The 57,671-nt window shown below is 58.5% G+C and carries 54 protein-coding genes and 1 tRNA gene (1 of these 55 running past the window's edge); 31 read left to right on the top strand and 24 right to left on the bottom strand.

Annotated elements, in window-relative coordinates:
- The 3 genes from ABIQ96_RS15995 to ABIQ96_RS15985 form a co-directional block, all read right to left on the bottom strand.
- On the bottom strand, positions 1–642 hold the 5' portion of the coding sequence (locus tag ABIQ96_RS15995; RefSeq protein ID WP_348215620.1) for a response regulator transcription factor. It extends 24 nt beyond the left edge of the window; only the first 642 of its 666 coding nucleotides appear in the window; its start codon is at positions 640–642; its stop codon lies off the left edge, out of view.
- On the bottom strand, positions 639–3,134 hold the full coding sequence (locus ABIQ96_RS15990) for a histidine kinase (RefSeq protein ID WP_348215619.1): 2,496 nt from the start codon (positions 3,132–3,134) through the stop codon (positions 639–641). Before ABIQ96_RS15990 ends, ABIQ96_RS15995 begins: the two co-directional genes overlap by 4 nt.
- A 131-nt stretch (positions 3,135–3,265) precedes the next feature.
- Positions 3,266–4,213, bottom strand: coding sequence for a glycoside hydrolase family 43 protein (locus ABIQ96_RS15985; protein ID WP_348215618.1), 948 nt, complete (start codon positions 4,211–4,213; stop codon positions 3,266–3,268).
- A 525-nt stretch (positions 4,214–4,738) separates the two neighbouring features.
- Here ABIQ96_RS15985 and ABIQ96_RS15980 point away from each other — a divergent pair.
- The 8 genes from ABIQ96_RS15980 to ABIQ96_RS15945 all read left to right on the top strand — a co-directional run bounded on the left by ABIQ96_RS15980 (position 4,739) and on the right by ABIQ96_RS15945 (position 12,110).
- Positions 4,739–5,053, top strand: a complete 315-nt coding sequence (locus ABIQ96_RS15980; RefSeq protein ID WP_348215617.1) for a hypothetical protein — start codon at positions 4,739–4,741, stop codon at positions 5,051–5,053.
- A complete protein-coding gene (locus ABIQ96_RS15975; protein WP_348215616.1) occupies positions 5,053–5,493 on the top strand; it encodes a hypothetical protein in 441 nt (146 codons plus the stop codon). Before ABIQ96_RS15980 ends, ABIQ96_RS15975 begins: the two co-directional genes overlap by 1 nt.
- Before the next feature lie 27 nt (positions 5,494–5,520).
- Positions 5,521–6,465 carry an alpha/beta hydrolase gene (locus tag ABIQ96_RS15970; RefSeq protein WP_348215615.1) on the top strand — a complete coding sequence of 315 codons (945 nt, stop codon included), beginning with the start codon at positions 5,521–5,523 and terminating at the stop codon, positions 6,463–6,465.
- A gap of 68 nt (positions 6,466–6,533) precedes the next feature.
- Positions 6,534–7,388 carry a rhomboid family intramembrane serine protease gene (locus ABIQ96_RS15965; protein ID WP_348215614.1) on the top strand — a complete coding sequence of 285 codons (855 nt, stop codon included), beginning with the start codon at positions 6,534–6,536 and terminating at the stop codon, positions 7,386–7,388.
- 58 nt (positions 7,389–7,446) lie between these two features.
- Positions 7,447–8,133 carry a GntR family transcriptional regulator gene (locus ABIQ96_RS15960; RefSeq protein WP_348215613.1) on the top strand — a complete coding sequence of 229 codons (687 nt, stop codon included), beginning with the start codon at positions 7,447–7,449 and terminating at the stop codon, positions 8,131–8,133.
- 220 nt (positions 8,134–8,353) lie between these two features.
- The gene (locus tag ABIQ96_RS15955; protein WP_348215612.1) at positions 8,354–9,826 is read left to right on the top strand and encodes a sodium:solute symporter; all 1,473 of its coding nucleotides are present in this window, start codon (positions 8,354–8,356) and stop codon (positions 9,824–9,826) included.
- Positions 9,823–10,761 (top strand): dihydrodipicolinate synthase family protein, encoded by a 939-nt coding sequence (locus tag ABIQ96_RS15950; protein ID WP_348215611.1) that lies wholly within the window; start codon positions 9,823–9,825, stop codon positions 10,759–10,761. The genes ABIQ96_RS15955 and ABIQ96_RS15950 overlap by 4 nt, the downstream gene beginning before the upstream one ends.
- Positions 10,758–12,110: a DUF3748 domain-containing protein gene (locus ABIQ96_RS15945; protein ID WP_348215610.1), complete on the top strand. Its 1,353-nt coding sequence runs from the start codon at positions 10,758–10,760 to the stop codon at positions 12,108–12,110. The genes ABIQ96_RS15950 and ABIQ96_RS15945 overlap by 4 nt, the downstream gene beginning before the upstream one ends.
- Here the strand turns inward: ABIQ96_RS15945 and ABIQ96_RS15940 are convergent.
- Positions 12,107–14,599 carry a sialidase family protein gene (locus ABIQ96_RS15940; protein ID WP_348215609.1) on the bottom strand — a complete coding sequence of 831 codons (2,493 nt, stop codon included), beginning with the start codon at positions 14,597–14,599 and terminating at the stop codon, positions 12,107–12,109. The two genes, ABIQ96_RS15945 and ABIQ96_RS15940, sit on opposite strands and share 4 nt — an antisense overlap.
- Before the next feature lie 132 nt (positions 14,600–14,731).
- Here ABIQ96_RS15940 and ABIQ96_RS15935 point away from each other — a divergent pair, with 132 nt between their 5' ends.
- From ABIQ96_RS15935 to ABIQ96_RS15920, 4 genes are all read left to right on the top strand, one after another.
- Positions 14,732–15,526, top strand: coding sequence for a class I SAM-dependent methyltransferase (locus tag ABIQ96_RS15935; protein ID WP_348215608.1), 795 nt, complete (start codon positions 14,732–14,734; stop codon positions 15,524–15,526).
- A 237-nt stretch (positions 15,527–15,763) separates the two neighbouring features.
- Positions 15,764–19,375, top strand: a complete 3,612-nt coding sequence (locus ABIQ96_RS15930) for a binary toxin-like calcium binding domain-containing protein (RefSeq protein WP_348215607.1) — start codon at positions 15,764–15,766, stop codon at positions 19,373–19,375.
- Positions 19,376–19,402: 27 nt separating this feature from the next.
- Positions 19,403–22,339 carry an autotransporter-associated beta strand repeat-containing protein gene (locus tag ABIQ96_RS15925; RefSeq protein WP_348215606.1) on the top strand — a complete coding sequence of 979 codons (2,937 nt, stop codon included), beginning with the start codon at positions 19,403–19,405 and terminating at the stop codon, positions 22,337–22,339.
- A gap of 10 nt (positions 22,340–22,349) precedes the next feature.
- Positions 22,350–23,177, top strand: coding sequence for a xylose isomerase (locus ABIQ96_RS15920; RefSeq protein WP_348215605.1), 828 nt, complete (start codon positions 22,350–22,352; stop codon positions 23,175–23,177).
- Here the strand turns inward: ABIQ96_RS15920 and ABIQ96_RS15915 are convergent.
- Positions 23,174–24,106: a phytanoyl-CoA dioxygenase family protein gene (locus tag ABIQ96_RS15915; RefSeq protein ID WP_348215604.1), complete on the bottom strand. Its 933-nt coding sequence runs from the start codon at positions 24,104–24,106 to the stop codon at positions 23,174–23,176. The two genes, ABIQ96_RS15920 and ABIQ96_RS15915, sit on opposite strands and share 4 nt — an antisense overlap.
- Before the next feature lie 320 nt (positions 24,107–24,426).
- Positions 24,427–25,197, bottom strand: a complete 771-nt coding sequence (gene xdhC, locus ABIQ96_RS15910; protein WP_348215603.1) for a xanthine dehydrogenase accessory protein XdhC — start codon at positions 25,195–25,197, stop codon at positions 24,427–24,429.
- A 39-nt stretch (positions 25,198–25,236) separates the two neighbouring features.
- Here xdhC and uraD point away from each other — a divergent pair, with 39 nt between their 5' ends.
- Positions 25,237–25,746, top strand: a complete 510-nt coding sequence (gene uraD, locus ABIQ96_RS15905; RefSeq protein WP_348215602.1) for a 2-oxo-4-hydroxy-4-carboxy-5-ureidoimidazoline decarboxylase — start codon at positions 25,237–25,239, stop codon at positions 25,744–25,746.
- Between the two features lie 61 nt (positions 25,747–25,807).
- Here the strand turns inward: uraD and ABIQ96_RS15900 are convergent, their stop codons facing one another.
- Positions 25,808–26,668, bottom strand: coding sequence for an RNA polymerase sigma factor RpoD/SigA (locus tag ABIQ96_RS15900; RefSeq protein ID WP_348215601.1), 861 nt, complete (start codon positions 26,666–26,668; stop codon positions 25,808–25,810).
- A 304-nt stretch (positions 26,669–26,972) separates the two neighbouring features.
- Here ABIQ96_RS15900 and ABIQ96_RS15895 point away from each other — a divergent pair, with 304 nt between their 5' ends.
- The 4 genes from ABIQ96_RS15895 (at position 26,973) to ABIQ96_RS15880 (ending at position 32,525) form a co-directional block, all read left to right on the top strand.
- Entirely contained in the window at positions 26,973–27,998 is a 1,026-nt protein-coding gene (locus tag ABIQ96_RS15895; RefSeq protein WP_348215600.1) for a quinone-dependent dihydroorotate dehydrogenase, read from the top strand.
- 115 nt (positions 27,999–28,113) lie between these two features.
- Positions 28,114–29,049, top strand: a complete 936-nt coding sequence (locus ABIQ96_RS15890) for a MoxR family ATPase (protein WP_348215599.1) — start codon at positions 28,114–28,116, stop codon at positions 29,047–29,049.
- Positions 29,050–29,062: 13 nt separating this feature from the next.
- Positions 29,063–30,460: a DUF58 domain-containing protein gene (locus ABIQ96_RS15885; protein ID WP_348215598.1), complete on the top strand. Its 1,398-nt coding sequence runs from the start codon at positions 29,063–29,065 to the stop codon at positions 30,458–30,460.
- Positions 30,461–30,512: 52 nt separating this feature from the next.
- Entirely contained in the window at positions 30,513–32,525 is a 2,013-nt protein-coding gene (locus tag ABIQ96_RS15880; protein WP_348215597.1) for a transglutaminase domain-containing protein, read from the top strand.
- A 9-nt stretch (positions 32,526–32,534) separates the two neighbouring features.
- Here the strand turns inward: ABIQ96_RS15880 and ABIQ96_RS15875 are convergent, their stop codons facing one another.
- Together ABIQ96_RS15875 and tkt are read right to left on the bottom strand one after the other, a co-directional pair.
- On the bottom strand, positions 32,535–32,789 hold the full coding sequence (locus tag ABIQ96_RS15875; RefSeq protein WP_348215596.1) for a DUF167 domain-containing protein: 255 nt from the start codon (positions 32,787–32,789) through the stop codon (positions 32,535–32,537).
- A gap of 70 nt (positions 32,790–32,859) precedes the next feature.
- On the bottom strand, positions 32,860–34,836 hold the full coding sequence (gene tkt / locus ABIQ96_RS15870) for a transketolase (protein ID WP_348215595.1): 1,977 nt from the start codon (positions 34,834–34,836) through the stop codon (positions 32,860–32,862).
- 217 nt (positions 34,837–35,053) lie between these two features.
- Between tkt and ABIQ96_RS15865 the strand changes: the two genes are divergently transcribed.
- From ABIQ96_RS15865 to hemW, 3 genes are all read left to right on the top strand, one after another.
- Positions 35,054–35,128 (top strand) — tRNA-Glu (locus ABIQ96_RS15865).
- Between the two features lie 81 nt (positions 35,129–35,209).
- Complete coding sequence (panB, locus tag ABIQ96_RS15860) at positions 35,210–35,977, top strand: 3-methyl-2-oxobutanoate hydroxymethyltransferase (RefSeq protein WP_348215594.1); 768 nt, start codon at positions 35,210–35,212, stop codon at positions 35,975–35,977.
- 81 nt (positions 35,978–36,058) lie between these two features.
- Positions 36,059–37,144 (top strand): radical SAM family heme chaperone HemW, encoded by a 1,086-nt coding sequence (gene hemW, locus ABIQ96_RS15855; protein ID WP_348215593.1) that lies wholly within the window; start codon positions 36,059–36,061, stop codon positions 37,142–37,144.
- A 53-nt stretch (positions 37,145–37,197) separates the two neighbouring features.
- Here hemW and ABIQ96_RS15850 read toward each other — a convergent pair whose 3' ends face one another.
- From ABIQ96_RS15850 to ABIQ96_RS15815, 8 genes are all read right to left on the bottom strand, one after another.
- Positions 37,198–37,926, bottom strand: coding sequence for a hypothetical protein (locus tag ABIQ96_RS15850; RefSeq protein ID WP_348215592.1), 729 nt, complete (start codon positions 37,924–37,926; stop codon positions 37,198–37,200).
- Positions 37,923–38,642 carry a hypothetical protein gene (locus tag ABIQ96_RS15845; RefSeq protein ID WP_348215591.1) on the bottom strand — a complete coding sequence of 240 codons (720 nt, stop codon included), beginning with the start codon at positions 38,640–38,642 and terminating at the stop codon, positions 37,923–37,925. Before ABIQ96_RS15845 ends, ABIQ96_RS15850 begins: the two co-directional genes overlap by 4 nt.
- A gap of 120 nt (positions 38,643–38,762) precedes the next feature.
- Positions 38,763–39,506 (bottom strand): purine-nucleoside phosphorylase, encoded by a 744-nt coding sequence (locus tag ABIQ96_RS15840; RefSeq protein WP_348215590.1) that lies wholly within the window; start codon positions 39,504–39,506, stop codon positions 38,763–38,765.
- A 35-nt stretch (positions 39,507–39,541) separates the two neighbouring features.
- On the bottom strand, positions 39,542–40,840 hold the full coding sequence (locus ABIQ96_RS15835; RefSeq protein ID WP_348215589.1) for an aminopeptidase P N-terminal domain-containing protein: 1,299 nt from the start codon (positions 40,838–40,840) through the stop codon (positions 39,542–39,544).
- Between the two features lie 62 nt (positions 40,841–40,902).
- Positions 40,903–41,847 carry a hypothetical protein gene (locus tag ABIQ96_RS15830; RefSeq protein ID WP_348215588.1) on the bottom strand — a complete coding sequence of 315 codons (945 nt, stop codon included), beginning with the start codon at positions 41,845–41,847 and terminating at the stop codon, positions 40,903–40,905.
- A 76-nt stretch (positions 41,848–41,923) separates the two neighbouring features.
- Positions 41,924–42,865 carry a hypothetical protein gene (locus tag ABIQ96_RS15825; RefSeq protein WP_348215587.1) on the bottom strand — a complete coding sequence of 314 codons (942 nt, stop codon included), beginning with the start codon at positions 42,863–42,865 and terminating at the stop codon, positions 41,924–41,926.
- Positions 42,866–42,883: 18 nt separating this feature from the next.
- Complete coding sequence (locus ABIQ96_RS15820; protein WP_348215586.1) at positions 42,884–43,210, bottom strand: hypothetical protein; 327 nt, start codon at positions 43,208–43,210, stop codon at positions 42,884–42,886.
- On the bottom strand, positions 43,207–44,148 hold the full coding sequence (locus ABIQ96_RS15815) for a hypothetical protein (RefSeq protein WP_348215585.1): 942 nt from the start codon (positions 44,146–44,148) through the stop codon (positions 43,207–43,209). The genes ABIQ96_RS15820 and ABIQ96_RS15815 overlap by 4 nt, the downstream gene beginning before the upstream one ends.
- Positions 44,149–44,441: 293 nt before the next feature.
- Here ABIQ96_RS15815 and ABIQ96_RS15810 point away from each other — a divergent pair, with 293 nt between their 5' ends.
- From ABIQ96_RS15810 to ABIQ96_RS15790, 5 genes are all read left to right on the top strand, one after another.
- The gene (locus ABIQ96_RS15810; RefSeq protein WP_348215584.1) at positions 44,442–44,870 is read left to right on the top strand and encodes a DUF2383 domain-containing protein; all 429 of its coding nucleotides are present in this window, start codon (positions 44,442–44,444) and stop codon (positions 44,868–44,870) included.
- Between the two features lie 4 nt (positions 44,871–44,874).
- On the top strand, positions 44,875–46,698 hold the full coding sequence (locus ABIQ96_RS15805; RefSeq protein WP_348215583.1) for an AI-2E family transporter: 1,824 nt from the start codon (positions 44,875–44,877) through the stop codon (positions 46,696–46,698).
- A gap of 143 nt (positions 46,699–46,841) precedes the next feature.
- Positions 46,842–46,985 (top strand): hypothetical protein, encoded by a 144-nt coding sequence (locus ABIQ96_RS15800; protein WP_348215582.1) that lies wholly within the window; start codon positions 46,842–46,844, stop codon positions 46,983–46,985.
- A gap of 38 nt (positions 46,986–47,023) precedes the next feature.
- The gene (locus ABIQ96_RS15795) at positions 47,024–47,875 is read left to right on the top strand and encodes a transglutaminase family protein (RefSeq protein ID WP_348215581.1); all 852 of its coding nucleotides are present in this window, start codon (positions 47,024–47,026) and stop codon (positions 47,873–47,875) included.
- Positions 47,876–47,891: 16 nt separating this feature from the next.
- Complete coding sequence (locus ABIQ96_RS15790) at positions 47,892–48,812, top strand: transglutaminase family protein (RefSeq protein ID WP_348215580.1); 921 nt, start codon at positions 47,892–47,894, stop codon at positions 48,810–48,812.
- A gap of 6 nt (positions 48,813–48,818) precedes the next feature.
- Here the strand turns inward: ABIQ96_RS15790 and ABIQ96_RS15785 are convergent, their stop codons facing one another.
- The 6 genes from ABIQ96_RS15785 to ABIQ96_RS15760 form a co-directional block, all read right to left on the bottom strand.
- Positions 48,819–49,235: a PIN domain-containing protein gene (locus ABIQ96_RS15785; RefSeq protein WP_348215579.1), complete on the bottom strand. Its 417-nt coding sequence runs from the start codon at positions 49,233–49,235 to the stop codon at positions 48,819–48,821.
- On the bottom strand, positions 49,232–49,474 hold the full coding sequence (locus tag ABIQ96_RS15780) for a ribbon-helix-helix domain-containing protein (RefSeq protein WP_348215578.1): 243 nt from the start codon (positions 49,472–49,474) through the stop codon (positions 49,232–49,234). The genes ABIQ96_RS15785 and ABIQ96_RS15780 overlap by 4 nt, the downstream gene beginning before the upstream one ends.
- Positions 49,475–49,516: 42 nt before the next feature.
- On the bottom strand, positions 49,517–50,002 hold the full coding sequence (locus tag ABIQ96_RS15775) for an Lrp/AsnC family transcriptional regulator (protein WP_348215577.1): 486 nt from the start codon (positions 50,000–50,002) through the stop codon (positions 49,517–49,519).
- A gap of 113 nt (positions 50,003–50,115) precedes the next feature.
- Entirely contained in the window at positions 50,116–51,189 is a 1,074-nt protein-coding gene (locus ABIQ96_RS15770) for an ATP-dependent 6-phosphofructokinase (protein WP_348215576.1), read from the bottom strand.
- Positions 51,190–51,210: 21 nt separating this feature from the next.
- Positions 51,211–52,176: a serine hydrolase gene (locus tag ABIQ96_RS15765; RefSeq protein WP_348215575.1), complete on the bottom strand. Its 966-nt coding sequence runs from the start codon at positions 52,174–52,176 to the stop codon at positions 51,211–51,213.
- Positions 52,177–52,248: 72 nt separating this feature from the next.
- Positions 52,249–53,631 carry a Gfo/Idh/MocA family oxidoreductase gene (locus ABIQ96_RS15760; protein ID WP_348215574.1) on the bottom strand — a complete coding sequence of 461 codons (1,383 nt, stop codon included), beginning with the start codon at positions 53,629–53,631 and terminating at the stop codon, positions 52,249–52,251.
- Between the two features lie 393 nt (positions 53,632–54,024).
- Between ABIQ96_RS15760 and ABIQ96_RS15755 the strand changes: the two genes are divergently transcribed.
- The 6 genes from ABIQ96_RS15755 (at position 54,025) to ABIQ96_RS15730 (ending at position 57,344) form a co-directional block, all read left to right on the top strand.
- Positions 54,025–54,426, top strand: a complete 402-nt coding sequence (locus ABIQ96_RS15755) for a hypothetical protein (protein ID WP_348215573.1) — start codon at positions 54,025–54,027, stop codon at positions 54,424–54,426.
- 61 nt (positions 54,427–54,487) lie between these two features.
- Entirely contained in the window at positions 54,488–54,874 is a 387-nt protein-coding gene (locus ABIQ96_RS15750) for a hypothetical protein (protein ID WP_348215572.1), read from the top strand.
- 69 nt (positions 54,875–54,943) lie between these two features.
- The gene (locus tag ABIQ96_RS15745) at positions 54,944–55,171 is read left to right on the top strand and encodes a hypothetical protein (RefSeq protein ID WP_348215571.1); all 228 of its coding nucleotides are present in this window, start codon (positions 54,944–54,946) and stop codon (positions 55,169–55,171) included.
- Positions 55,172–55,356: 185 nt separating this feature from the next.
- The gene (locus tag ABIQ96_RS15740) at positions 55,357–55,812 is read left to right on the top strand and encodes a hypothetical protein (RefSeq protein ID WP_348215570.1); all 456 of its coding nucleotides are present in this window, start codon (positions 55,357–55,359) and stop codon (positions 55,810–55,812) included.
- A 454-nt stretch (positions 55,813–56,266) separates the two neighbouring features.
- The gene (locus ABIQ96_RS15735) at positions 56,267–56,575 is read left to right on the top strand and encodes a hypothetical protein (protein WP_348215569.1); all 309 of its coding nucleotides are present in this window, start codon (positions 56,267–56,269) and stop codon (positions 56,573–56,575) included.
- Between the two features lie 241 nt (positions 56,576–56,816).
- The gene (locus tag ABIQ96_RS15730) at positions 56,817–57,344 is read left to right on the top strand and encodes a hypothetical protein (protein WP_348215568.1); all 528 of its coding nucleotides are present in this window, start codon (positions 56,817–56,819) and stop codon (positions 57,342–57,344) included.
- A 151-nt stretch (positions 57,345–57,495) separates the two neighbouring features.
- Here ABIQ96_RS15730 and ABIQ96_RS15725 read toward each other — a convergent pair.
- Positions 57,496–57,671 (bottom strand): transposase (locus ABIQ96_RS15725; protein ID WP_348215628.1); only part of this gene is annotated, 176 nt, incomplete at its 5' end.

The following is a 57,671-nucleotide window of genomic DNA, read 5'->3' as shown; positions in this document are numbered from 1 at the left end:
GCGGCCGACATATTTCAAAACCGCCTCGGTCCGGGTGCGGACATGCAGCTTTCGATAAATGTTCCCGAGATGAAAACTAACCGTTTCGATGCGGACCTTCATCTCGTCGGCGATTTCCTTGTAGAGGTAGCCTTTTGAGAGCAGATCCAGGGTTTCCATTTCCCGCTGGGTAAGTTGGAAATCCTCGGCGGGTTCCTGGACGGGAACCTCCACGGGTTTCTGAAAATGTTGGACCACCTTGCGGGCGATGGCACTGGACATCGGTGATCCACCGGCCAGCACATCGTCGAGCGCGTCGAGCAGGCTGGAGTCGATGTCGCGCTTCAATACGTAGCCCGAAGCTCCGGCGGCCAGCGCCTCGAACACCCGGTCGGCGTCTTCGAACACGGTGACCATCAGAAACTGCGTCTTCGGACACAGCGGCTTGAGCTTCCTAACAAGTTGAATGCCGGAAATCCCGGGAAGCTGGATATCGACGATCATCGCGTCCGGTGGATTTTTTTGAATCTCCGGCAACGCCGATTCCGCACGGCCATAACAGCCGGTGACCGTCCACGAACCCGCAACGGAAAGCGCTTCCAGGAACGACTCCCGTAGTGCGGAATCATCTTCGACGATGGCGATGCGGCGGGTGGTGGTCATGTCTTCTGTATCGGTAATGATGAGCTGTTGGAAAATCCGCAGCGGAAGGTCGTCCGAGTGCCTCCGCCGGGTTTGGAATCAATGGAGAAGGTTCCTCCGAGTTCGCAGAAACGCGAAGCGAGGTTGCGCAGCCCGTTGCCTTCGCGCGGTTGCGACGGATTGAAACCGGTTCCGTCGTCCGTGACCTCCACAAAAAGCGAGTTGTCCTCCACTGCCAGTTTCAAGGACACCTCGCACGATCCGGCATGCTTGAGGACGTTGTTCAACGACTCCTTCACGGCGAGCGCGAAATGATGTCGGAAATCCGATTTCAACGGAATCGCGGGCAGGTTCGCCGGAATCGACAACCGCAATCTAACCGGACTATCGCGGAACAAATCATGGGCCATTCCCGACAAGTGGGCAGCCAGATGGTCGAGCGTGTCGTTCGCAGGATTCACCGCCCAGACCAGACCTTCCATCGCCTGCACCAGGTCGCGCGCAGCGGACTCCATGCGGGTCAACTGCTGGCGTGCCCTCCCCGGATCTCCATCGATCGCACGCCGGACGGACGATGCCGTTAGATTCAACACTGAAACGCGGGTGCCCAGATCGTCGTGCATGTCCCTGGCGATGCGGGCCCGATCCTGCTCCAGAACATTCTGCAACTTGATCCGTGCCAGCCTCTCGCGGGAACGCCTCCGATAAATCGCGAACAATCCCAGACCGGTCACAACGATGCCGGTCGCAACCGCCAGCGGGAGAAACCACCCGCGCTTCCAAAACGGCTCGCGGATCATCAGCGGAAACGAGAGGTAGGCGCTCGGTTCCTTCGGATTTACAGCAACGGCGATGGCGCGGAAAGTGTATTTCCCCGAAGGAACATTCAGATAGGTGGCGCGCAGTGAGGATCCGGGAATGACGTTGTAGGCCTCCGACCATGAAACGAGGAACACTTCTCCACCCTTCGCCACCTTGGCCGAAAGGTCACGCGTGGAAGTCCACAGCCCGAAGTGGTCCTGCTCGGCATCCAGCAGGCCGAGCGCCGTATTGTCACCAATCAGGGCCATCCGGGCAATCGCCGTTTCGTTGCCTCCCCGGACCCATCCTTTCGGCACGCCGCTCGGTTGGTTAGTCTGATAGCCGTCCTTGAGATCTCCATTCGCCCACAGATTCGCACCCGGCGGACCGGTTCTCGTTAGAGACAGGTCGTCGATCACCCAGCTTCCGGTGGTGTCCGCCGTGCCGGAAGAAACCACGGCTCTGATTTTCCGGGTGCCGTCGGGAATGAAAAGTGGTTCCACCCGTCGTTCCAGTTGCGAATCGGACACGTCGCTCCCCCAGCCGGGACTCGCGCCGGATGCGGTGAAGGCGGTCCGCGAAAGAATTTCTCCATCAGCTCCCAACGTTTCCCATACCATCGTCATCCCCCGGGCCGTGGGCTGCCAGCCATCGTCCAGCCCTTCCAGCGAGCATTTCACCGACAGCGTGTCCGCCACGCTCCCGGGAAGAAAACCGAAGTCGAAATCCAACCGGTGAGGTCCCGGCCCCAGTTCCAGCGGCACCCGCCCTTGCGGCATCGCCACCGGCGCGTCATTCACCAGCACTTGCCTGAGCATCATCTCCGTCCCAAGCGGTTGCGGGTGCTTTTCCTCCATGGCTTCGGACCTCGCCTTTTCCTTCAACTCGGGGCTTACAAAGAAAAAGTCATCCGGCGTCCTTGCGATACTGCTGATGCGCACCTCGTCGATGCAGCCGGGAAAATACTCCCACGGACCGTAAGAATTCTTCCGCCCGGTATTACCGACTGCGAAATCTCCCAGCTCACGATTCAAGTCAGCTGATAGAGTCCCCCTCCCGATCTGGTTCGCGACCTTTTGATCCGAATCCAACCGGGTCCAATAAATTTTCAAATTGTCCGCAGCCGCCTCCTTGCCGGAATACGTCACCGCCACGTGGAACCAGTCTGTCGTATTCACCGCGTTCGGGCCCGTCGTCGGAAGCGTGGCCAAACCACCTCCGCGCACCGAGTTTCCCGAAATCGCCAGAAATGATAGAAATCCCGGTTTCTCGATGCGAAGCAAAAACACCCGCTGCGCCGGCACTTCATCATCGAGACTCACAATGCTGGCCGCCACTCCCCGCGTCTCCTGCGGCAGCACATCCAGCTTCACCACCGCCTCGATGGTGAATGCGCCATCGTCCCCCATCACCGGAAAAGGTGCCTTCACTTGGTCGCCCTGGCCCGAGTCCAGTTTCGGACTCGCCAACAGAATGGGTCCATAAATCGCCGACGTCTCCGGGGCGTGGGTGCGGGAGTAATTGAAGGAAACCGATCCGCCGAATTTTTGGAACGAGGGAATCCCCGCGGCCGCTCCATTCAACAACCCTAACAACTCCCGCGGACTGCTTCCTGAATCCAGGAACGGCGGCCCGTTCTCGTCCAAGTGCCACAAGTGCAGCGTATGTTCGTCAGGTTCATACGGCATGAACGTCGGGGCCGCGGACAACATGCCGGCCGCCAGAATTCCAATGACGCCACACGCCGCTATGGAAAAGTTCCGCACTCCCCCACTCTACCGCCAGTCCCCCAGTCCCCTGCAAGCGCGGACCGGTTTCCCATACCTAGGGAAACACCTAGTATCTAGCCCGGATCCCCCGCCGGCAGCGCCACCTCGCTCCCCAATGCCAGCGGCACGACTTTTTTGGGAAATCCCTTCTCGTCCCATTCCAGCTTTTGCGCCCGCGTGCTGCGACCGCGGTAGGTGTAATCGCTCGTCGTCTTGCCGTGATAGACGATCCAGTCTTCCTTGCCGTCCGGCGATGTGAAAAAGCCATGATGCCCCGGACCGAACACGCCGTTCGCATCCGCCCGCTCCAGCAGCGGTTGTTCCTGCTGCGTCCACGATGCCACCTTCATCGGATCGCTCTTCGCGTTCGCCCACAGGTAGCCGACCTTGTAATCCGGCTTGCCGGTATCGCATGCCGAATACGTTAGAAACAACCGCCCGCCGTGTTCCAGCACATACGGCCCCTCGCGCACTTCCGGACACCCGAATCCCGAAGCTGGAATATTCACGCGATCCCCGGTCAACGTCATCGGATCCTTCATCCGGGAAATATAGAGCACATGCCCCGGATGCCCGGCCCACAGGAAATACGTCTTACCGCCGTGCTCGAAGACATTGCCGTCGATGGCATAGAACTCGTTTTTCGGGTCCGTCGCCAATTGCTTCGCCTCGCCATAGGGTCCCTTGATGCTGTCCGTCTTGCTCTCCATCACGAACATCCGGTGCTTCACGTCCTCGCCATCCGTCTTGGTGAAATAACAATACCAGCGCATCCCGCCCTTCCCTTGCAGGCGGTGAAATTCCGCCGCCCACACGCCGATGCCCCGTTGCCAGATCATCAGCGGCTTCGCATCCTTCAGCCCCTTGATCGACTTCGCACTCCACAGCTTCACGCAATTTCCCTGTGTCGTCGCCAAGTGATACTCGCCCTCCGCATAGCCCATCCAAGGATCCGCGGAGGGATTGATGGGATTTTGAAATGTCTCCGCCGCGGACAACGCACTTCCCGAGAGAAGTGCCACAACGCCGATTGTTTTGATTCCTATTCCGATCATTGTCGCAGGAAGACGTTTCGGCAGTAGTGGTTCTGTCAAACGACTCACTCCGGATAGTCGTGAAATAAATTGAAAAACCGGCTGTAAATGCCTCTGCTGATTGGCCATATTTCAACCGTGGAAACGAAACACCGTTCGAATTTCCCTCCTGATCTTGCGGGACTGCTTGGGATCTATTGGATCATGCTGCCGATCGCAGCGATCAGCTCGCTGATCTTTCGGTGCGTTATCGCGGCAAGGAACGATGACAGCATGACCGTGTTCTGGGTCGCAACCGCACTGGGGTTTTCCGGCACGATGTTGTTGTTTCTCGCGCGGCGTCCTCTGTATCGAAACGGACGTTTCTTTCAACTTGGTCCACGCGGTTTGGATGGCAATCACCGGCGACTCTATCGTGGGGCGTGGTGCTTGATTGGAGCGAGCATCGGATTGTTTGTCCTACTTTCGTTCGTGATGAGATAGACGCATGGTATACGCATTGGATTTCCCACCATGAACCAAGAACCTCAAGCCGTGCGGATTTTAAAAGCCATCATCATCGGCTCGGTGGTGGTTCTCATCCCGATCTCGTTCTTCATCGAACAATCAGTCACATTGAAGATCGGTCATGGGAACGTCAGTTTGAGCGCGTTCGAAATTTTGTTGCTCGCCATCCCGATGATCGGGCTTCTGTTTGTTTATGAATGTGTCCTTGGCGTGGTGCTGGTGCTGAAAAAGCGGAAGATGATCGCCTCAGCGGATGATGCGTTCATTGCCCGGCTCGCCAGCAGGTCGGCGCCATCTGACCGATCCACACATCAACATTGATGAACGGACCACTTCCATTTTACTGGAGGGATGCGGGACCCAATCCTCTAACCGGCACCGTGATCGTCGGAGTCTTGCTGCTGGCCACCGTTTTTTTGCGACGGGCTTTGAGGATCGCATGGCCGCTGATCGTGCTGAACGGAGCGTGGATCGTTTTTGTGATCGGCTTGTTCCTCGGCAAACGGCTGTGGCCTGACGAACTCCGGATCGAGGAAAGCGGGTTGCGGGGGCGTTGTGACTTCTCGGCGTTCGAGATCCGGGCAGCGGAGGTGAGAGGGATGAAATTCACCCGGCTGTCGAAAGGCGGTGCCAGCGTGCACGTTTTTCTCGATTCGCGGCAGCAAGCGGTGCGGATTCCCATCGTCCATGACGGACAAGAGAAAGCCTATCAGGACGCGCTGGCGGAATTCAACCGGCTCCATGGGCTGAAGCTGGACTGACCGAATGGATCAGGGGAGAATAATCCTATGAAGCAAGGAGACGAGTCGTTGGATTTCCTGAGCGGTTTTCCTCCCGCGGAGGAACCACGGTTCTGGGAGATTTCTCCGGGGCGGTGCCTGGCATGGAATGAATACGGCGACCCGTTAGGGAAGGCGGTGATGTATTATCACGGCTGGCCGAGTTCCCGTCTTCAGGCGAGGCTGGCGCATCATCTGGCGAAGGAGCGCGGGCTGCGCCTGATCGCGATGGACCGGCCGGGGATGGGGCAATCGACGTATGAAGGGGGCCGCTTGCTGGAGTCGTGGCCGGAGATGATGGGGAATTTCGCGGATGAATTGGGAATCGCTAAATTCGGACAGTTGGGAGTGTCAGGCGGCGGACCGTATGTGCTGGCCTGTGCGGCGCGGATCCCTGAACGATTGTCGGGTTCGGCAGTGCTCGGCGGAGCGGTACCGTTGGCGGCGATTTCCAGCGGTTTACGCGGACTGCATCCGGTTTATCGGATATTGATTCCGTTCCGGAAATTGCCGGGAGCGGTATTCTCGCCGATTTTCCAAATGGCAGCCATGGCATCTTACTGGAAACCCGGCTGGCCGCCCTTGTCATGGATGATGTGGAGCATCGGCAACGAGGACGCCCGCATTCTGTTGGATTTTCCGGACCTGTGGGCGGTGCTGACAAAGAGTTTCCAGGAAGGCGTGAAAACCGGCGGGCACGGAGTGATGACGGACGCGGACATTTATTTCCAACCGCTGGCATGGGATCCGCGAGACGTCCGGCATCCGATCCGCTATTGGCACGGCGGGGATGATCGGAACATCCCCGTGGAAATGGTGCGGGAATTCACCGGGAAAATCAGCGGTGCGCAGCTCGATGTGGATGAAACAATGGGGCATTTCTCGCTGGTGCTGCGGAAGGCCCCGGTAGCACTGGATTATCTGGCGACCTGCGCGGCGGAAGGTGGCGATTGACGGATGGGAATGCGGGTGAATGGTAGTGGGCGATCCGGATATGCCGGGCGGAAGGCGACCCCATTTTCATGAACGAAACGGATCAAATCAGCACGATGGACGAGTGGGTGCACGTCGGCCATTACCCGACCTTGGAACAAGCGTATGACCACGGGCTGGTGATTCTGGCGATGGGCGAGGCCTGCCGGGTAGAAGAAGCGGCGGTGCCGGGCGAATTCGATTTGCAGGCTGAAGCGGTGCCGGCAGCGAGAATTTCCGCGGAACTGGATGCTTACGGCAGGGAAATCGCAGTGCCGATGCGTCTACCGGCCGTCGGGCGGGAATGGGCGCGGCATTCGGCGGGCTGGTCGTTTGTCGGCGTGTGGATACTGGCGCTGATGGCGGTGTTTTATTGGCAGGGCGAGGATGCGACGCTGGTGGACCGGGCCGCTTCATCAAGCGTGGGGATTTTCGGCAGGAACGAGTGGTGGCGGCCGTTCACCGCGCTCTTCCTGCATGCGGACGTGCCACATCTGGTAGGAAATCTGGTGGGCGGAACGATCTTCGCGACTCTTGTTTCCAAGGCTGTCGGACCGCTACGGGCATGGGCGATGATCCTGATTTGCGGCACGCTGGGGAATTTTCTAACAGCGCGGATCAACTATCCGGACGCGTTTCTATCGATCGGAGCATCGACGGCGGTCTTCGCCGCGCTGGGGATTTTATCCGGCCTTGGAATTTCCGAAACGATGCGCGAGCGGGCGAGGCTGCCGTGGGCACGGATCACGGCTCCGGTGCTGGCGGGCATCGTCCTGCTGAGCTGGCTGGGCAGCGGAAACGGATCTAACACGGACGTCATGGGACACGTGTTCGGATTCGGTTCCGGGCTGGTGGCGGGCGTCGCGACCGGAGCCTTCGAGGATCGACGCGACCTTCCGGCGTGACGTGGCTGTCACGTTTGCCGCTTGTCAGCATCGTGCGTTTTCCGCTAGTTTCACATCCGTGAAGCAACCCCTTCCTAAACGAGTCCACCTCGCCTTGCGCACGCGATTGCTGGATGGATCCCTGCCTCCGGGAACGCGACTCGACTACAAGCAGCTCTCGGTGGAGCTCGGAGTATCGACCACTCCGGTCCGCGAGGCGGTCACCCAACTGGCCTCGGAAGGGTTCGTGGAATTGATTCCAAGGCTCGGGGCGGTGGTTCGCTCGCTGACCCGCAATTCGGCGATGGAGTTCTACGAAGTGCGGGAAGCGGTGGAAACCTTCGCCGCGATGAAGGCCGCCGAACGGCTTTCCGCCCGCCATCTGGAGCAACTTCGCCAGCATCTGGCCACGATGGAGCGGCTTTTCAACGAAACCAGAGAGCGTGGAGACAACCATCTGGCCACCTCCGATCTCCACACTTTCCTGGATGCCGACATTTCCTTCCACAAAACCATCCTGCTCGCCGCCCGCAATCCGGCGCTGGCCCGCACGGTCGAGGAAAGCCACATCCAGTCGCGCATCTTCTACGCCGACCGCGGTGTGCATGACACCATCCGCCTTTCCCTCGCCTGCAAGCAGCATGCGGAAATCCTCGCGGCGTTGGAAAAACGCGATGGCCCGGCTGCGGCGGAGGCAATGCGCACCCACATCCAGACTTCGCTGGATTTCACGCTGGAGCACTTGGAAGCCGCCTTGGAAGTTTGATTTCCGGACGGGATCGAGGAAATCGGAGAAGGCTGATTGAAATTCTGGATTGTTGGCTTCATCCCCGTCCTTGAATATATTTGACAATATCCGGATACAAAACAGCATCACCGCACGCTCCGAGTTGCTTCGTTCATCGGATTCCAGTGCTCGCCATGGACGCTGAAATCACCTAGCACAGCCTTCACGAATCGCCTATTTGCCGTAAACCCACTTCTTCATGCGCATTTTCGATCTCTCGATCATTCTGATTTATCTCGCGGTCGTTTTGTGGATCGCAATCCGGAGCAGCAAAAATGCGGGGGATTCCACCGCGTTCTCAACCGCCGCCGGACGCCTGCCGGTGTGGGCAATCGGGCTCTCGATCTTCGCCACCTTCTTCTCGTCGATCAGCTTCATCGCGCTGCCAGGCAAGGCGTTCTCGACCAACTGGAATCCGGTCGTTTTCTCGCTTTCCATCCCGCTGGCCGCCTGGATCGCGGCGAAATGGTTCGTCCCGTTTTACCGGTCGTCCGGAGAAATTTCCGCCTATTCGCATTTCGAAAAACACTTCGGCACCTGGGCGCGCATCTACGCGGTGGCGTGCTACCTGCTCTCCCAGTTCGGGCGGACCGCGACGATCCTCTACCTCCTCGCGCTGCCACTGGCTCCGCTCACCGGCCTGTCGGTGCCCGTCCTCATTCTCATCGCCGGGGCATTCGTCATTCTCTACACCCTCATCGGTGGCGTGGAGGCCGTCATTTGGGCGGATGCGATCCAGTCGGTCATCTTCACGCTCGGCGCGATCTTCTGCCTCGGCACGATTCTAACCGGCTTCCCCGAGGGACCGGGCCAGGCATTCCGCATCGCCGCCGCGGACCACAAGTTTTCGCTCGGTGATTTCTCGCTCAATTTCGCAGCTCCCACGTTCTGGGTCGCGCTGGCTTACGGACTTTTCGTCAATCTGCAGAACTTCGGGATCGATCAAAATTACGTCCAGCGTTACGCCTCCGCGAAGAATGAAAAGGACGCGACCCGCTCGCTCTGGCTCGGCGCTTTGCTCTATCCTCCGGTATCGGTCCTTTTTCTGCTAATCGGCACCGTGCTGTATTCCTATTACAAGCTCCACGCCACTCCAGGTGTTCCCTCCGCGCCGGACAAGGTGCTGCCGTTTTTCATGGCGGGAAACCTGCCTCCCGGCTTGTTGGGATTGCTGGTCGCGGCATTGTTCGCCGCCGGCCAATCCACAGTCGCGTCATCGATCAATTCCTCGGCCACGATCATTCTCCACGACGTTTTCAAACGCTTCATCCGCCCGGATGCCGACGAAGCCACCTCGTTGCGGGTGTTGCGCGTCGCCTCGCTGGTCTTCGGTGTGTTGGGAACCGCCACCGCGCTCGCGATGATCAATGTGGACTCCGCGCTGGATGCCTGGTGGAAAATGCAGTCCATCTTCTCCGGCGGCATGTTAGGATTATTCCTGCTCTCGCTCGCCTCGAAACATCCGGCCGCCGCGCGGGCGCTTACGGCGACGATCCTCGGGCTGATCGTCCTGCTGTGGATCTCGCTGCCCAACGAGTTTCCGCATCTCGCTCCCTGGCTGCCCAAGCTGCCGCTTCATTCATTTCTTGCCATCGTCTTCGGAACGCTGGTTATTCTGTTAGCGGGACTGCTGCTTCCGCCCCGCAAATCCGTTGCTCCCGTAAAATCATGATTCCACTCCGCATCCACGGTGTCGTCCCGCCTGTTGCCACGCCGCTCACTTCCTCCGGCCGGGTGGACGAGCCCGCCATTCACAGGATCATCAACCACCTCGTTGATGGCGGATGCGACGGAGCGTTTGTCCTCGGTTCCACCGGCGAGCTCGCTTCCTTGAACCGGGAAAGCCGGGAAATCATCATCCGAGAGTCCGTTAGAGCGGCGGCGGGACGCATTCCTATTCTGGTCGGCATCGCGGACACCTGCCCGGAGGCAACGCTTTCGCTGGGCCGCCTCGCCAGTGATCTGGGAGCGGACGCGCTGGTGATGGCGGCTCCGTATTACTACGATCTCGCTCCGGACGAACTCGAACGCTACTTCACCTCGATCCTACCCGGACTCGACCGCCCGACGCTGCTCTACAACATGCCGTGGCTCACCGGCCACGTTCTTGGCATGGACTGTCTCCGAAGCGCCTTGGAGCACCCCAATGTGATCGGCTTCAAGGACTCGTCCGGCGACATGGATTATCTCAAACAAATGATCGGAGTGGCGGCGACCCGCGAAGGAACCACCGTTCTGGTCGGCAACGAGTATTTCTATCTGGAAGCTCTCAAGCTCGGCGCCCATGGAGCCGTGGCCGGCGGCGGCAATATCTATCCGACGATTTTCCGTGCCTTGCAGGACGCCTTTGATCGCGGCGATCTCGATGTCGCCGCAACCCTGCAAGATCGAATCACCCGCTTGGGAGAACGGTTGTTCAACATTACCGGACGCCCTACGTCAGTATTCTGCGCCGTGAAAGCCGGGATGGCCGCCGTCGGGCTCTGCGAGCATCACATGGCCCCGCCGCTGACGACTTGCACGGAAGCGGAAATGGAGCGCGTCCGCGAAATTCTCGCAAGTCCGGACGCGGCGCATGTCCAGCAACTCGCCACCGCTTTCGTGTGAAGCCGGTTTTTCCAGCGCTGCTCTCCTTGCTAACGGCTTCTTGGACGTTCGCCGGGGAGCGGATTCTGACACACAGCCCGCACGGCCACCTCATCCACAATTCGCAGGTCTTTTCCCGCGATGGAACGCACATCGTCTTCGACTCGCGGGATGACGAAACACTGCTCGCCACCTCGACGGCCATCGGAATGGCCGACGTCGCAACCGGCGAGGAAACGGTTCTCTATCAAGTGCCACACCCCACGCCGTTCGGCCCCGGCGTCGGTGCGGCGACATTCAGCCCGGTGGCGGATCAGGTGATCTTCATCCACGGTCTCGACGACGCATCGCAGGCCGCGCCATACGGCCCGCAACGCCGCGGCGCGGTGATGATTTCCTTGGATCATCCGGGTGAATCCGTCCACCTCGACGCCCGCGACATCAGCGAACCGTTCACCGCTGGTGCCCTGCGCGGTGGAACCCACGCTCATCATTGGTCGGGCGACGGCAGGATGATTTCATTCACTTACAATGACGCGATCATTCCCGGTAGCAGCGCGACGGATCTTCGAACCGTCGGAGTGATCGCCAACGATCAGCCTGTTAGCGTGACGGATCCAAGGCCGGATGAGGAGTTTTCCGGAAAGGGATTCACGGTGATGGTCGTCCCGGTTTCCGCGGATCCAAAACCAGGCAGCGACGAACTCTCGCGAGCCTGTGAGGAAGGCTGGGTGGGCATCAACGGCTATTTGAAGCCGGATGGAACCCGCCAGAAACGCGCCCTCGCCTTCATCGGCACCATCGCGACAGCGGATGGGAAATCAAATACCGAGGTATTCATCGCCGATCTGCCGGACGACATTTCACAGCCTGATTCATCGGGTCCGCTGGAAGGCACGGCCCGACATCTCCCCTACCCGCCGGCGGGAGTAAAAATCCGCCGTCTCACTCACACCGCGACGACTTCCCTGCCCGGCCTCCAAGGGCCGCGACACTGGTTGCGGGCATCACCGGATGGAACGACCCTCGCATTTCTCGATCAGGATGACGACGGCGTGATCCAGATTTTCGGGATGTCACCTAACGGCGGAACCGCACATCGGATTTCCCATTTTGAAAAATCCGTAGATACGCCTTTCACCTGGTCGCCGGATGGCCGCGGCATCGCTTGTTCGAGCGGAACGAGGATCGCAGTGATCGATGTGAAATCCGGAACCACGACATTTCTCACTGAAATTTCGAAGAACAGCCAGCAACCGCGAAACGGCGTGGTGTTTTCACCGGATGGAAAACGGGTCGCCTACAATCGATTGCTGCCCGACCCGGATGGCGGCAACCACTTGCAGATTTGCCTGGCCGACGTCCCCTAACGAACCAGCGACACCTGATAGAAAGCGTGGTCCGGTGGCGACGCCTCGAGATACTCGCCGGTTTGTCCTGCCGTGGTGACGGTTCCCTGGAGCTGCCAGTCGTTCGACAGACTCATGCTCCGATAAACCCGGTAGGATCTTCCGGGAATCGCACGCCAGGTCACACCGTAATCATCATTCGAAGCTTCCGTTCGCATCCCGGCAGTCAGTGGCTCACCGGCAGCCGGCACGCGGTCGGGATCCAGCACCATCGAAGCGATTTCAGCGGCACCGAGAGCGGTATGGTGGATCTGGATTTCATCCAGCGAGCCTTGGAATCTGGGATCCGCGGCGCTGCTCGCCGTCTGCGCGCCGAAGCGGAGTGACGCCGTGGTATCGAGGATGACCGGAGCGGTTCGCCGGGCCTGCTCGGCCCCATCAATATAAAGAATCATGTTTTGACCGGGCACCAGAGTGACGGCGAGATGATGCCAGAGCCCGTCGTTCACAGCGGAGGTGGAAACGAGTTGGTCTGCGGCTGAAGACGCGACAAAACTCGCTTTCCCTGAAAGGCCGGGAGAATTCACGGTGAAAACATAACCGCTGTAGGAACCGGTCGAGAGTTTCGAGAGCGGTATCCGATAGGTCGTGTCGCCGGTTCCCAGTTTCATCCAGAAGGCAATGGTGAATGGCACCCGGGTCAGCGGAAACACGTCGCCGAGATTCACATTCTGCCCAAGTGTGAACGCAAGGGCATTTCCCGAAGGACCATTGGCTACAGGAACCGGAGGCGGGGTCGATGGCACGCCGTGGGAGTTATACAAATGGTCCGCGACCGCCGTGCCTTCGTAGTTCGATTCGCAGCGCCACCATGCCACCGGTCCCGGAGCCGGGGGTGAAAGCAGGAGCGTGCTGTTCCAATTGGTTTGCGAGACAGCAACCTGCTCTCCACTTTGAAAATCACGCTGATAGATATACATCCGGGTTTTGCCGGTATCCGAGTAATAGAACGATTGCCCGGTCGCGGTCCAGCCGGTCAGGTCCGGAACCGGAGCAATGATCGATGCGGCAAGATAGGCTCTTACCGGAGCAGTGGCTTTGAGATTGAGGATCGGATTCACCCCTCCGCCGGTGCGGGTCATCAGGGCGTTGGCGAATCCGGATGGAACTTCGCCCCAGATGTAAGTCCGGTTGGAGTAGGCAACATTGCCGTCTTCCAACAGCCCCGGAGCGAAGGAGGTCCCGGTGGCTTCGATGCCGGGATACTTCCATTTCACATCACCTGTCGGAACGGAATCGGCGGGGGTCAGCGTGCGGAAATTCGCGAACCGGTGGAAGGTCATGAGGTTCGCGTTGTGATAGCTGTTCCCGTCCCAAGAAGTGCGGGAGGCGGCGATGATGTCATCCCCGTCGAACTGCCAATCGAGGTATTGAAAAGCATGCTTCGCGACATCCGGATGGAACAACAGATAGGCGCGGGTATCCCAGGTTCTGAGATCCGTGGAATGCATCAGCGCCAGCGTGTTCCGGATGTCTCCGGGAACGGACGCCGCCCACGCCGGCAGGACCGGATTGGTTAGAGCCCAATACTCGTTGGTGACCGGATCGCGGCGGATCGAGAACTTCGTCGCCCCTCCGGGAAAATCGATAAATCCTGATAGATCGGCCGGATCGGTGGCCGGTGTCCCCGCGGGATCGAACGTTCCCGCCGCGCCGGTGGTTCCGAAGTCGATGATGGCCGCCTTTCCCGGAGTTCCCGCCTTCGTATCGGCGCGCAAGATATCGACGAGGCGGTTGTCGGGAGTGAGGACCACGTTTCCTTCGAGCCAGCCGTTGAATTGAGAGTTCAGCCAGGTATTGGACGAGGCAACGCTGGCGGTGAAGGTCCAGCTCGCGGCGTTCAAAAGATCCGCCCCTACCGGAGCGGACATCAGGAAAGCGCGGAAATGCCGCGGCCAGCCATTTCCTGCGGCGATGTCTTCGAAGGCCCGCCAGATGCGCCCGTTGTAAATGATGACCGGCATCGGTGCCGTGTGATATTGACCGCTGCGGAGGATGCCGGTGGTCGCACTCGTCGGGTTGGTCCAAGTCAGTCCGGCGTCGGTGGACTTGCGGATGACCAAATTTCCGTAGGAGTCGCTGGTTCCCGTGAGATAAAGCACGCCGTTATGGACGAAAAGGTTCGACCAATAACCCGGAAATTCCGTTCGGGCGGTCCAGGTGATTCCCCGGTCGGTTGATCGGTAAACTTGGATTTTCACGGCCGCTCCACCGCCGAAATTGTCGTTGCAGGCGACGTAAGATCCGTCCGGCAGAATCGCTATGGACGGCGAGCCAAGGTAGATCGTCGCAGGATTCGGCGAGCGCCCGACCACCGTGCCGGGGATCTGAACATATGGGTCCGCAGGTGGGCCAACAGGAGGAATTTCCAAGGCCATCCCGATCCCTACAACTGCGAACCAAAGTCCGAGGCAGTTGCCAATCAGCTTCAAAAAACCGCAATCGCGCATGAGCACAATTTGAATATATTCGAATCGATTTGCAAATTTAATTATTTCAAAGGCTAACCGAGGGCCCAACGAGAAGCCAATTTCGAGCCCCGGAACGACCGCCTCTTGACGGGCCGGAATGGGGCAATCAGCGTGACCGGCATCATGGAAGATGCGCCGCGGAACCCCACCACCCGGTTTTCGGACAGGGTCGATAACTACGTCAAATATCGTCCGTCCTACCCTCTGGAAGTGATCGATGCCCTGAAATCGCACTGCGGGCTGACTCCTTCAACAATCGTGGCGGACATCGGTTCCGGGACAGGTATTCTGACCCGGTTGCTCCTTCAAAACGGGAATCACGTTCTGGCCGTGGAGCCGAATCTGGAAATGCGTGTAGCCGCCGAGAGATTGTTAGTAAGTGAATCCGGATTCGAAAGTCGCGACGGATCCGCGGAAGAGACCGGACTCGCGAATGGTTCGGTGGATCTCATCGTCGCAGCGCAGGCCTTTCACTGGTTCGACCGCGAGCTTTCGAAAAAAGAATTCCGCCGGATTCTCCGGCCCGGCGGGTGGATCGTATTGATTTGGAACGAGCGCGAAACTGAGACTTCGGAGTTTCTCGCTGCCTATGAATCGCTTCTCGAACAACACACGATCGACTATCAGCGGGTGAATCACACAAACATCACCGACGACGTTTTGAGCGAATTTTTCAAACCCGGGATTTTCGAAACCCTCACCTTCCGGAACTCGCAGCGATTTGATTTCGAGGGACTCAAAGGTCGATGCATGTCGTCATCCTACATACCCAATGAGGGCCAGCCTGGGCACGAGCGGATGATCTCAAGCTTGGAGGAAATCTTCGACCGATACCAAACGGAGGGGTGGGTGGAATTCGAATACCGGACGAATCTCTATTTGAGCAGCTTCCTGCCGGAACGGTGATTGAAGACGGAAGCATGCTCCGGTTTTCATGATTCGCCCGGGCAGATCCGTATCAAAATCCCGACGAAAACCGCGCGCAATCGTGCCGGGCGACTCAAAATTTCCCGGCTCTCACGCGGAATTTTTATCCAAACATGATGACGGGCAGATTTCGAAAATTCGTGAATGCACGCGAATATATTTGACCTGAGGCTAAAATCGGCAAGTTTGACACCGATAACTCAAACCCTAAAACCCATGAACTGCCAAAAGCTTCCCTGGATGGTTGTCGCCATCGGAACTATCGCCGCCCTGACCGGCCGTTCCCTTGCCGATTCCCTTGTCGCCGTAACGCTCTCGAACGGCGACATTGACGAATATTATGTGGCCAAAGGAACGTTCAACGCGAACGCCACTTGGACCAAGGCGAGGACAATCATCAATCTTCCGAACGTTCACGGCATCGCCTACAATTCCACGGATGGAAATTTCTACACGACCACCTCTGCGGCGCCCGTCAAAATTTCCAAGGTCACACGAGCCGGAGTTGAAACCGTGCTCGCGACGAGAGGCGTCAGCACGACGGGTTGGACGGATTCCAACTCCAACGGAATCCAGATCGGGCCGGACGGTAAGATCTATTTCACCACCGCTTTCGGAGCGGCCGGAACGAATGGAGTTTTCAGTCTTCAAACCAACGGCACCGGCTTCACTCAATTCATCGCTCCCTCCGCAGCGAGCCTTGGTGCTGCCCGCGATCTGTTATGGGACAATTCGTTTCTCTACGTGACCTCCAGAACCGCGAACGCGGTTTACAAATTTAACAGCTCCGGCGTCTTGCAGTCCACGCTCACCACCGCCTGCACCGGAGCTTCATTCCTCGGCAAAGACGGCACCACTCTGATGGTGGGAACCAATCAAGCCACCGGTCCGAACGCTATCCGCAAAATCGATGCCTTCGCCACCGCCCCGGTGTTGGGCTCCCTCACAGCGACCGGGAAAGTCAATGCCTTCGCCCTTGAAGTCATCGAAGGGCAGCGCCACTACGTAACCTTCAACGCCGGCACCGGCGGAGCCGCCGACATCGACCGCCTCAATACCGACGGCAGCTCGACGGTGATCGTCACCTTCAACACGCCAACCATCCGGACGGCTAACGATTTCGTGGTCTATCCACCCGTGGATACCGATGGCGATGGTCTATCAGACGCATGGGAGATCTCGAAATTCGGAAATCTCGCCCAAGGTGCTTCCGACAACATTTCCGACGCCGACGGTCTAACCAATCTTCAGGAATACCTCGCGGGAACCGATCCAACCAAGACCGATACCGACAACGACGGACTCTCCGATTCAGCCGAAGTCAACCGCATGGTTTCCGGCTCCCCCGCTCCCACCAATCCCACCCTGGCCGATACCGATGGCGACGGACTCATCGACTCCGCCGAAACCAACACCGGTGTTCTGGTCTCCGCTGCCGACACCGGGACAAATCCTCTGTTGGCAGACACCGATGGAGACACGTTCAAGGACTATGTGGAAATCGCCCGCAGCTCAAATCCATTTCTCAACACCAGCACTCCCGGTGCTTCGTCCACCGCGCCGATCGTCAGTCTGAGCGCGTCGGCGCTGTCCGCAGGCCCCCTCTCTGCGTGGCCGAATACCGGCACCATCGGCAGCACCTTCAATTCCGGAGCCACCCAACCCGTCGTCTCATTGATCCGCGGAGTCAAAGGAGTGACATTCACCGGCAGCGAATCCCTAACCGGCGTCGCCGCGCCCCCAGTCCTCACCGGCAATAGCGCCCGCACCATCACCGCATGGGTATTGAATCCAACGACCGAAACCGAAGAGACCATCGTCGGCTGGGGACGGCGCGACGGGCCTAACAGCACCTTCTGCGCACTTGGCCACGGCACTTCCACCCAGTTCGGGGCCGTCGCCCAGTGGGGAGCGGATGCCGACATGGGCTGGGGTTCTTCCGGTAATGTGAAGAAGAACCTGTGGACCTATCTGGTCTATACCTATGAACCCGCCACCAAGGTCGGCACCGTGTATGTCGATGGGGTCCAAGCCAACCAGGAAACATTCGCCGCCGTTCTCAACACGTGGGGCGTCGATAACACCCTTGCCGCGAAGCCACTCCCGCTGCGCGTCGCCGCCAACAACGCCGCGGATGGAACCATCGCCAGCACCGGAGCCGCCACCACACTCACGATTGCCAACATGAAAATTTATGACCGCGTCGCCACTTCCGCGGATCTCGGATTCACGGACACCGACGGCGATACCATCCCCGACTGGTACGAGGTTTTCTACGGAATGAATCCCGCGGTCAACGATGCCGGGCTCGATCTGGACGGCGATACCCTGACCAATCTTGCGGAATTCACACTCGGGACAAACCCCGCTTTCAACGACACCGACGGTGATGGACTGCGGGACAATTACGAAACGAACGACTTCACCTATTTGTCCCCCACCTCCACCGGCACCAACCCATTGCTGGCCGATAGCGATGGAGACGGCCTATCAGACGGAGTGGAGAAATACACCGGCGTCTATGTTTCCACCTCCAACACCGGAACCGATCCCAATGCTTTCGACACGGATGGCGACGGCATCAGCGACGGGCTTGAAGTCCTCACCTACGGCACCGATCCCAATAGTGACGCGGACAAGGACTCCGACGGTCTGTTGGATCGGGAAGAAATTTTCACCTATCACACCAATCCATCGCTCGCCGATACGGATGGCGACAGTTACGGCGATCAAGTTGAAATCAACGCCACTTCAGACCCCAACGATCCGATTTCCACACCCACCAACATTGTCGGCTATAGCGGGACTCTTATACATCGGTTCAAATTGGACGAAACCTCGGGGACTGTTTCCACCGATAGCGAAAGTGTCACCACGGCTGCCATCGGCTCGGACGTCCTGATCGGGCAAAGCGGCCGCGACGGTAAATCCTACCTGTTTCCTGCCGTCTCCACCGTCAATTCGAAGGTTCTGATTCCAACTTCGGTGGTCCCGGCGACCACCGCCCCGTTCACCATGACCGCTTGGGTCAGGCTAACAGCGCCGATTGGCAATGGCGGCCAAAGCCAAATCATTTCCGGAAACGACGGAAACGCCGGCCGGTGGAATCTCGGCATCAATGATTTCGATGCAGCCGCCACCGTCGATGCCGAACTTTTCTGGTTCCACAACGGAGGACTGAATTCAGTCCCCCTAACGGGATTCAATTTCAACGATCACATCAACGAATGGGTCCACGTCGCGGTCACCCGGTCTTCCACCGGACTGACCACTCTCTATCTGAACGGCGCGGGAACCAACATCGGCACCAGCAAGGCGACACTCAACCCAGGCGTCGGAATCGCCCTCGGAGCAAGACCCAACGCGATCCAGTTCCAGTTGACCGGAAACATCGACGATGTCCGCTTCTACGACGGAGGACTGTCCCCCGCCAATGTGCTCTCGCTCTACAACTCCTACGTTTCCCTCTACGACATGTGGGCCGGGGGCTTCGGACTCGATCCTAACGGAAACGGAGCTCCCGGTGCCGATGCCGATGGAGATGGAACGATCAACCAGATCGAATACCTCCTCGGCCTGATTCCTAACAACGGTGCATCCCGCTTCGCCGTCACCTCCACCGGGAATCCGTCCACCGGCATCACTCTGACATGGCCATCCCAGCCGGGAATCAATTTCACAGTGAAAAGCAGTCTCGCCCTCGACTCCTTTGGCACAATTGAAGCGGCGGTCGTCCCGGCTGCCGCCTCTCCGGCGACCACCACGAGTTGGACCAGCCCGCCGCTCGCGGATCCCCGTAAATTCTTCCGGGTGGAGTTCCAACACTAACCAAACCTGGCAACACACGGCGCGACCATGAAACCCAAGCATTTGAAAATACCCGCCTTCCTCACGCTCGCAATGGCGTCTCAAGCCTTTGCGACCAGCGACTCTTGGAAAGCCAACGTCAGCGGAAACTGGAATGATGTTGCGAGTTGGACGGCCGGTAACATCCCCGGCTCAACCTCCCTCATCAACAGCTCTGACGTCGCTACGTTCGGTTTCACCCTCGCGACAAACGGCAAAACCGTCACCGTCGATACCAACCGCAACATCGGCGGCATCACCTTTTCCAACACCTCGGGGTTCGGCTACACCCTCAGCAGCGGCAATCTGCTCCTAACCAACGGTGGCGTCATCCAGTCCACCGGAACCACCGGCGCACATGCCGACACGATCAGCTCCGCCATCGAAATCCAGGGCGACGGAGGAACCGCCAGTTTCACCAACTCCAACACGCTGACCACCCGCCTCATGAGCATCGGTGCGGTCACAGGAGTTTCCACCCTGTCGAATGTCACCAACCTCACCCTGAACGGAGCCAATACCGGCACGAACGCGATGACCGGAGTCATTGGCGACGGCGGCGCAGGCGGCAAACTCAGCATCACCAAATCGGACGCTGGCACCTGGAGTCTTCAAAACAATGGTAATTCCTACAGCGGTGGCACGTTCATCAACGCGGGCATCCTCCAGGCCCTCGCCGCAGGCTCACTCGGCACGGGCACCATCACCCTCGCAGGAGGACAGCTACACCTGATCAACGCCAACAACACCGCATATAACAACAATACCATCGTTTCTGGAAACACCCAGATTTCCGCAACCCGCGTCTCGGGATCGGGCGGAAGCGCCACCCATACGCTCGGCACCCTGAGCATCGGCGCCAACACGTTGACCCTCGGAGTTTTCTCGGGAATCACCGGGGGGTTGATCTTCGGTAACACCACTCTCACCGGCAATGCCACCTTCACCACAAACCCCAGCACCACCCTGACCCTCGGAGCCACCAGCGGGGCTTTTTCCATCACCAAGACCAACACAGGCACGCTCGTTCTGGGAAGTTCCAATTCCTACAGCGGCGCGACCAACATCAACGGCGGGGTCGTTAGAATTAGCGCTTCCAACAATCTGGGAGACGGCTCCGCGACCAACACCATCAGCTTCAACGGCGGAACCCTCCAGTCCACCGCCAACACTTACTCGCTGGGCACGAACCGCAGCGTCACCATGACCGGTGCCGGCACCGTCCAGGTCGATGCCGGACAACTTACCATCGACGGCAGCATCACGGGTGCGGGAAATCTGGCGAAAACCGGACTCGGCAACCTGGTCATCACCAACTCCAGCCACACCGGCAGCACCCTGATTCAAAACGGCGTGGTGCAAACCAACAACACCGCCACCTCCAACATCGTGCTGGGCACTTCGGGTTCCGCCTTCAACTATGGCATCCTCGGACTGACCGCGAATTTCACGGGAGCCTTGGGAACGGCCGCGGGCAACGTTTCCTGGGCCACCGGCATCAACACGTCGGGTGGTTTCGCGGTCATGGATGCGACCACCCGCTCGGTGAACATCGGTGGCAATGTCACTCCCAGCACGCTTACGCTGAACACCGGCGGATTCGTCGGCGGCACCTTGGGCAGCAGCAACTCCCGCATCAAATTCGGTGACGCGAACGGCACCGCCCTCGGAACCGTTGATTTCAAAAACTCCATCAACCTCGGCTCCGGCGACCGCAGTCTGATCTTCGTGGTCGATGGTGCGGCCCAATATTCCGTTAACGTCAGCGGCAACCTAACCGGTAGCGGACTCGCCAGCGGCACCGGGGACGCGGTGGTCAAATTCGGCAACGGCAACATGATGCTTTCCGGCACCAACACCTACACCGGACGCACGATAGTCGGAGGTCAGGGAGCCGTCATCCTCGACTCCGCCGCAGCCTTCAGTCCCAACACCTGGATGTCACTGGACGGCGGAGCGGCAGGAACAACCGGTGGCATTCTCGGACTCCGTTACGACCTGGCCGCCGATCTCGGTGTCTCGGGCGGCAAAGTCAATGTCGCCACTTCGGGTGGATTCGCCGCGTTTGGAGCCGACCACTCAGTCACCCTCAACAGCGGCGCGGCGCTTGTGTGGGGATCGACCACCAGTTTCGTCGCGACCGGCCAGAATCTGATCCTCGGCCAGGCCAAGGCGGATGGGAAAATCACCCTCACTAACAACATCGACCTTGGAACCGTCGTACGCACCGTCCAAACCAACCGCGGAACCGCCGCTGTGGATGCCGTCCTGTCCGGAGATCTAACTGGAACCAGCGGAGGCCTGACCAAAGCCGGCACCGGCATCCTGAGCCTGGCCGGTAACAGCTCCTATCTGGGTGCCACGGCGGTTTCCGCCGGAACCTTGCTCGTCAACGGATCGCTTGGAAACACCGCGGTTTCCGTCTCCACCGCAGCCACCCTGGGGGGGACGGGAACGATCGCCGGCACCGTGAGTGTCACCGGCTCGCTCTCACCCGGAGCCAGCATCGAGTCGCTGGCCACAGGCACGCTATCCTTCGCCAATACCTCCACCTTGATTTATGAAATGAGCGCCGCGAACTCCGATCTAGTCGATGTTTCAGGGCAATTGAATCTCACCGGCACTGTCACCCTGAGTCTAACGGGTGCCGATGGAGTTTGGACGCTCGGGGACAAGGTCACGTTGATCAGCTATTTTGACATCGACGGCGTCACCGCCGGTTGGAACGGCGGCCTCTTCACGGGAATCGCGGATGACTCCGAACTGTTGGCAGGCTCCAACACGTGGCTTTTCAATTACAACGACACGACCGGCGGCTCCAACTTCTCAGGCGAGCAGGCCACCGGGCCCACCGCCCGATTCGTCACCATGACGCTGATTCCAGAGCCATCGGTGTCCCTGCTAGGTGCCGTGGCCGCCATCGCTTTGCTCCGCCGCCGCCGCTAATCCAGCTCACATGCCCCGGGAACTCCGCACCTTCGCAGGCCTTTGGACCTTGCGTGATTATCCAAATCCGATCAATGATTGGTCGCTTGAGAAGAAATTCGCAGCGGTGAAGGAAGCTGGCTTCGACGGCATCGGCGGCCTGCTCATCCCCGAGACGATCCCACTCTGCGGAAAATACGGGCTCGAATACATTCTCTATCTGAACGCGGACGCCTCCACCTATCGGGAATCCCTCCGCAAAGCCGTCGATTACCAACCGAAGCGGATCAACATCCACCTGATGGATCACGACACCCCGCCGGAAGAAGCCGTGGCAACGTGGATTGAGATGGTGAACCTCGCTGAGGAGCTTGGTCTGAAAATCGACCTCGAAATCCACCGTGACACAGCCACAGAGACACCGGAGAAATCCGAACGGATCGACCAACTGTTCCAACAGTTAACAGGAAAGCGGATCATCTGGTCGCTGGATCACTCGCATTTTGCCACGGTGAAACACCTGAACCCGCCCTTTGCTCCGCGTCTGCTCGGCTCGCGTGAAATGACCTCGCTCGTGAGGCACATTCATTTCCGCCCGTTCAACGGCCACCATGCCCAGATCCCGGCAACCGACGGGAGGAGCAATCGCACTCCGGATTTCCTTCTCTACCTCGAGTTCGCGGAAGCGCTCCTGAAACACTGGCTCGACTCCGCCCCAGACGACGCAGTGCTCCATGCCTGTCCTGAAAACGGACCGCGCGGCAGCGGCTACGCCCTCTCCTGTTTCCCGGACGTCTGGCTCGACGCCATCGTCGTCCGCGATGAAATCCAGAAAATCTGGAGCCGGCTGATTTCCTAGCAGATCATTCCCATCTTCGCGGCGGGACCGTGCCCCACCACTGTCTCCCCCACCCAGCGCGGATCGATCGGTTCGGACGCAAGCTGATAGCGGTTGTCCACCGACAGGCGGATCCGATCAGTTTGGTTGTCCAAGCTTCCGTGCACCATCGACATTCCGAAAATCAGCGCGTCGCCCATCCGGAATTCCGGCGAGGTCAGCCAACGCGATTCGAAACGCTGCCGGACCGCTTCGGGATTTTTCGATAGCGATCCGTTCCATCCCTTCGCACCGCTGGCATGAGCGTCCGCATCCCCGCGGTTCGTGCAATACGTGTCCACATCACGCTCCAAGTAGTTTCCCAACAGGTGTCCCTTCAGGTGCGAGCCTTCCAGGATTGTAAGACCTCCCATCCTCGGATCGATGTCTCCCAACGGCGTCCACATCGTCAGGAGATTTCTCGATCCGCGCCCCATGTAAACGACATCGCAGTGGACATCGCTGCCGTGTCCCGTGCCCTTGGTCCGGAACCAGGTAAAATCAAAATGCGCGGCCGCCCCACCAAACAATCGCTCGTAAAATCCCATTGTCCGCCCCCCGAACAACAATTCCCGCAACGCCGCATCCCTCTGGTCCAGCGGATGCGCCCGTGCTTGTGCGGGAGGCGGATTCTCCGGATCGAAAACACCCTCATCCAAACGGGTCATTTTCTTCAAATACCCCATGCCATCAAGCTGTCTCAGGATTGTCATCCGGACTTCCTCAACCTTGGCCCGGTCATGGAACCCCGGAAGGTAGATGTATCCGTCCGTACGCAATCGGGCCATCAATTCGGCCGGATTCAATATCGCATCGTCCGAACGCCGCAGCCAGCCAAACTCGTCCTCGCCGGTCCCCAGCTCATGGCCCAGTGAAAGAAAGGGGTAGATAATGGCGGCATCGGCGTCCATGGGATTGAAGGAAATGCTTGTGGCGAGCCGACTAAGCGGCTTTACATTTGGCTATATCCGGATATTTTGCAAACTTTTTCCAGAAGATTTGGAGGAAAACTAGCGAATCCTTTTAAAGGTCCGCAGCTCGGCGTCTTGGAGGATTCCTCGAACCATGTGCTCGAAGCTGACGATTCTCGCATTCATCCAGCTTGGCGAAAAGTTCTCCCTTCTCCAACTCCCCCACGCCGAAGTCTTCGTCTTGGCCGGATCTGTAGCAGCCATAGCAATCGCGGTCTGCACTGTCCGGCTCGCCAAGAAATCCCCCCCGATACATCGGTCTAACCCCGCCGCTCCAACAATTGCGCGGCGATGCTGATCGCGATTTCAGAAGGATCATTTCCCCCGATCGGCAAACCGACAGGGCAGATGATTTCATCTATCAATTCCCCCGCAATTCCATCCTCGCGGAGTTCCCGCATCAGCACGGCCCTTTTCGAAGCGCTGCCGATCACACCGAGAAACGGAATTTCGGGAAAACGCCGGAGCACCTCGCGCAAAACCGGGCGATCACTTGAATGCCCCTGCGTGATCGAAAGAACGAACGAACCCGCTTGGAGAAATTCCACGCCAGCTTCGAAGGTGGACAAGGAATGGAGCACCACGTTTTCCCGATTCTGGAATCGGTCTAACCAATCAGCCCGCGTGTCGAAGACATCGATCCGGCAAGCCAGCGTGGCGAGGACCGGCACCAGCGCTTGGGAAACGTGCCCGGCCCCGAAAATCGCGATGTGCCAAGGCTCGCCCGCGGTGACGCGCTCGAACAAAAACGTCATCTCGCCGCCGCAGGTCATCCCGACATCGCGCTGGAGATTCCATGTGGTTTGGACGCACGATTCGCCACCTTCCAGCATGGCCACCGCATGATCGATCGCCTTTGCCTCCACTTTTCCGCCGCCGAGATTTCCTGAAATCAATCCACCCGCGGTGATCACTGCTTTTGCTCCGGCCTGTCCCGGCACGCTGCCCCTCACCGCTGTGATGGTGACGACGACCGCGTCGATCCCTTCCCGGCGCAGCGCGGCGATTTGTTCCCATGCATCCATTGGCATCCTTGAAATTTGCTGAAAACCCGGCCTAACTCCGGTGAAATGATCTCACTCGCTCAGTTGAATGCCGCGCCTGCCGGGGAATTCGTAGCCGCCCTCGGCGGGATTTACGAGCATTCTGATTGGGTTCCACAACGGATCCTTCAGCAGCGCCCGTTTCCGGATCAGGACCATTTGCGAAAAGCGATGGGCCAGACCGTTGATCAAGCAACCGACGAGGAAAAGCTCACCTTGATCCGCGCCCATCCGGACCTCGCCGGGAAACTGGCCCGCGCGGGCGCCCTCACTCAGGAATCCACCCGCGAACAAGCCGGCCTCGGACTCGACCGGCTCAAGGACGAGGAATACGAAGAGTTCTCCGAAAAAAACGAAAGCTACCGCGAAAAGTTCGGCTTCCCCTTCATCATCTGCGCCCGCCTAACAACGAAGCAGGGCGTGCTTGATGCGTTTGAGAGGCGATTGGGAAATACCCAGGATGAAGAGATTTCCGAAGCATTATTTCAGATCCATCAGATCGCCCGGCTGCGGTTGGAGGATCTTGTTGGCGGATAAAAAACAACCGCGGCGGGAGACCCGCCGCGGTTGCGCACCAGAAACAAAACACACAGAAAAATCAAGCTTCCGCAAAATCGCCGATCACTGGCTTGGGCATGGGCTTTTCCTTCTTGCGAAGGGCGCGCCGCATTTTCGTCAGCGCCGAGTTCTGAAGTTGGCGGATGCGCTCGCGGGTGACCCCGAATTCGCGTCCGACTTCTTCCAAAGTCAGCGCCTTGCGACCGTTCAGGCCGAAACGTTCATCAATGATCCGGCGTTCGCGTTCGTCGAGAACCGAGAGCAAGCCATCGAGCTCGCCGTGCAGGTTTTTGTCGGAAAGCATGTCCAACGGATTCACCGCGCGCTCGTCGCTGATGACTTCACCGAATTCGGTAGCTTCACCTTCATTGATGGGCGCGTCGAGCGATGTCGGGCGATACGATGCCTGACGAAGCAAGGCGAGCTTGCGATGGGGAAGTCCGACCTCGTCGGCCAATTCCTCGTCGGTCGGCTCGCGGCCGAGGGCTTCGGTAAGAATGGCCGCGATGCGGCGCATTTTCGCGATCTTATCGACCATGTGGACGGGCAGGCGGATGGTCTTGGATTGGTTGGCCAAGGCGCGCTTGATCGACTGCTTGATCCACCAAGCGGCGTAGGTTGAAAGTTTTCCTCCTTTTTCAGGGTCGAAACGCTCGACGGCTTTCATCAGGCCGATGTTGCCTTCGGAAATGAGGTCCGTAACGGGCATCCCGTAGTTGGAGTAGTCTTGGGCGATTTTCACGACCAAGCGCAGGTTCGCACGAATCATGTGGGAACGAGCCTCCGGATCACCGTTCTTGATGCGCTCCGCAAGGGATACTTCCTCTTCGGCGGTGAGAAGAGGCGTTTTGGAGATCTCCCGCAAGTAGAGCTTCAGGCTGCTGTCTGATTCGTAGGCCATGTTTTTATGGGGTTGGTTAATTATTAAACGTCGCGCGAGAGGGTTTATTCCTTTTTTTCTCAAATATATTCATTGTGAATACATTGTCAATACTTGGAGAGTCGCTCTGGCGTGCCGAAAAACAACATTCTCATTTTAGCAATCCGCGTACCTGCGCTTTTCGGATCACAAGTCTTTGATTTTTAGCAAAACTCTATTTCCGGGCTGTGACAAAATGCACGATCATTGCAATTTTCGCACGGGGAGCGCCATTTTGGCGCATGAGAGATTCGACAATGAGCGTTGCGTGAATCAGTTTTTGTCCGTGTTTGACGCTATTTATCCCATCGCCCGCTCCGGATTATTCCGTCTCGATGCGGAAGTCGCCCACCATCTGAGCCTGTCCGCCCTGCGGATGGCGGAAAAAACCGGTGCCCTAGCGCTGGCTTCACCTGCGGATGAGTTTGTCTCTCCAGTAGAGGTGATGGGGCTGAAATTCCCGAATCGCGTCGGTCTGGCTGCGGGATTGGACAAGGAAGGCAACACCATCGACGCGCTGGGTCGCCTCGGATTCGGCTCTATCGAAATCGGCACGATCACTCCGCGCCCGCAGGCCGGGAATCCCAAGCCTCGGTTGTTCCGGCTGATCGATCATGAGGCGATCATCAACCGCATGGGCTTCAACAATCCGGGCATCGACGCCGGGGTGGAAAATGTCCGGGCTGCGAAGTCTTTCGCGGGAATCGTCGGTTTCAATATCGGCAAAAACAAGGATACGCCCAATGAAAACGCGGCGGACGACTACATGGAATGCCTCTGCAAAGCCTACCCGGTGGCCGATTATGTGGCGGTGAATCTTTCCTCTCCCAACACCCCGGGTCTGCGGGACCTGCAGGGAGCGGAGGCCAGCGCCCGCCTGCTCGACACGCTCAAAAAGGAACAACAGAGGCTCGCTGCGGAGCATGGCAAATCGGTTCCACTTCTTTTCAAAGTCGCTCCGGATTTGGACGAAACGCAGATCCGCGATCTCTCCCAAGTCTTCCTCGACGGCGGTCTGGACGGGCTGATCGCGACGAACACGACATTGGACCGCGACCGGGTGGCCGGCCATCCGCGCGCGGCGGAGGCTGGCGGGCTTTCTGGCAGACCGGTTTTTGAAAAAAGCACCGCCACGTTGGAAATTTTCGCCAGTCATCTCGGATCGCGCATTCCCATCATCGGCGTGGGCGGGATTTCATCGCGGCAAGACGCCGAAGCCAAGATTCAAGCCGGTGCGGCGCTGGTGCAGATCTATACCTCGTTCATCTATCAGGGACCGGCGCTGGTCAGGGAGCTTGCCCGATCTCTCTGATATTCCGCGTTCTGGCGGAAAATGATTGGTGCGCCATGCAGTTCGCGGTTTTCTTTGAGTGCGAGGGAAAACCTCGACGGCGTTGCGCCTGCGAGCTGAAATCCATTGATCACCCATGAGTATCCAAGAAACCGCCTCCCGCCTCGAAGCCGCCGTTTGTTCCGTCGTCCGTGGCCAACCTGATGTGGTGCGGCGGGTGCTGGCCTGCATGATTTCCGGCGGCCATGTCCTGCTGGAGGATTTCCCGGGAACCGGCAAGACCACCCTCGCCAAGGCGATCGCCAAGGCCGTCGGTGGTGCGAGGTTCAAGCGGGTCCAGTTCACGCCGGATCTTCTGCCTTCCGACATTCTCGGAGTCTCGATCCTCGATCCGCGGTCACAGGAATTCAAATTCCATCCCGGTCCGGTATTCACCGACATTCTGTTAGCCGATGAAATCAACCGTGCCTCGCCCCGAACCCAGAGCGCTTTGTTAGAAGCGATGGGAGAGCGGCAGGCGACGATCGAAGGCCAGCGCTACGATCTCGACGGACTGTTTTTCGTCATCGCCACACAGAACCCCGTGGAATTCCGTGGAACCTATCCCCTGCCCGAGGCGCAGATGGACCGATTCGCGATGCAGTGCTCGCTCGGCTACGTGAGCGCTGCCGAGGAAGCCGCCATTCTCGCCGATCAGACGGAAACCCACCCGGTTGAAGTGTTAGAACCGGTGGCGACCCGCGACGAAATTCTGGAACTGATGGCCGCCGCCCGCAAAGTGCGTTTCAGCGACGAGCTCCGTCACTATGTCGTCGCGCTGGTCGGAGCCACCCGTGGAAATCCGGCCGTGCAACTCGCGGCCAGCCCGCGCGCGTCATTGGCGTTGATGAAGGTCTCGCAAGCGCTGGCGATTTTCGAAGGACGGGATTTTGTTTCACCCGAACTCATCCAATCGGTCGCGGCCGATGTCATCGCCCACCGGATGGTGCTCGCTCCGGAAGCGAAATATTCAGGCGGAAACGCCCGCCAGATCGTCGCCGATCTCATTGAACAAATCCCGGTGCCCGCTTAGGTTTCACCAATCGATGAAAACCCTGCCATCCAATTCGGTTAGCGCTCCGGAAACCGGGCGTCTGGAGCGGTGGCTTCACGCCATTTATTTCCGGGGCGCGGGCATCCAACATTTTCTCGGCCGCCGCCTGAGACCTGCCGGCGTCGGGCTGGGTTTGGTGTTCGTCCTGGCGTCTTGCCTCGGTATCGGGCATAACAAGGCCCCGGTCTATCAGCTTTTTTCTTTGAGTCTGGGGATGATCGTGATCGGCATCCCGTGGGCGATGTCGCGCCGGGCAAACGTCGAAGCGAAGCGCGAACTGCCGCGCTTCGGCACTGCGGGAGAGCCGCTGCGCTACACCGTGAAGGTCAGCAACCGCGGCCGCCGCAAGCTGACCCGGGCTTGGATTTCGGATACGTCGCCGGATCCGCGGCCGAGCATTGAGGATTTCACTCTGCTGAGAGAACCGGGCGAGGAGGAACGGAATGCTTACGACCGCCGCTTCGCTTATTTCCGCTGGCAATGGTTGATGATGGGCAACCGCTTGTTCTCCGGCGGAATTTCCACCGATGACCTCGACCTCAAGCAAGGTCAGGAAGCGCGCGTGTCTGTCGAAATGACTCCGCTGCGGCGCGGCGTAATCCGCTTCGACGATCTGCGGCTGTTGCTTCCCGATCCGTTCGGTTTGTTCCAACGATGCCGCAAGGTGAGTGCTCCGGCATGTACCCTAACGGTTCTCCCACGCCGCTTCCCGCTGCCGCCCATCGAGCTGCCGGGTGGAGCCGCTTTTAAAATCTCCGGTGAGGCGAACACCAATGCCATTGGCAACTCGGGTGAGTTCGTCGGCCTGCGCGACTATCGACCCGGCGATCCGCTGCGGCAGATCCATTGGAAAAGCTGGGCGAGAACCGGACGCCCGATCGTCAAGGAGCTGGAGGATACTTTCTATCCGCGGTACGGCCTCATCGTCGACACCTTGTCGTGCGACCGGACCGACCACCAATTTGAAGAGGCCATCTCGGTGGCGGCCTCGTTCGCCGCATCTCTGGATACCAGCGAATCCCTGCTGGACCTCATGTTCATCAAAAACGAGGCCCACATGGTAACTGCGGGACGTGGCATCGAACGTGCGGAAAAGCTGCTGGAAGTTCTCGCCGGAGTTTCACCGGAGCGGACGGAAAATTTCACCGCGCTCGCCCAACTCGTCCTGCGCCATCGTGACGACCTCACCTCCTGCCTCGTGATTTTCAACGGCTGGGACGACGTCCGCGCGGCTTTCCTCCACACCCTCACCCGTGGCGGAGTGGTCTGCGCCCCGGTCATCATCGGAAAAGGGCCGGCTCCCGGAGACGTGCCCGGGCATTGGCTGGAGTCGGGACAAATCGCCCGCGACCTCCAAAAGCTTCCTAACAAACTCATCGCCCTCAACTAACCGCCTTCCCGCCATTCACCAGACCCATCCACCACCCCGTTTTATTCTCGGCGTGTCGCTGCTCTTCTGGGGAGCGATGACCGGGCGGCCCGTGATCGGTCTCATCCTCGCCCTGGTGGTGGAGATTTCCCACTGGGTGAAAATCCGCTGGGATTTCGATGAAGGCGCCTACTCCACGGCGTGGCAGCTCACCACCGTGATCATCGCGCTCACCGGGGTGCTGATCTATCTGGACGGCAGTCCGTATGTGGCGTTGCCCCAGCTTCTGACGTGGCTGCCATTGCTGCTGCTGCCCATGCAGTTCGTCCAGAGCTTCGGCATGAACGAATCGATGCCGCTGATTACGTTTTCATTTCTAGCAAAACACCGGCGGAAACGGAATCTCCGCCTCGGTCTCAACGAAGCGGTCATCCACATCCATTTCGGAAACGTCTATTTCGTCGCCATCCTCATCGCCAGCACCCTCGGCGACGGTTCATCCACCTGGCAGTTCCTTCCGGGCATCATCATCCTGACAGGCTGGATGCTGCTATCCGCCACCCGCAGCCGGCCAACCTCGCTCATCGCCGCCCTGGCCATCGCCGGCGGCATCGCGGTGACCGGCCGTTACGGACTTGAGCGTCTCGACGACTGGCTCACCAACCGCGGCCCGGGGGGGGCCTCGTTTGATCCGGATTCCGTATCCACGATGATCGGCAGGATCGGAACCGTCCAGCAATCGCCCGACATTGTCTGGCGCCTCAAACCGGCAAGCGGAATGCCCCCTCCCCGGCTATTGCGGACCGCGACCTACAATTCCTATCAACCCAGCTCGTGGATCATCGAACCGGCGACCGCACGAGACTTCCGGGACCTCGACCTCTTCACCTACGAAGGCCAACCCTACTATCGGCTGGAGCAAACTACCGAGGGCTCGAAGCCCATACGGGCGGTCCGCCCGAGCCTGCCCAGATTCCAGATCCGCGGCTCGGCATTCGCGCAAACGCCGTTGTCGCTGCCCGGTGACACTACCAGCCTGTTCGACTTCCAGTCCGACGCCATCGAGCACAACGCGCTGGGCACCGTCCACGTTTTCCCGAGGCAATCGGTCGTCGAGGGAACCGTCCTCTGGCGCGGAGACACCAACACCGAGCGAACTCCGTTAGATCAGGATTTGGTCGTGCCTTTCCGGGAACGAGCGACGCTCAACGCCGTTCTCGCCGAACTCAAGCTGAATGAACAACCGACCCTCGAGGATAAGCTCAAGGTCATGCAGGCGTGGTTCATGAAGAATTTCCGCTACACCCGGGATCTGAAAATCAAGAGCTGGACCCAGGGATTTTCGAATCCGACCGCGCTCACGCAATTCCTAACAACCAACCGCTCCGGGCATTGCGAGTATTTCGCCGCCGCCGTCGTCCTGCTGCTGCGGGAGGCGAAAATCCCCGCCCGCTACGCGACCGGCTACGTCGTGGTGGAACGGGATCCGAAACACGGCGAATACGTCATCCGCGGCACGCACGGCCATGCCTGGTGCCGGGTGTGGGATGCCGACAAGAAACTGTGGATCGATTTCGATACGACGCCCCCCAGTTGGACCGACATGGTGGCGACACTGAATCCTTCGATGCAGGCGTTCAATGATGCACTGAAGCGCTTCCGGGAGGATTTTTTCCTCTGGAGAAACCGTCCGGGTAATCGGCTCGGAGCATCCGTGGTCATGTTCACCATCGCCCTCGGCGTAATGGGATTCGTCTTCAAGCGGCTCTGGAAAACCAAGCGGCGGTTGGAGGAAATCCGAAGATCGAACGGTTACGATGGACCGATCCGGAGAACTCCGCTCAACGCCCTTGAAAAGCAGGCGGAAAAGCAACTCGGGCCTAGGCCGTTAGGCCAGCCGTTCGGAGCCTGGTTCATGAAGCTGCGTCCCACACTGCCGGATTCGGCTACCCTTGATGAAGCCGTCGAACTTCATCAGCGCCTTCGTTTCGATCCGACTCCCGCCGCGCCGAACGAACAAGACCGCCTGGCCGAGCTCGCAAAGCAGTTGGAATCCGCGATCAAGCGCGGATCAAATAAGGAGTAACAAATTGGTTCAATCTGGTAGGCCCGTCGCGTCCGGAATTTCGAAGGTCTTGAAGCGCGAGGAACCTCCTTTTTCGAGAACCACCTTTGATTTCGAAAGGCCTAACGACTTCGCCAGAAAATCCCTGAGCGCGGCGTTGGCCTGACCATTCACCGGTGCCGCAGCGATGCGGACACGAAGAATTCGCCCGGCCTGTGGGTCATCCTCCCAGCCGACGATCTCGCTCTGTCGGGCGTTGGGAGTGGCACGAACGCGGAGTTTCATGGGCGATAAACAAACAAGGCCCGACCGTCTGGTCGAGCCCTGTTGGATGGAGTTGCTAGCAGACCGGAATTTACTTCGCGGCAGCGACCACGGCGTCCTTGGTGATGCCGAGTTCCTTGAACACGACGTCACCAGGAGCACTCATGCCGAAGCGGTCGATACCGATTGGCTTGCCTTCGGTGCCGATGTACTTCCACCAGAGATCGGTGATTCCAGCCTCGATGGAGACGCGCTTGGTGCAGGCTTTAGGCAACACGCTTTCACGATACTCGGCACTCTGACGCTCGAAGCGTTCGAAGCATGGTAGGGAAACGACGCGGACGCCGTCACCGAGTTCGGTAGCAGCGGCCATCGCGTATTGGAGTTCGGAGCCGGTCGCGAGAAGGATCGTGGTGAGGGCACCGGTTTCCTTTTTGGCGATGTAACCACCGCGCAGCACGCCGTCGCGGCGGACGTCGACGGAAAGGTCGTTCATCAGCGGGATCGCCTGACGGGTCAGGATCAGCGCGGTCGGGCCATCGGTGCGGGACATCGCGGCGACGAAGGCACCGGCGGTTTCCTCGGCATCGCCGGGGCGGATGACGTCGAGATTCGGGATCACGCGCAGACCGCTGACGGTTTCCACCGGTTGGTGGGTTGGGCCATCCTCACCGACACCGACGGAGTCGTGGGTGAAAATGTAGGTGACTGGCAGGTGCGACAAGGCGGCGAGGCGGATCGAGCCGCGCAGGTAGTCGGCGAAGACCAGAAAGGTCGCGCCGCTCGCACGGAAGATGCCGTCATAGGCGATGCCGTTGCAGATCGCGCCCATCGCGTGTTCGCGGATGCCGAACCAGATGTTGCGGCCGAGCGGGTTGGCGGTGGAGTAATCGCCGGCGTCCTTGATATAGTTTTTCGTGGAACCGAAAAGATCCGCGCTGCCGGTGAGGAATTGCGGGATTTCCTTGGCCACCGCGTTGATCACCGTGGAACCGGCGGAACGGGTCGCGTCCTTGTAATCGGCGGGGAAAGCCGGGATTTTCGAACTCAGGTCGAGCGGCACGGAAAGCGCCACACCGGCGGTCAGCTCGGCGGCGAGTTCGGGATTTGCCTTGGACCATGCATCGTAAGTGGCCTGCCATTTTTCGAACTCGACCTTGGAAGCGGCTTTTTTCTCCGCGAAATAGGCCTGCGTCTGAGCGGAAACATAGAAATGCTCGTCGGCAGGAAGTCCGAGTCCGGCGCGGGCGGAATCGATGAATTTCGCACCGCCTTCGCCGTGGCCCTTTGCCGTACCGGCGACTTCGGGTATGCCTTTCGCGATCAACGTTTTCGCGATGATGACCTTCGGGCGGGCGTTTTTGTTGCCCTTGGCCTTTTCAATCGCCGCGGCGATTTCGTTCAGATCCTGGCCGTCGATGGTGACAACATCCCAGCGCTGGGAAGCGAAATATTTCTCGGCATCCTCGCCTTGGGTGAGGTCGGCCATGGCGTCCAGCGTCACGTCGTTGGAATCATAAATAAGGATCAGGTTATCCAAACCGTTGTGGCCGGCGAAGGCGATGGCTTCCTTGGCAACGCCTTCCTGAAGGCAGCCATCGCCGTGGATGGCGATGACGTGGTGGTCGAAAAGCGTGTGCTCCGCGGTGTTGAAACGGGCGGCGGCGCGCTTGCCGGAGAGGGCATAGCCCACGGCATTTCCCACACCTTGGCCAAGCGGACCGGTGGTCGCCTCGACGCCGGGGGTTTCATGGAATTCCGGGTGGCCGGGAGTGATGGAGTGCAGCGCGCGGAAATGTTTCACGTCGTCGCGGGAAACCGCGTAGCCGGAAAGGTGCAGCCAGCCGTAGAGGAACATCGAACCGTGGCCAGCGGAGAGCACGAAGCGGTCGCGGTTCAGCCATTTCGGCGCATCCGGATAGTAGCGCATGGACTCACCGAAAAGAACGGCACCGATTTCGGCGCAGCCAAGCGGAAGCCCCAAGTGGCCGGAGTTACAGGCGTGGACGGCATCCATGGCGAGGCCACGGGCTTCATTGGCAGCTTGTGCAAGCAGTGTCGTGTTCATGAGATCATTTCTCCGTGAAGTTTTAGAAGGGGACGGAGGGCGCAGACCTTCAAGAATCCTCCTCCGATTGACAAGGGGGTAATCGCGACAATCACTTGATGTAACGCGAATGGTGTTCATTTCCGGCATGAATTCCGCCCTTCGGAAAATTTTATCCAAAAAAACCTTGCACCGGGTCGGTCGGTAAGGTTCTTTTCCGCCCGCGACCGCAACGCACGACCCGTTCGTCTATCGGTTAGGACTCCAGGTTTTCATCCTGGCAAGAAGGGTTCGACTCCCTTACGGGTCGCCATTTTCAAGCCTCCGCTCCGGCGGGGGCTTTTTTGTTTACGCAAACGCCGATCTTTCGTTTTTAATTGGGCCTCAAGCCAACGTGACAGCCCTTCAAAAAGCCGAAGCCATCCGTCTCCGAAAAGGAAACCGCCCCATCGCGGCGCTAACCGCATACGACTACCCCACCGCCCGCCTGTTGGACGAGGGCGGAGTCGATGTCCTGCTCGTCGGAGATTCGCTCGGCATGGTCGTGTTGGGCTTCCCGGACACCACGCATGTCACTCTGGAGCACATGCTTCATCACGTTGCCGCCGTGGCCCGCGCGAAACCCACGGCACTGGTCGTGGGCGATCTTCCGATCCACACCTACGACACGCCGGAACAAGCGCTCGATACCGCCCGCCGCCTCGTCGCCGCCGGTGCCGAAGCCGTGAAGCTCGAAGGCGGCGTTCGCCAGGCGGAAAAGGTTCGCGCCATCACCCAAGCTGGGATTCCCGTCATGGGCCACCTAGGCATGCTTCCCCAGCGCGTCCTCGAAGAAGGCGGCTATCGGAAAAAGGGCAAAACCCCCGAGCAAACCGAAGCCATCCGCGAAGGAGCCCAAGCGATCATCGACGCCGGAGTCTTCGCCATCGTCATGGAATCCATCGTTCCCGAAGCGGCGCGATTTCTGACCGCATCTCTCTCCGTTCCCACCATCGGCATCGGCTGCGGCCAACACACCTGTGATGGCGAGGTCGCGGTGGTCACCGATCTGCTAGGCTCATATCCGTGGTTCGTCCCGCCCTTCGCCCGGCCCGAAGCCGATGTCGCCGGAGCCACCCGCAATGCTGTCGCCCGCTACCTGTTGCAAGTCCGGGGATCCTGATTGTGTTCCGACGGCCTCAGTCGGATCTTGCCATCACCCAGCGCCCGACTGAGACAGTCGCGACACATTCACACCCGCCTCTTGCTCCTCTACCTCCACATCCCCTTCTGCCACCGAGTCTGCCCCTACTGCTCGTTTTACAAGCACACTCCCGGCTCAACATCCATCGGCAGCTTTGTCGATGCGCTGGCCGTGGAAACCAAACAACGTCTGACCACCGCCCCACGCACGATCTATCTCGGCGGCGGCACTCCGAGCATGCTTTCGCCCAGCCACCTCACCCGGTTGTTTGACGCGCTTCACGAAACCGTCAATTTTTCGAAACTCGACGAAGTCACGATGGAAGCGAACCCAGCCACCTTCGATGCGGCGAAGGCCCGGTTGTTCCGCGAACTCGGCGTCACCCGTGTTTCGTTAGGCATCCAATCATTCACCCCACATGTGTTGGAAATCCTCGGCCGCGAACACTCCGTCGAGCAAGCCAGCGAATCCGTAGGCATCCTCCGCGAGGCTGGAATCCCATCGATCAACATCGACCTGATGTTCTCCATCCCCGGCCAATCGAAAGACGATTGGAAAAACACGTTAGAGCATGCCATTTCCCTGAAGCCGGACCACATCTCCGCCTACAATCTCACCTACGAAGAAGACACCGCCTTCTTCGAATCGCTCCGCCGCGGCGAAATGCGCGAGAATGAAGACCACGACGCCGAGTTCTTCCACCTCGCCGACGAACTTCTATCAGCCGCCGGATTCGATCACTACGAAACCTCCAACTACGCCAAGCCCGGCCACCACTCCACCCACAACCAAGGCTACTGGAAGGGAGAGGATTACCTCGGACTCGGACCCTCCGCCGTTTCCACTCTCGACGGCACCCGCTGGAAAAACGTCGCCGACACCGCCCGTTACGTTTCCCAAGTGCAAGCCATCGGCAACGCGCTCACCGAATCGGAGACCCTCGATGCCGAAGCCCGCCGCCTCGAACGCATCGCTCTCGGCCTGCGGACCAAGGAGGGTATTTCACTCGATCTCCTCAGCCAGGAAGCTCGAGAACAAGCCGCCCATTTCGCCAGCGAAGGTCTCGCCCACATCGAAGGAAACCAACTCATCCTCATCCACCACGGCCGCGCGCTGGTAGATCCCATCGCGGCGGAGCTGGTCTGATAAAGGGTGGGGACCTCTCGTCCCCACGCATGGACGAGACGTCCAGGCCCCTATCACTCCGGCCAAGTGATCACAAATTTATCGCTCGCACTCCATACTGGGTTCGTGGGATCAAGCAGGTTTTTGCCAAACATCATCACGTGACCATCCTTTGCGATGGGCATGGACGTCACGCTATTGTTCATTTTCAAAACAATCGCCTTGCCATCAAATTTCGTGGGATCAAATCGATCGGTTCCAGGAATCAAGGGCGTGACGATGAGCGGTCGGGACGGGTTACCTTCGGAACAAAGCCCCGCCAGATAGGAAAATCCGCACTCTCCTTTCTTCAAAGCCTCTCCTTTGCTAACAACACCGTCGGGTTTCCGTATGCGGTCGATTTTCGCGTAGAATATCCGTTCATCCTGAACGATCTCTGCAGAGATCAGTTGCCTGAAAATTTCGTTCGATGACTTCTTTCCCAGCTCCAAGTCCGTTTCGGTCTTCGCTTGAACCGCTGCAACCGTGCTCGCATCCGGAAACTTTCCGAACTCGGAATCAAACTCAAACAGAGCGATCCCGATCTGGCGCGCATTGCTCACGGCTTCAGCTTGATCGGGTTTTCTGTGACTGCGAATCACCATGGGGGCTGATAACAGCAGGTATAAGAGCACTACCGATACGACACCAAGCCCCCAAAGCCATTTCCATTTCTTCTGCGAGAGGAGCGCGGCTTCGGACGCCGGCGGAGCTGGTGCGTCAGGTAATGGTTGAGCTTGCATGGTCACGACGGTTGATTTCAAAGATCAGGCCAGGCCACCACCGGAGGATGTCCGTCCCAAATCGGATTTGATGGATCCATCAGATCCAGGCCACCAACCATGACATGGCCGGTTTTAATGATGATCGGCAATGAGGTGACGCTGTTGTCCGCTTTCAAAATCACGGCCTTGCCGTTGAATGGTTTGGGATCAAACTGATGAGTGCCGGGAATCATCGGTGTCACCATGATCGGACGACCGAGATTGTCCGTCTTGAGCGCTCCGGTGAAATATGTGAACCCACACTCCCCCTTTTTTAGCGCTTCGGCTTTAGTGAAAATGCCATCCGGCTTATGCGTTCCCGCAATTTTCGCGTAAAACATCGGCTCACTTTGGGTGATCGCTACAGCCATCAATTGACGGAAGAAATCATTCGATGACTTCGTGCCGAGATTCAGGTCGGTAGCAGTGTCTTGTTTCACCAAAGCAATCGTAGTCACGTCGGGCATTCTGCCGTATTTCTCCTGAAACTCGAACAGCGCCATGCCGATCTGCCGGGCGTTGTTCACGGCTTCGGTTTGATCGGGTTTCCTTCGACAATGGGTCGTCATCGGGGCAGTCAGTCCACAAATTGCTAGAAAAATTATCCCAACAATCCAAATGCCGCTTTTCCAGCACCAGATGAGTGAACCAATCACGAATGATTGTATGGAACGACTGGCGGGCGCGTCCGATGGGAGTGGTGATTGCTTACTCATGACGGTGGGTTTTGAAAGCCCGCCCGAACTATCATCACCGATGTCGAACAAAAGTCGTCGAATCAGATAGACGGGCGATAGCGATAACTATTACCCCGACCGTCAGTGGATCGCTAGATATTACGAATCCTTCACGTCTTTTTCACAAAGCACCTGTGAGAGCAGCCCGATCATCGCCGAGGCCGCCTGTTTCCCGGTTTCGAGAACTTCATGGTGATCGAGATGTGCGGAAGTGACACCGGCTGCCCAGTTGGTGAGGCAGGAAAATGCAACGACAGGCAGGCCGAGCGAACGAGCCTGGATGGTTTCCAAAACGGTGCTCATGCCGACGGCATCCGCGCCGATGACTTTCAGCATTCGGATTTCCGCCGGAGTTTCGTATTGCGGGCCGCGCAGGCTGGCATAGACGCCTTCGTGAAGGATCATGCCGATGGCAGCCGCCGTGTCGCGGAATTCGGCGCGCCAATCGGCATCGTAGGCGACGGACAAGTCGATGAAGTCCGCACCTTCGAGCGGCGAGGAGCCCGTCAGATTGAGATGATCACTGAGCATCATCCAGGTGCCGGGAGCGAAGTCGGGATTCAAGGTGCCTGCGGCGTTGGTAAGGATGATTTTTTCAACTCCCTGTTCCGCCATCCAGCGCACGCCCGCTGTGACGAGTCTCGGGCCGTGACCTTCGTAGAGGTGGACGCGCCCCTTCATCAGAATGACGGGTGCTCCTCCCAATTTTCCGAAGACGAATTTCCCCGCGTGACCCGCCACCGATGAGGCAGGTAACCCAGCTTCCGAAAACGGAACCTCGCGCTCAACTTCCACGGCGTCCGCCAACGGCCCCAATCCGGATCCCAGTACGATTCCAATCATGTCCGTTCTTTAGCAGCTCGCAGGCCGTTGTTCAATCAACTCCGGCGGGCATTCATCAGTTCCTCGATCTCCCCGGCTTCGATCGGGATCTTGCCCATGAGATCGAAGTTCTTGTCCTTGCCGATGACCACATCGTTTTCCAAGCGAACGCCCATTCCTTCCTCGCGGATGTAGATGCCGGGTTCGATGGTGAAGACCATGCCCTCGGCATAGGGCTCGTGCGGCGGGCAGACGTCGTGGACGTCGAGTCCGAGGTGGTGCGAGGTGCCGTGCATGAAATACTTTTTCACCAGCGCCTTGTCCGGCCCCTGCTCACGGGCTTCCTTGGCAGTGAAAAGACCGAGATGGACGAGCTCGCGCTCCATCAGCTCGATGACCTGCTTCTGGTATTCCATTGGCGTGTTGCCGGGGCGGAGGATATCGTTCGCGCCGTGGAAGACGCGAAGCACGGAGTCATAGACCTCGCGCTGGCGCTTGGTGAATTTTCCATTCACCGGCACGGTTCTCGTTAGATCCGAAGCCCAACCGGCATACTCGGCGGCGACGTCCATCAGGACCATGTCGCCGTCCTGGCAGATCTTGTCGTTTTCGACGTAGTGAAGGACGCAGGCGTTTTTCCCGGTGCCGATGATCGGAGCATAGGCGAATCCCCGCGAACCACGGCGGACGAATTCGTGGAGCAACTCAGCCTCGATCTCCCACTCGCCGACGCCGGGCTTGATAAATCCTAGCAAACGCCGGAATCCCGCCTCAGTGATGTCGCAGGCGCGCTGGAGCTGCTTGAGTTCCTCCTTGTCCTTGGTGATCCGAAGGCGGTGAAGCAACGGCGCAAGCCGCTCATAGCGGTGCAGCGGATAGCGGGCCTGGCAGTCCTTGATGAAACGGGCATTGCGGGTTTCCACGACCACGCTGGCACGGAGATGTTCGTTGGTCGCCAGATAGATGTGCTCCACCTGGGGAACCATGCGGTGCAGGAATCCATCGAGCGAACTGGACCATTCGATCCGCTCGACACCGGTGGCGGCGCGGGCCTGCTCCTTGGTCAGCTTCTCGCCCTCCCAAATGGCGATGAGTTCGCTGGTTTCCTTGACGAAAAGGATTTCCCGTTCCTTGGGGTCAACGGCATCCGGCATGAGGACGAGTGTGGTTTCTTCCTGATCCACGCCGGTCAGATAGAACAGGTCGCTGTTCTGCTTGAAAGCCATCGTGCCATCCGCATTGGTCGGATAGATGTCATTGGCATGGAGGATCACCATGCTGTTTGGCTTCAGAAGTCCCCGCAGATTTTCGCGGTTGCGGATAAAAAATTCGGGTGAAATCGGTTCGTAACGCACGACCGGACTTCAAGGCATCCACCGCCAGAGGGCAATCCGCATTTTGGGGGATTCCCGGCTTTTCAGTGATCTTGGCCGGGGACCACCTGCAACAAGGGATCGTCGGGAGAAATCGCTGCCAATTTCGCTTTGGCGAGGGTGCATTCGGTTTGCGCACGAGACAGCTCCCGGCCCAACCGGGAGGCCTTCGCCTTCCATGTTTCAAGGCTTCCGGGAACCGACGTCTGGTTGCCATAACCTGCATTTGAGGACGCTTCCGCGCGTTCGGCCTGCAATCGGCTAACCTTCGACTTCCATCCAACAACCAGGGTCCGAAGCCGCTCCAGATTTTCCGTCTCCGCCGTATCGTCCACCTTCCGCACGGCTACCCTCTTTGAAGGCGCGTTGACGGGTATTTCAACTTCTTCAACGGGCCCTTCCGACGGATCAACGTCCGCAACCAGCGGGGTGGGATCCAAATTATCCGATTCTTCCTTCAACCGGGCCCGGCGCTCTTCGTCGGTCCACTGGAACCGATCCTGCCATTCAGCATCGAGATCCGGTGCCTGAATCCTGGCGATACCGTGCTCGTGCCTGATCTCGAGGCCGACGTCCGTCACTTTGGTGATGGTCACCTGACGATACTCGCGACCACCGCGGATGGCAAGGTTGCCGACTTCCTGCCCGACAGCCTTGGCCCACGTCTTACGGCGGTAGTCGGCGCGGTAGTTGGCAAACGCCGCATCCATCGCCGTGATCGCCCCACGCAGATTGTCCTTGGCAGCCAACAAATCCGATTTCCGCTTGGCCGATGCCGCAATGAGTGCCTCGGCCTGCTGCCGGACCGCCGCCAACGGTCCGCGTTTGGTCTGCTCTTCCAGCAGGGTTGCCGAGCGCAGTTCATATCTAGCGGAAAGGTCGGCGACTTCCTCAGCCTGGAGCGCAACGTCCCTTTTGATTTCGCCCGCGCCGGACGAGAATTTGAACCGTTTGTCCATCATCGTCGACAGCCCGACCGCGGTCATCACGATAACCACTATTCCGACCAGGAAATAAAAAATCCCGGGATGATCTTCAGGAGACAGCATAGACAGCCAAAAAGTATTAGAGACGGCCCTTCATCTGGCTGACCTCAGCGCGAAGATTGGAAAGTTTGGTCTGTTTCGACCGGATTTTCCCCGTGATGTTGCTCGATTTGTTAATGTGCATCCGACCGGCTTGCCTGGCGGCATCCGCCTCGGTTTCAGCACGGGTTCTTTCCTGCTCGAGCTCCCTGATATCAGCCTCGATGTTCACCATCTGGCCTTCCTTTTCGAGGATATCCCGCGAGAGCTTCTCCTTCGCTTCCACGGCGTCCTGAGCTTTTTGCGCAGCCATTTGTTGTTCGACCTGATCGCCCGCCACAGCCACGGCGGCATCGTGCTCGATACGGACAGCGGTCTCCTTGGCGATGGCTATATCTTTCTGCGCGGGATCAAACTGATAGTAGTCCTGCATCTCGTCGGAAAGCTCCTCGAACGCGATTCGCTTCTGGCCTTCGTCATGGCGAATCTGGATGCCCACGGCGGAGACTTCACGAATGTTCACGTTCTTGTAAACCACGCCGGTGCGGGTTTCGAGTTTTTCAATAGTCTGCCCTTTGGCCTTGCCGCGGATGAACTCGCGGTACTGGTCCTTGTAAGTTTCCCATGCCGTGTTCATGGCCACGATGTCGGCTTTTCCGGTTTCGAGACCTGCCTTCAAGGTGGCGATTCTCTCAACGACTGACTGGTTTTCACGCTTGATGCCGGCCAGAGCTTTGGTCGCGGCGATGCGCCCGGGTGCCAGAGCCAGCGTGGACTGTCCCTTTTCGATTCCGCCCTGGCAGTTCTCGATTTCCTTCGCTTGCGAGGCGATTTCCGATTCGATCGTCGCCCCGCCACCTTGAAATCCTTCGTCGAAGGCGAACATGAACAGCAGGCCGAAACCCACCAACACAACCAAGGCCATCAACATCCCGATCACTCCCGGCCCGCGGCCGCTCGACATCATATCACTGAAAGACATAGGAAAAAGTGTTGGCGCTTATTTGACCTGATACTTGGCCTGATAGATTTCGTAGTCCTTTTGCAAGGAACGCTTCTTGGCTTCAAGGGCCGCCACGTCGGTTTCCAAAACCGTGACTTCGGCGGATTGCTTTTCGGAAACCTTCCGGGCGTCGTCCAATTCCTTGGAAACATCCGGAGGAAGATTCTTCATTTTCTCGTCGATGAGTGCGAGTTCACCCTTCAGGCGGGTGATCTCGGCTTTTTGTTTTTCACGTTTTTCAACCAGCTTGGGGTCCTCGCTGCAGGAGGCACAGGTGAGGGCCAACAAGAGGGCCAGGGGACAGGAACGCAAAAGTAACTTCATGGAACGGATGGGATGGTGGTGTTGGCGAAGGAGGTTCGATGCTGGATCACAACCGGAGTGTAATACCGGCTTGTGGATCCATAACAAGACCGGGGAAAAGCGGGCCGATAGTAGTTCGGAGTGTAATAAACGTAACGGTAGTAAGTGGGGCGATAGCTGCGATAGCTATGGTAGCCAGAATAATATCTCGAGCTGCCCGATCCGACGGAGCTGGCCGGTTTGGCAAGCGCTCTGGTATTCGCCGCCACCACTTGACGGGCGGCCACACTCGAGCGGTTGGCTTTGGCTATCGCCGCGTTGCGCTGGTTGAGTTTCGCCGTTTCGTCATTTTTTTCACCAAGGGCCACCATCTGGTCGTCGATCCAGCGTTCGTAGGCGGCGGCATTTTGGGATTCCCTTTCAACTGCTGCGAGAGCGGGCTCCGCTTCCAAACCGAAAAACAACTGCTGCTTGGCATCAAGATCCTGATATCTCAACCGGGCCGTGCCGTCGATGTGGTGAATGGCGACCCCGGCATCATCGATCGAAGCCACGGTCACGCCCCGATAAGTTCGGCCCGAAAGAGAAACCAGTTCGGGAAACGATCTGCCGATCGCCCGGTTGCGCTGATTCTGGATGGTCGCCTCGTGGAAATCTTCCAGATTTCCTTGCAGATCCTCAAATTCCCCATTCAGCGCTACCTGCTGTTGCTTCAAGGATTTCAGGGAAGCCGCAGTCGCCTGATTGGCGCGGCGGAGTCTCTCCAACTCCGGCAAATCGCTGGAACCCAATTGCTCGTAGCGGAATTCCTTGAGGGCCAACTGGTGGCTCAGCTCGATGCGTTCCTGCTCGCCCTGCCACCAAGCAATGTTCCCGTCCTTCTTTTCGCAACCTGCCGCCAGCAACGCCACCGCAAGCGCGGCAAATCGAAGCGAGGCGTGTGGAAATTTAGTGAACATGTTGCTGGGTTTGTTAGCTGATTTCCCGTGCCGTGGTCAATGCAATTTATGGGATTTTTTCGTTAGGAATCGGGTGAATCGGCTGGAAATCAGGACAATCGGACTTTTGGCACAGGCCCACGCAAGACCGTGGAACTTTGGAACCTACAAGCCATTGATGCAAAATGCATCACGGTGGCGAAAGTCCGTTGCAAATGCGGATCGGGCACCGAGGGAAGCGGCGTGAAAAGCCCCTTTTTACAGGGTTTCCAAGGTGGCACCCGAACTGCGAAGGAGCAGGAACCGACCGACTGATGAACACCACCGACGAACATTGCCTCAAAATCTGCAACGGTTTGCTGCGCGGCGAGCTCTCCGCCGTGGAAAGCTATGGCCGGGTGATTGAGATGATTGACAGCTCTTCGGCGAAGGAGGGGCTGCAGCGGATTTCCAACGAACACTCGCAATCCGCACGCTGGCTCTCGGCATTGGTCAGGGCCATGAACGGTATCCCGGAAAAGAACTCCGCTGTTTGGGGGCAAGTTCCCGGCGGTCAAATACGCACCGAGGTGGCCGTTCAGATCCTTCGATCGGGAGAGGTAAGCGTTCGCAACGGCTACCAACGCGCATTGCTCGATGATGAGGTGCTGACCGACTGCAAGCTGATGATTCGGGAGGACATCTTGCCCAAGGTGATCCGGCACATCGACTTTCTCGAAAGACTCCACTTGGAAGTTCCCTGACCTCATGGCAGCCCCCATCAAGAAAAGTTTGCCAGCGGATTCGTTGGCGACGATTGCCAACATCCTGCTATCGACATTTATTATCTCGGCACTGTTTTTTGGTCGTGAGATTCTCGTCCCCCTGGCGTTGGCTGCCTTGTTGACATTCATGCTCGCGCCCTTGGTGACGAGACTACAACGGCGGCTCGGGCGGGTCTGCTCCGTTTTGTTAGTAGTGCTGATGATGGTCTTCGCCACCGGAGCGGTGGGCTGGGTTCTGACGCGCCAAGCGGTTGACCTCGCCAATCAGCTCCCCAGCTACAAGGAAAACATCCGGACGAAACTGCGGTCCATCCAGCTCACGCGTGAAGGACCGCTTTCAAGGATTTCCCAGACTCTGGATGAATTGAAAAAAGATCTGCCCGGAGGCAACAATGATTCTTCCCTGCTTAGGACGGACGCCGCCAAACGGGCGGACCAGAAGGCGACTCCGGTGGAAGTAATCAGCGGAAAGGACGAGCGGTTGGAATTTGTTCAGGGGGTGCTGGCTCCACTGCTCGGGCCGCTGGGAACGGCCGCGCTGGTGTTGCTGCTGCTGGTTTTCATGCTTCTACAACGGGAGGATTTGAAGAACCGGATGATCCGCTTGATCGGTCAGGGACGCATCAGCGCGACGACCAGCGCGATGGATGATGCCGGCTCCCGAGTATCGAAATACCTGTTGATGCAACTCGTGGTCAACGTGACCTACGGCATCCCGGTGGCCATCGGGCTGTATTTCATCGGCGTGCCTAACGCATTGCTATGGGGCGCATTGTCGACGGTGCTGCGTTTCATCCCTTACCTGGGACCTTGGATCGCGGCAGCATTTCCGATCCTGCTGTCGCTCGCGGTATCGCCGGACTGGATGGCGCCGGCGCTAACAGTCGGACTCTTCATCGCGCTCGAATTGTTCAGCAACAACGTGATGGAGCCATGGCTTTACGGATCCAGCACCGGCGTTTCCCCCATCGCGTTGATCGTCGCCGCCTTGTTCTGGACCCTGCTGTGGGGTCCTGTGGGACTGGTGCTGGCCACTCCGCTAACAGTTTGCCTCGTCGTCATGGGCAGGCACATTCCCAAACTGGCGTTCCTCAGCATTATCCTGAGCGACGAGGAAGCTCTCACCCCCGCGGAAGAATGCTATCACCGCCTGCAACGGGCGGGAGAACACGACGAAATGGAACTCGTGGATGCCTATCTGAAATCAAATCCACCGGAGGCCTTGTTCGACTCGGTTCTCATTCCCGTGATCTCCCATGCGGAGACCGATCACCGGGCGGGTCTTCTGGACAGCTTACAACTGGATTTCATCAAACAAGGCCTTAACGACATCCTCGATGAACTGGATCTCCGCCTCGAATCACCGCAGCCTGCCGAGAACGATCAACCGCTGCTCGTCTGTTGCGTTCCCGCGAAAGCAGAACGGGATGAATTGGCGGGTGAAATGTTCGTGCGGCTATTGCGGCAAAAGGAAATCCCCGCAAACAACACTGCCCGAATGCTGACTGGCGAACTCGTCAACTGGGTCAAGTCCTCCGCTCCGCAGGTCGTTTGTATCTCAGTGGTCTCCCCTACCACGATCATTCACGCCCGCCACCTGTGCGCGAAACTGCGTGCGGCGTGCCCCGAATTGAAAATCCTCGTCGGCATCTGGGGTGGCGAAACAGGCGCGGCCAACGCGGTCCAAGCGCTCCGGGATTCGGGAGCGGATGAAACCGTCACAACGCTAGCAGAAGCAACGGCGTGGGTGGAATCCCGAATCACGCGCAACAAGCAGTCAGCGACGGAGGAGTTCGCCTCTGCTTGAGGGCATTCTGCCACATCCCTCATTGCAATATTCCGAATTTTCGCCCGCCCTCCACTGCCTTAAATCCTACACAAATAATTGAAAATCAATCAATTAATTCAACCCACAGGCCCGGCACATCGACTGCGATACACTTCACCGCTATGAAAACCAACCCATTCCATACCACATCAGCCTCAAACCATTTCAAAAATCTGCCCGGAAAGGTGGGATGGATCCTGCTATGGCTCATCGGCATCCCGGTGCCCGTGCTTCTCGGTCTGTTCCTGATCCGGGGTTGCACGTGAGCCTCTTCCAAGCGTCTAATCGACCGCCATCTCATTTTATGAAATTCCAAGTCTCCTGCGAGCTCGACTACACGCTCCAAGATCCCGCCACATTCCTGTTCGCCTTGAAATGCATCGAGACGCCCGGGCAACAAATCCTCAATGAGAGGATGGAGGTGGATCCGTTCGTGGACGTCGAGGATTTCACCATCGGCACGGGCATGAACCGTTTCTCGCGGCTGAAGACTCTCAATCCCGGCACGCTCAGGGTTTCCTATCAGGCAGAAGTCCTCACCTCGAACCGCGTGGTGCCCGCGAGTTCGCTGAATGTAGATTCCCCCGGCGATCTCACGCCCGAGGCGATCTCGTATTTGTTTCCCAGCCGCTATTGTCAATCGGACCGTGTCCGCCAACAGGCGCAGGATTTGTTCGGCCATCTCACAAATACCTACGCCATCGCATCCGGCGTCAGTGACTGGATCTTCGAGCACGTCGCCTACGTCAGCGGCAGTTCGGGGGAAACGAGTTCCGCCATCGACACGATGGAGCAGCGGCAGGGAGTTTGCCGGGATTTCGCCCATCTCGCCATTGCGCTGTGCCGCTCGATGAATGTTCCGGCCCGATATGCCACCTGCTACGCCTATCAGCTTAATCCGCCGGATTTCCACGCTTGTTTCGAGGTCTTCATCAACGGCTGGTGGTATATTTTCGATCCCACCCGTCTCGCCCCGCTCAACGGACTCGTCCGTATCGCCACCGGTCGCGATGCGGCGGATGCGGCGGTTTGCACGATCTTCGGAAATCCGGAATTGACGTCCAGCATCGTCAACTGCCACTCCTTGGATCCCAACTTCATCCCGATCACCCGGGACAGCTTGGTCGCTCGACAGGAAGCCATCGCCTTGCTTTGATCCGACAGATTTACCCATGAAGATATTCGAAACCCCGCCCGATTCATGGGAAAAAATCCACCTGATCCACGAGACGAGCTACACCTACTCGCAGCCCGTGCAGTTTCTCCCGCACCGCCTCGTCCTGCGGCCGCGTGAAGGCCACGAAGTGAGACTCATTTCGCTGAATCTAACTACGACTCCGCCTTCGATCATCCGCTGGAGCCGCGACATGTTGGACAACTCCATCGCCCACGCCATTTTCGATCAGCCCGCTGCGGAACTGCAGATCCACAGCGAATTCATCGTGAGTGTTCCGCCCCTGCCCGAAGAAGGACTGCCACCAATTTTCATCCCCCACCCGTCCCAGATCGCGGGCATCGAGCAACTGGTCGCCACGCCCTACCTCCAGTATATCTATCCGCCCGAAGTGTCCCAACTGCGCCAGTGGTTCACCGCGACCGGCCTCGCCCCCTTACCCGGAAAGACGAGCGCGATCTTCGATGACATGGCCATCCTGATCCATCGGACCATCGGCTACAACCGTCGCGAGGAAACCGGCGTCCAGTCCCCTGTCGAAACGCTCCGCCTCGGCACCGGTTCCTGCCGCGACATGGCCGTGCTGATGATCGAAACCAGCCGCTCGCTCGGTTACCCCGCCCGTTTCGTCAGCGGCTATTTGGAAAGCGCGAACTCCAAGGTCGGCCGTGGCTCGACCCACGCCTGGGCGGAAATCTATCTGCCGGAAAGAGGATGGACCGGCTTTGACCCATCTATCGGAAAACGCGTCGGCCCGGGACACATCGCGGTCGGTGTAAGCCATCACCCTCGCGGTGTCATGCCTGTGGCCGGCGGTTTCAGCGGCCTTTCCGGCATCGGGAGTTCGCTGAAGGTGAAGATCACGACGCAGCGATTGCCTCCAACCACACCGGAGGCTCCGGGGCAAATGCCTGCTTGATGGGCTTCAGCGCTCGGGCTTGAGAAGCGGTATCACTTTCCGTCGGGATTTCCGATAGACCACAAAGTCCGAATCCAGTGTCATCACTACGGAACGTTCGTGAATCTCCGACATCCTCACCAAACAGGCATCCGCCAGCGACATCGGAATGTTGCGGTAAGTTCGCATCAGATGTTGGATCGCCTGAATTTCAGCCGCCAGGGAAAACTCCGGCACGACCAGACCACGGCTGATCAGATTGAGGAGACCGTCCGGATTGATTCCGCCCCGCCGCAGGAGAAAGAGGGATTCGGCAATCACCGCCTCGCAGGTTAGAAGTGGCTGTGTCACCTGCATAAATCGGTCTTTGGCCCATGCGTGATCCTGATCGCTTCGGTCCAAATAGGCGACTAACGGCCCGGTATCGACAATGATCCCGTTCATGAACCAAACCCGTCGAGATGCTTCGAATTGGACGCCAAATCACCCAAACCACTCTCGCCCGATCCGCACAGATCCGCACTTCGTTCATAAAGACTTGGCGAAGTTTTCAGAGCGACTTCCTGCAACTTCTCCTCAAGCGCCTCACGAAACAATGCGGATCGACTCGTCTGGCGAGCCCGGGCCACAGCATCCAATCGTGACACCCATTCGTCGGGAATTTTCAGTGAAACGGTCGTCATGCGAAAAAGGTAATACCAAAAACGCAGATCCGCAATACCCGATCACGGCGAGACAGCCAGCCGCTCGGTCGTCGCCTCGCGCTCGAACAAGAAGCCGTTTTCCTTGTAGGTCTTCAGGCGGAAGTGAGTGGCGGTGGAAATCACGCCGTCGAGCGAGCTGAGCTTTTCGGAAACGAAACGCGCCACTTCGCGGAGATCTCCACCTTCGACGACAACCATCAGATCATAACCGCCGCTCGCAAGGTAACAGGAAACCACTTGGTCGAAGCGGGCGATGCGCATCGCCAGCCTGTCGAATCCGCCGCCGCGCTCGGGTGTCACTTTGACCTCGATGAATGCGGAAACCGAGGTGTCGCCAGTGACCTCGGGATTGACCACCGCATGGTAGCCGAGAATCGTGCCGTCCGCTTCCCATCCGGCCACGCGGACGGCGACGGCATCCTTGTCCAAGGAAAGAAGGTCAGCCAGTTCCTGATCGGAAAAACGGGCTTTGCGGCGGAGAAGCTGGAGAAGTGAATCGGAGGACATGGGAAGAGGTTGATGGTTGAGAGTTAATGGTTGATAGCGAAGAGGAGAAGGCGGGAAGAGTTTTCGAGCTTTAGTTCTAACTATCAACCATCAACTCTCAACCATCAACTTCTTCAGTCCCCAAGACAAATGCCAACGGCCTTCGCGGCCTGCACGAGTTCGCTGTCCGGCTCGACAAGGCGGAGCTGGTGGACGGCTTCCTCGATTTCCACCGAGTCCACGTGATAGGCTTGGTAGCTCACCATGCGGCCGAAAGCACCTTCCGACGCGAGTTTCACGGCCATGACGCCGAAACGCATGCCAAGAATCCGGTCGAGCGATGTGGGTGATCCGCCACGCTGCAAGTGACCGAGCACGCAGGCCCGCGCGTCCTTGCCGGTGAGCTGCTGGATTTTCGCCGCCACCCGCTCGCCGATGCCGCCGAGGCGGACTTCTCCGGCGCAGTTGGCGTCGATGGTGACAATGTCGCCGTCCGGCATGTGCGCTCCCTCGGCCACGACGACCAGCGTGCTGTGATAGCCTTGGGCGTCGCGGTCATTGATGAAATCGGAAATTTTATCGAAGGAAAAAGGGATTTCCGGCAGCAGCACGACGTTGGCTCCGCCAGCGATGCCGCCCCAGAGCGCGATCCAGCCAGCGTGGCGGCCCATCACTTCGAGGACCATCACGCGCTTGTGGCTTTCGCCGGTGGTGTGGAGGCGGTCGAGCGCATCGACGACGGTGGAAACGGCGCTGTCGAAGCCGAAGGTGAACGCGGTGGCGCTCAGGTCGTTGTCGATGGTTTTCGGCACACCGATGATCGGCCAGCCTTCCCTATAGAGTTGCAGCCCGGTCGTTAGAGAACCATCACCACCGACGACGATCAGTGCGCTGATTTCGAGCTGCTCCATCGTCCTCTTCGCCTTGGCGACGATTTCCGGCGGGACTTCCGCGATGTCGCCCTTGCCGACCTTCGCGGCGAAATGGCCTTTGTTAGTGGTGCCGAGGATGGTGCCCCCCAGTTTTAAAATGCCGATGGTATCCTTCGGCTTGAGCACGGTGTAATCACCCGGTGGCAGCAGGCCTTCGAAACCATCGCGGAAGCCGATGACCTCCCACCCGAGTTGGTCCGCCGCGCCAACGACGCCGTGGATGACCGCATTAAGACCGGGACAATCCCCGCCGCTGTTCAGGATTCCGATTCTCATGATTTTGTTAGGAGGAAAAAACTATTGGGGCACCGGCATGGTCAGGAACTCGCGCGTGCGATCCTGCACCGGCGCGCCAGACTCCAGCCACGGATCGTAAACTTCCCAGCCCTGACGGATCAAACCGCGGGCGCGGTTGAAACGGTCCGGATTGTTCAAAACGACCACGATCAGGCGGCGCGGCGTGGCGCCTTTGGTTCCATCGGGTTTCATTCTAACGAGAGGTTCGCGGTCCATGCAAATGGAGACACAAGGTCCGGCGGCAGCCGTCGTGCCCGTTTTCACTCCGAGAATCCCCGGCTCGCCGATCAGTTCGTTCGTGTTCTTTACCTTGAAACTTTTCTTCCCCGCCGCGGTGGTGACCCCGACCTGCCGCTCCTTCTGGCGGACGATGAAATTGAAGGCATTCCGTTTCATCGCGTAGGCCGAAAGCCGGACAACATCCGCCGCCGTCGAATACGCCTTGGTCCCCGGACGCTCCAAACCGTGGGGATTGGCAAACCGCGTCGAAGTCATGCCCAGCGCCTTCGCCAGCTTGTTCATTTCATCGACAAAAACCGCGACGGGATCCCCGCTTTTTCCGCGACGGGTCGAAATTTCACGGCCCACGTGATCGGCGATGCACAGCGCCGCGAGATTGTCCGAGCCTAGCAGCGCCGAGTAGAGCGCGTCGCGCATGGTGAGCTGGTCACCGGGCTGGAGGTTCATCGGATTCGGCCCGCCCACCAGCGTGATCGTTTGCGGAACGGTGATCATGACGGTGCCCAAGTCCGAGTCCGTCGCCGTTGCCCAATCCACCGTCACCGCGGCGGTGGCGATCTTCGTTAGACTGGCGATCGGGCGCTTCGCCGAGGCGTTGGATGCCACCAGGATTTTTCCCGAGTAGGACTCCACCACCATCACGCTTTCCGGCTCTTGGGCGGAAGCGAATGCGGGTAGCAGGACGGCGGCGAGCGCCAGTGTTTTGAAAATCGGGAACTTCTTCATGGAGGTCAACGCGCGGAGAGTATCGTGCGGAAACCGCAACTCAACACCAAAGCCATCCCCCGCCCCGCCATCTCACCAGCCCGTCCTTTCGTCCCGTTTCACGAATTTCTCCGCCTCCGGGCAGTTCGGCGAACGCATGCCCGGACCGTCCCACTCCATTTTCACCCCTTCGCCGACGCGCAGGGCGATGCATCCCAGCAGGATGATCTCGGTCAGGTAGCCGGCGATCTCGAAATTCGAATACGCCGGCGTCCCGTTCTTCATCATGTCGAACCATTCCTGATTGTGTCCGGGCGAACGCGGGATCGATTGCGGAATCGCGATGACTGCCTCGTGTTTTGCAGCCTCGGAAAATCCCGGCTCGCCTTCCAGTTGGATCAAAAACTTCGACCCGTAATCATCCGGCGAGAACACCTGGCCTTTTTCACCGATCACCAGACAGCCACTTGCCGGGAAATTACCACCCAGCGCCGCGACGCTGCGCACGATGTCCGGATACGGCCGCAGCGGTTTCTCGGCCGCTCCCGGCGATCCGTCATACCACCAGAATTTCACCGGCGGCAATCCGTCGCGCTCGGGGAACTCGAAACGGATGCGCGAGGTTAGCGGATAGGTTTCCGGATAGATCCGCGACGCCATCTCGCACTCGACCAGCGTCGGGTAGCCCAGCTTCAGAGCGCGGAACGGCATGTTCACCGTGTGGCACGCCATGTCTCCCAGCGCGCCCGTGCCGAAATCCTTCCAGCCGCGCCACTTGAACGGATGATAGGTATCCTGCAAAAACGGCCGCTGCTGCGCCGGTCCCAGCCACAGGTTCCAATCCAGACTTCCCGGCACCGGACTTTCTCCCGCAGGCCGATCCATCCCCTGCGGCCAGATCGGACGGTTAGACCACACGTGGAGTTCCTTGGGATTTCCGATCACCCCGGACTGGATGACTTCCACCGCCCGCCGCAAGCCGTCCCCCGCGCTGCCTTGATTTCCCATTTGCGTGGCGAGTTTCATCTCCCTTGCCACCCGCCGCAGTTCGCGCGCTTCGAAAACCGTCTGCGTCAGCGGCTTCTGGCAATAGACATGCTTTCCCATCTTCATCGCCGTTAGAGCGGCGATGCCGTGCAGGTGATCCGGCGTGGAAATCGTCACCGCGTCGATCGACTTGTCCATTTCCGCCAGCATCTTGCGGAAATCGACATACTTCTTCGCGTCCGGATATTTTCCCGCCTTCTTGTTGAGGGTGTCGGCATCCACATCGCACAGCGCCACGATGGTTCCTCCGCACTTCGCCGAGTCATCCACATCGCTGTCGCCTTTTCCACCCACCCCGATGCAGGCCACGTTGATCCGGCTGTTGAGATTCTGCCCGCGGACAATGGCCGGGAACCCGAGCAAGGCCCCGCCAGCCCCGAGTCCTGTAGTCTGGATGAAACGGCGACGGTTGAATGATGAGGTGGACATGGATGAAGTGGGTTAGAGGAAGTTGCCGTCCCCGGCCGACGAAGGAAGCCGCGGGACCCATCCGTTACGCAGCCAGTTCCCCCACTCTTCTCAAAAATCCGGTTCAAATTGATCATCTCCCGGCAATCCACCCCAAGCGGAGCGGAGAAAAACGCGGATCGACGCGGCAGTCCCCAACCCGCCATCCGTCCGCCGCGCACCGGGATATCTGCTAGCACCCCATGCCCCGACCTCTCGCGTATCCGCTTCATCCGTGAAACCGAACGATTCTTCCAAACCGTTTACCCGCAGCCCTTCCAATGCGGTTTTCCCCAAGCTTGCCTCAGCCAACTGGACTCGATATCGTCCGGGACGGACAGAACACACTGTTCGGCAGATCAAGAAATGAGAACCATGCTCCTTATTGTCTCAGGCATCGTGATACTCATCGGTATTTGGGCCGGCCCTCTACATGTTGTGATTCAAGTCCCTCCGGACAGCTCTCTTTTCCAAGCGCGAGGTGAATTCGAAGATCTGCCCCTTCAGGAAGCCGATGCTATTCGGCTTCGGGCGATGATAGATGAGGGAATCAGACGCAACCGCAACGAGATAAAGAGACTTTCAAGCGTTCTGGATTCCATTTATATTTCTTTGTTTTCGCTTGGTTGCGCTGGTTTGGTCTTCGGAATTTACGGTGCTCGAAGCAAGGCCACCCAAGCCGAACAAGGCGTCGCTCGGAATCGCTTGTTAGCGTCCAATTTTGATCCAACGTCTCCCGTTCGCGGTTCGGAGGACAAAAACGTTCGGTTGGAATGATGCCACGAGATGGTGAAACTCCTGTATCCCACTTTTTTGGTCAATAGAATGCACTCCAACGATGAATGCTGACTCCCTCTGGCAAAGCCGCATATTGAAAAGTTTTGTGATCGGCATCACGTTATATTGTTTTCTGGCAGCGCTTGGCTCTGTGATCTTTGTTTCGAAGTGGGCTTTCGTATTTGATAAGCCCCCGGTTTTAGTGCTGCCCCGGCTAACACTGTCCACGTATGGATGGTTTCCCGGCGGGTTGTTTTTGGTTTTCGCGATCGTCTTGGTAAGATTGATTATGGTCCGCAAACCGAGGGCGGCCTTTCTCTCGTCTATCGCAGCCCTGCTGCTTGGTGTTGCCGTCGACTGGATGACGATTCGTCCTTTGATCAAGATGATTCACAACCGAAAAACCGAACTAGCCGCGCCATCCGACGGCGATGAGTCCACAAATTGAATTCGTGCTTTCATCCCGCCGCGGATGCGCTCAAACATTGGCTCAAGAAATTTGACTATGAATTCAAAAATGATTTCAATTTTCAGCATCACTTTCACCATTATCGCGACGTCTTTTGCGATCATGAGGATAAATGGTTCTCGCGATGCTGATCTTCCAGCATTTGGGGTGCTGATCATGGCAATGATAATGGTCCAAATGCTCAACTCCCGGGTAATGGCTCTGGAGACGACTTTGAAAGAGTTGAAAGAAGGGATTGGATCCGCAAAGAGCAATTCAGACAACGCGAAGAGCTAACAAGCTGAGTCATCCGACGACCACCGGTCCCTTGTTCCCGACGATCTTTCGCAATTTCAACCTCAACCCCGTGTCCGGTGTGGGCTCCCGCGAGTGGAGTCGGATATGCTCCAGACGTTCCTCCTCTCAACTTCCCCTCACCCTCCTTTTATCCTGCAATCCGTGATGAGATGCCCTAAGTTTCTATGATGAATCTGAAGAGCGCGTTGAGGATCAGCTTCGTCGTATTTGCGGCGGGGGTCATCGCGTGGGTGGCGAGTTCTACGGATGAAATTATCCAGATCAACTCCATGACCGGAGCCTCGCGGACGAAAACATGCCGCGCCTTTCTGTTTGATACTCCTTGGATCGTGAACGAAAACTGGGTGGCCGAGTCTGCGAGGCGGCAAGGAATCCGGACCGGAGGAAGTTGGCGAAATCTCACCGTCATCTCGACTCGAGGCCCGTTTGGTTCGCGTGGCTGCTCACGCGCTCCGGCGTCCTACATCTTGGGCGGGGCGGGTCCGGATGCTTTTGAGCTGGAATCCCCTGCTCAGATGGATCAATTCGTCCGCGATTTCACGGCGGCGGACGAACCGGGGAGGAAGAAAATCCTTCGCCTTCGATCCGGCGGGAGCGAGGAAACGGGCGGCGCGGAGTAAAAGGCGGATTGGCGGGGCAGGCTGTCCATTTCCGGCCGATCCAGCCGGGTAAATCGGCATGGGTCCGCAAACCGTTTAAAATCAACGTCATTCAGAAACCCGTTCACCTGTAGCCTTCCACTGGCACCCATGCACCCTCCACTGGCACTCATGAACCTTCCACGGACACCCACGCACCTTCCACGGACACCCATGCACCTTCCACGGGCACCCATGAACCTTCCACGGGCACCCATGAACCAATGAGCTGTCCACGGAGTCCCGAGAATCTCCCACGAGGATCACCCTCACCGGCAAGCGCCAGAGCCGGGAAACCGCCGCCGGCACCTGGCGCTCCTCAAGCAGCGGACTGCGCGCCGCCGCCCGCACCCTGGACCGCCTCAACAAGGACTGGTATCAGGCATGGTCGAGCGAATTCCCGCCCGGCACCCCGGAAGGCGACGCCCTGGCCGGAGTGGACACCGAGTCCGGCACCGCCCCGCCGCAGGTCCTCGAAATCGCCGGGGTGACCCAGGAAGGACTCTCCCTCCGCGTCACCTACGTCCCGGATACCGGCAAGCACGCCACCGTCCTCGAGCTCGACTATCTGGTGGAAGGCGTGCAGGCGGATTTCCTGAGCGTCCCCGTCACCGTGGCCACCGGCAACCTCATCGGCCCCTTCACCCAAGGCCAGATCGTCCGCCTCCGCACCGACGTCGGAAACAGCCGCGACCACAGCGAGCTCGGCCCCGAGCAAGCAATCACCATCGGCCCCGCCGTTTGAACGGATGAACCCTCTTCCGGTCACGGGGCTCCACCAAGCCCCGTGACCGGAAGGAACCGGGGGGATATCTGATAGCTCGTCATCTTCCGACCTCCCGTGTATCCGAACCATCCATGAAACCGAACGGTTCCTGCAAACCGTTTACCCGCCGAGCCTCCAAAGCAGTTTTTCCCACGCTTGCCTCGGCTAACCCGACTCGATATCGTCCGGGACAGACAGAACACACTGTTATCGCAAGAAAATGAAGATCTACTCAGGCATTGCGCTGTTTCTCATGATTGTGATTTGCGGCTGTGAGAAGCCGATTCCTGCGTTCTTGAAAGCAAGCTACACTCAGGAGGATTACGACAAGGCGCTGACCAGTGGGATCAGTGGAATTGAAGTGGTTCGCGAGTTTGAATTGCTCTATCCAGACGCGGAACACTTTATCACTCACTACGCGAAGGAACTGGGAGGCTCAACTTGGAATTCCAAAGTCGGCCTTCAAGGGCGTTATGTGTTGACCGTTCAGCTCCCAATTGATTTCGACGAGTCCCGTCACATCCCATCCCGGTCGGGAGAGCCAAAGTTCCACTTCACAGAAGTGGAGAGCATTGAGACGCTTCCTGACGGGCGACTCCTGACCAAATACAAGGGCAATAACCTCCATATCGGAGCAAAGGAATGGGACGTTCTTACTGAAAACCAAGGTCGACTTGAGTCCATTGGTGTGGACGTGAAGAATGGTGGTCCCGTTCCTGGGTTTGAAACGGAATGGAAAAACTTGTAGAAAAAGAGCGATAACAAGTCGTGACGCGCCAACCGGCCATAAGCTTTTCAATTTCATCTAAACATCCCTTCAACCGCGCCGGTGGGCGCACATCAAACGTTCGTCAGAAAATGAATCATCGACTTCTTAGAGGCTGTCTTAAAATTATCTATCAGCCGATTCTGGCGAGCATTCTCTTGCTCATGGACAGGTAGATCATCGATTCCGAATGGCTTGTTTTCACCTCGTAGTCTCGCACCAGCCTGCGTGACTGGATGAGCCAGCCGAAGGTCCGCTCAACGATCCAGCGCTTCGGCACCACCTTGAAGCCCTTGATGTCATCGCAAC

It is taken from the genome of Luteolibacter sp., assembly GCF_039920825.1.
Taxonomy (GTDB): Bacteria; Verrucomicrobiota; Verrucomicrobiia; order Verrucomicrobiales; family Akkermansiaceae; genus Luteolibacter.
This window is presented reverse-complemented; position numbering and strand designations above follow the sequence as displayed.

Excerpts from the sequence above, each read along its gene's own strand:
- ABIQ96_RS15810 (WP_348215584.1), top strand. The coding sequence starts at position 44,442 with ATGAACACCACCGACGAACATTGCCTCAAAATCTGCAACGGTTTGCTG.
- ABIQ96_RS15750 (WP_348215572.1), top strand. The coding sequence starts at position 54,488 with ATGAATGCTGACTCCCTCTGGCAAAGCCGCATATTGAAAAGTTTTGTG.
- ABIQ96_RS15775 (WP_348215577.1), bottom strand. The coding sequence starts at position 50,002 with ATGTCCTCCGATTCACTTCTCCAGCTTCTCCGCCGCAAAGCCCGTTTT.
- ABIQ96_RS15885 (WP_348215598.1), top strand. The coding sequence starts at position 29,063 with ATGAAAACCCTGCCATCCAATTCGGTTAGCGCTCCGGAAACCGGGCGT.
- ABIQ96_RS15925 (WP_348215606.1), top strand. The coding sequence starts at position 19,403 with ATGAAACCCAAGCATTTGAAAATACCCGCCTTCCTCACGCTCGCAATG.
- ABIQ96_RS15920 (WP_348215605.1), top strand. The coding sequence starts at position 22,350 with ATGCCCCGGGAACTCCGCACCTTCGCAGGCCTTTGGACCTTGCGTGAT.
- ABIQ96_RS15950 (WP_348215611.1), top strand. The coding sequence starts at position 9,823 with ATGATTCCACTCCGCATCCACGGTGTCGTCCCGCCTGTTGCCACGCCG.
- ABIQ96_RS15845 (WP_348215591.1), bottom strand. The coding sequence starts at position 38,642 with ATGAGTAAGCAATCACCACTCCCATCGGACGCGCCCGCCAGTCGTTCC.
- ABIQ96_RS15875 (WP_348215596.1), bottom strand. The coding sequence starts at position 32,789 with ATGAAACTCCGCGTTCGTGCCACTCCCAACGCCCGACAGAGCGAGATC.
- ABIQ96_RS15970 (WP_348215615.1), top strand. The coding sequence starts at position 5,521 with ATGAAGCAAGGAGACGAGTCGTTGGATTTCCTGAGCGGTTTTCCTCCC.
- ABIQ96_RS15765 (WP_348215575.1), bottom strand. The coding sequence starts at position 52,176 with ATGAAGAAGTTCCCGATTTTCAAAACACTGGCGCTCGCCGCCGTCCTG.
- ABIQ96_RS15760 (WP_348215574.1), bottom strand. The coding sequence starts at position 53,631 with ATGTCCACCTCATCATTCAACCGTCGCCGTTTCATCCAGACTACAGGA.
- ABIQ96_RS15965 (WP_348215614.1), top strand. The coding sequence starts at position 6,534 with ATGAACGAAACGGATCAAATCAGCACGATGGACGAGTGGGTGCACGTC.
- ABIQ96_RS15815 (WP_348215585.1), bottom strand. The coding sequence starts at position 44,148 with ATGTTCACTAAATTTCCACACGCCTCGCTTCGATTTGCCGCGCTTGCG.
- ABIQ96_RS15770 (WP_348215576.1), bottom strand. The coding sequence starts at position 51,189 with ATGAGAATCGGAATCCTGAACAGCGGCGGGGATTGTCCCGGTCTTAAT.
- ABIQ96_RS15790 (WP_348215580.1), top strand. The coding sequence starts at position 47,892 with ATGAAGATATTCGAAACCCCGCCCGATTCATGGGAAAAAATCCACCTG.
- ABIQ96_RS15900 (WP_348215601.1), bottom strand. The coding sequence starts at position 26,668 with ATGGCCTACGAATCAGACAGCAGCCTGAAGCTCTACTTGCGGGAGATC.
- ABIQ96_RS15780 (WP_348215578.1), bottom strand. The coding sequence starts at position 49,474 with ATGACGACCGTTTCACTGAAAATTCCCGACGAATGGGTGTCACGATTG.
- ABIQ96_RS15930 (WP_348215607.1), top strand. The coding sequence starts at position 15,764 with ATGAACTGCCAAAAGCTTCCCTGGATGGTTGTCGCCATCGGAACTATC.
- ABIQ96_RS15825 (WP_348215587.1), bottom strand. The coding sequence starts at position 42,865 with ATGTCTTTCAGTGATATGATGTCGAGCGGCCGCGGGCCGGGAGTGATC.
- ABIQ96_RS15940 (WP_348215609.1), bottom strand. The coding sequence starts at position 14,599 with ATGCGCGATTGCGGTTTTTTGAAGCTGATTGGCAACTGCCTCGGACTT.
- ABIQ96_RS15740 (WP_348215570.1), top strand. The coding sequence starts at position 55,357 with ATGATGAATCTGAAGAGCGCGTTGAGGATCAGCTTCGTCGTATTTGCG.
- ABIQ96_RS15785 (WP_348215579.1), bottom strand. The coding sequence starts at position 49,235 with ATGAACGGGATCATTGTCGATACCGGGCCGTTAGTCGCCTATTTGGAC.
- ABIQ96_RS15990 (WP_348215619.1), bottom strand. The coding sequence starts at position 3,134 with ATGTTGTCCGCGGCCCCGACGTTCATGCCGTATGAACCTGACGAACAT.
- ABIQ96_RS15890 (WP_348215599.1), top strand. The coding sequence starts at position 28,114 with ATGAGTATCCAAGAAACCGCCTCCCGCCTCGAAGCCGCCGTTTGTTCC.
- ABIQ96_RS15730 (WP_348215568.1), top strand. The coding sequence starts at position 56,817 with ATGAAGATCTACTCAGGCATTGCGCTGTTTCTCATGATTGTGATTTGC.
- tkt (WP_348215595.1), bottom strand. The coding sequence starts at position 34,836 with ATGAACACGACACTGCTTGCACAAGCTGCCAATGAAGCCCGTGGCCTC.
- ABIQ96_RS15975 (WP_348215616.1), top strand. The coding sequence starts at position 5,053 with ATGAACGGACCACTTCCATTTTACTGGAGGGATGCGGGACCCAATCCT.
- ABIQ96_RS15840 (WP_348215590.1), bottom strand. The coding sequence starts at position 39,506 with ATGATTGGAATCGTACTGGGATCCGGATTGGGGCCGTTGGCGGACGCC.
- ABIQ96_RS15805 (WP_348215583.1), top strand. The coding sequence starts at position 44,875 with ATGGCAGCCCCCATCAAGAAAAGTTTGCCAGCGGATTCGTTGGCGACG.
- ABIQ96_RS15800 (WP_348215582.1), top strand. The coding sequence starts at position 46,842 with ATGAAAACCAACCCATTCCATACCACATCAGCCTCAAACCATTTCAAA.
- ABIQ96_RS15915 (WP_348215604.1), bottom strand. The coding sequence starts at position 24,106 with ATGGACGCCGATGCCGCCATTATCTACCCCTTTCTTTCACTGGGCCAT.
- uraD (WP_348215602.1), top strand. The coding sequence starts at position 25,237 with ATGATCTCACTCGCTCAGTTGAATGCCGCGCCTGCCGGGGAATTCGTA.
- ABIQ96_RS15980 (WP_348215617.1), top strand. The coding sequence starts at position 4,739 with ATGAACCAAGAACCTCAAGCCGTGCGGATTTTAAAAGCCATCATCATC.
- ABIQ96_RS15955 (WP_348215612.1), top strand. The coding sequence starts at position 8,354 with ATGCGCATTTTCGATCTCTCGATCATTCTGATTTATCTCGCGGTCGTT.
- ABIQ96_RS15755 (WP_348215573.1), top strand. The coding sequence starts at position 54,025 with ATGCTCCTTATTGTCTCAGGCATCGTGATACTCATCGGTATTTGGGCC.
- xdhC (WP_348215603.1), bottom strand. The coding sequence starts at position 25,197 with ATGCCAATGGATGCATGGGAACAAATCGCCGCGCTGCGCCGGGAAGGG.
- ABIQ96_RS15745 (WP_348215571.1), top strand. The coding sequence starts at position 54,944 with ATGATTTCAATTTTCAGCATCACTTTCACCATTATCGCGACGTCTTTT.
- ABIQ96_RS15795 (WP_348215581.1), top strand. The coding sequence starts at position 47,024 with ATGAAATTCCAAGTCTCCTGCGAGCTCGACTACACGCTCCAAGATCCC.
- ABIQ96_RS15820 (WP_348215586.1), bottom strand. The coding sequence starts at position 43,210 with ATGAAGTTACTTTTGCGTTCCTGTCCCCTGGCCCTCTTGTTGGCCCTC.